57 protein-coding genes (2 of these 57 only partly in view) are annotated in these 57671 nt (G+C 40.3%); 18 read left to right on the top strand and 39 right to left on the bottom strand.

Annotated elements, in window-relative coordinates:
- The 5 genes from H1A14_RS10925 to H1A14_RS10905 form a co-directional block, all read right to left on the bottom strand.
- Nucleotides 1-187: the 5' portion of a DUF4256 domain-containing protein gene (locus tag H1A14_RS10925; protein ID WP_194776280.1), read on the bottom strand. The gene continues 365 nt to the left of window position 1, outside the view; only the first 187 of its 552 coding nucleotides appear in the window; its start codon is at nucleotides 185-187; its stop codon lies beyond the left edge, outside the window.
- Between the two features lie 151 nt (nucleotides 188-338).
- Complete coding sequence (locus tag H1A14_RS10920) at nucleotides 339-1313, bottom strand: hypothetical protein (protein ID WP_194776279.1); 975 nt, start codon at nucleotides 1311-1313, stop codon at nucleotides 339-341.
- A gap of 19 nt (nucleotides 1314-1332) precedes the next feature.
- Nucleotides 1333-2010 carry a hypothetical protein gene (locus H1A14_RS10915; protein ID WP_194776278.1) on the bottom strand — a complete coding sequence of 226 codons (678 nt, stop codon included), beginning with the start codon at nucleotides 2008-2010 and terminating at the stop codon, nucleotides 1333-1335.
- Nucleotides 1997-2317 (bottom strand): RNA polymerase sigma factor, encoded by a 321-nt coding sequence (locus H1A14_RS10910; protein ID WP_317174870.1) that lies wholly within the window; start codon nucleotides 2315-2317, stop codon nucleotides 1997-1999. Before H1A14_RS10910 ends, H1A14_RS10915 begins: the two co-directional genes overlap by 14 nt.
- A 15-nt stretch (nucleotides 2318-2332) precedes the next feature.
- Entirely contained in the window at nucleotides 2333-2542 is a 210-nt protein-coding gene (locus tag H1A14_RS10905; RefSeq protein ID WP_194776277.1) for an RNA polymerase sigma factor, read from the bottom strand.
- A 427-nt stretch (nucleotides 2543-2969) separates the two neighbouring features.
- On the opposite strand from H1A14_RS10905, the gene H1A14_RS10900 reads away from it, so the two are divergent.
- The 6 genes from H1A14_RS10900 (at nucleotide 2970) to H1A14_RS10875 (ending at nucleotide 8278) form a co-directional block, all read left to right on the top strand.
- Entirely contained in the window at nucleotides 2970-4367 is a 1398-nt protein-coding gene (locus H1A14_RS10900; RefSeq protein WP_194776276.1) for an APC family permease, read from the top strand.
- Nucleotides 4368-4445: 78 nt separating this feature from the next.
- The gene (locus H1A14_RS10895; RefSeq protein WP_194776275.1) at nucleotides 4446-4967 is read left to right on the top strand and encodes an SAM-dependent methyltransferase; all 522 of its coding nucleotides are present in this window, start codon (nucleotides 4446-4448) and stop codon (nucleotides 4965-4967) included.
- Nucleotides 4968-5157: 190 nt separating this feature from the next.
- A complete protein-coding gene (locus tag H1A14_RS10890; RefSeq protein ID WP_194776274.1) occupies nucleotides 5158-5796 on the top strand; it encodes an O-methyltransferase in 639 nt (212 codons plus the stop codon).
- Between the two features lie 87 nt (nucleotides 5797-5883).
- Nucleotides 5884-6096, top strand: a complete 213-nt coding sequence (locus H1A14_RS10885) for a hypervirulence associated TUDOR domain-containing protein (protein WP_194776273.1) — start codon at nucleotides 5884-5886, stop codon at nucleotides 6094-6096.
- A 294-nt stretch (nucleotides 6097-6390) separates the two neighbouring features.
- Entirely contained in the window at nucleotides 6391-7479 is a 1089-nt protein-coding gene (gene lepB, locus H1A14_RS10880; protein WP_194776272.1) for a signal peptidase I, read from the top strand.
- A gap of 217 nt (nucleotides 7480-7696) precedes the next feature.
- Nucleotides 7697-8278, top strand: a complete 582-nt coding sequence (locus tag H1A14_RS10875) for a hypothetical protein (protein WP_194776271.1) — start codon at nucleotides 7697-7699, stop codon at nucleotides 8276-8278.
- 333 nt (nucleotides 8279-8611) lie between these two features.
- On the opposite strand, the gene H1A14_RS10870 is transcribed toward H1A14_RS10875, so the two are convergent.
- The 4 genes from H1A14_RS10870 to H1A14_RS10855 form a co-directional block, all read right to left on the bottom strand.
- Complete coding sequence (locus H1A14_RS10870; RefSeq protein WP_194776270.1) at nucleotides 8612-10768, bottom strand: family 10 glycosylhydrolase; 2157 nt, start codon at nucleotides 10766-10768, stop codon at nucleotides 8612-8614.
- Between the two features lie 216 nt (nucleotides 10769-10984).
- Nucleotides 10985-12178 carry an esterase gene (locus tag H1A14_RS10865; protein ID WP_194776269.1) on the bottom strand — a complete coding sequence of 398 codons (1194 nt, stop codon included), beginning with the start codon at nucleotides 12176-12178 and terminating at the stop codon, nucleotides 10985-10987.
- A 74-nt stretch (nucleotides 12179-12252) separates the two neighbouring features.
- A complete protein-coding gene (locus H1A14_RS10860; protein WP_194776268.1) occupies nucleotides 12253-12825 on the bottom strand; it encodes a hypothetical protein in 573 nt (190 codons plus the stop codon).
- Nucleotides 12815-13321 (bottom strand): RNA polymerase sigma factor, encoded by a 507-nt coding sequence (locus tag H1A14_RS10855; protein ID WP_194776267.1) that lies wholly within the window; start codon nucleotides 13319-13321, stop codon nucleotides 12815-12817. Before H1A14_RS10855 ends, H1A14_RS10860 begins: the two co-directional genes overlap by 11 nt.
- Nucleotides 13322-13824: 503 nt before the next feature.
- Here H1A14_RS10855 and H1A14_RS10850 point away from each other — a divergent pair.
- Genes H1A14_RS10850 through H1A14_RS10830 form a run of 5 tightly spaced genes read left to right on the top strand, consistent with a single transcriptional unit; the run spans nucleotide 13825 to nucleotide 19975 of the window.
- Entirely contained in the window at nucleotides 13825-15054 is a 1230-nt protein-coding gene (locus H1A14_RS10850; protein ID WP_194776266.1) for a glycosyltransferase, read from the top strand.
- Nucleotides 14978-16102 carry a UDP-galactopyranose mutase gene (glf, locus tag H1A14_RS10845; protein ID WP_194776265.1) on the top strand — a complete coding sequence of 375 codons (1125 nt, stop codon included), beginning with the start codon at nucleotides 14978-14980 and terminating at the stop codon, nucleotides 16100-16102. Before H1A14_RS10850 ends, glf begins: the two co-directional genes overlap by 77 nt.
- Nucleotides 16103-16159: 57 nt before the next feature.
- Nucleotides 16160-16591 (top strand): hypothetical protein, encoded by a 432-nt coding sequence (locus tag H1A14_RS10840; RefSeq protein ID WP_194776264.1) that lies wholly within the window; start codon nucleotides 16160-16162, stop codon nucleotides 16589-16591.
- A gap of 22 nt (nucleotides 16592-16613) precedes the next feature.
- On the top strand, nucleotides 16614-18752 hold the full coding sequence (locus H1A14_RS10835) for a family 1 glycosylhydrolase (protein ID WP_194776263.1): 2139 nt from the start codon (nucleotides 16614-16616) through the stop codon (nucleotides 18750-18752).
- 14 nt (nucleotides 18753-18766) lie between these two features.
- The gene (locus tag H1A14_RS10830; protein ID WP_194776262.1) at nucleotides 18767-19975 is read left to right on the top strand and encodes a family 1 glycosylhydrolase; all 1209 of its coding nucleotides are present in this window, start codon (nucleotides 18767-18769) and stop codon (nucleotides 19973-19975) included.
- On the opposite strand, the gene H1A14_RS10825 is transcribed toward H1A14_RS10830, so the two are convergent.
- From H1A14_RS10825 to H1A14_RS10810, 4 genes are all read right to left on the bottom strand, one after another.
- On the bottom strand, nucleotides 19976-20185 hold the full coding sequence (locus H1A14_RS10825; RefSeq protein WP_194776261.1) for a hypothetical protein: 210 nt from the start codon (nucleotides 20183-20185) through the stop codon (nucleotides 19976-19978).
- A 261-nt stretch (nucleotides 20186-20446) separates the two neighbouring features.
- Nucleotides 20447-20803 carry a hypothetical protein gene (locus tag H1A14_RS10820; RefSeq protein WP_194776260.1) on the bottom strand — a complete coding sequence of 119 codons (357 nt, stop codon included), beginning with the start codon at nucleotides 20801-20803 and terminating at the stop codon, nucleotides 20447-20449.
- 57 nt (nucleotides 20804-20860) lie between these two features.
- A complete protein-coding gene (locus tag H1A14_RS10815) occupies nucleotides 20861-21763 on the bottom strand; it encodes an NAD-dependent epimerase/dehydratase family protein (protein WP_194776259.1) in 903 nt (300 codons plus the stop codon).
- A 519-nt stretch (nucleotides 21764-22282) separates the two neighbouring features.
- A complete protein-coding gene (locus tag H1A14_RS10810) occupies nucleotides 22283-24352 on the bottom strand; it encodes a helix-turn-helix domain-containing protein (protein WP_194776258.1) in 2070 nt (689 codons plus the stop codon).
- Nucleotides 24353-24585: 233 nt separating this feature from the next.
- On the opposite strand from H1A14_RS10810, the gene H1A14_RS10805 reads away from it, so the two are divergent.
- Both H1A14_RS10805 and H1A14_RS10800 read left to right on the top strand, forming a co-directional pair.
- Nucleotides 24586-25140: an ankyrin repeat domain-containing protein gene (locus tag H1A14_RS10805; RefSeq protein ID WP_228527729.1), complete on the top strand. Its 555-nt coding sequence runs from the start codon at nucleotides 24586-24588 to the stop codon at nucleotides 25138-25140.
- A gap of 103 nt (nucleotides 25141-25243) precedes the next feature.
- A complete protein-coding gene (locus H1A14_RS10800) occupies nucleotides 25244-26368 on the top strand; it encodes an acyltransferase family protein (RefSeq protein ID WP_194776257.1) in 1125 nt (374 codons plus the stop codon).
- A gap of 264 nt (nucleotides 26369-26632) precedes the next feature.
- On the opposite strand, the gene ligD is transcribed toward H1A14_RS10800, so the two are convergent.
- The 25 genes from ligD to H1A14_RS10675 all read right to left on the bottom strand — a co-directional run bounded on the left by ligD (nucleotide 26633) and on the right by H1A14_RS10675 (nucleotide 49865).
- On the bottom strand, nucleotides 26633-29224 hold the full coding sequence (ligD, locus tag H1A14_RS10795) for a DNA ligase D (protein ID WP_194776256.1): 2592 nt from the start codon (nucleotides 29222-29224) through the stop codon (nucleotides 26633-26635).
- 11 nt (nucleotides 29225-29235) lie between these two features.
- Nucleotides 29236-30012 (bottom strand): non-homologous end joining protein Ku, encoded by a 777-nt coding sequence (gene ku / locus H1A14_RS10790; protein ID WP_194776255.1) that lies wholly within the window; start codon nucleotides 30010-30012, stop codon nucleotides 29236-29238.
- 21 nt (nucleotides 30013-30033) lie between these two features.
- Complete coding sequence (locus tag H1A14_RS10785) at nucleotides 30034-30489, bottom strand: hypothetical protein (protein ID WP_194776254.1); 456 nt, start codon at nucleotides 30487-30489, stop codon at nucleotides 30034-30036.
- Nucleotides 30490-30606: 117 nt separating this feature from the next.
- A complete protein-coding gene (locus tag H1A14_RS10780) occupies nucleotides 30607-31044 on the bottom strand; it encodes a class I SAM-dependent methyltransferase (RefSeq protein ID WP_194776253.1) in 438 nt (145 codons plus the stop codon).
- Nucleotides 31045-31056: 12 nt separating this feature from the next.
- Nucleotides 31057-31518 carry an SRPBCC family protein gene (locus H1A14_RS10775; protein WP_194776252.1) on the bottom strand — a complete coding sequence of 154 codons (462 nt, stop codon included), beginning with the start codon at nucleotides 31516-31518 and terminating at the stop codon, nucleotides 31057-31059.
- 84 nt (nucleotides 31519-31602) lie between these two features.
- On the bottom strand, nucleotides 31603-32109 hold the full coding sequence (locus H1A14_RS10770) for a DinB family protein (protein WP_194776251.1): 507 nt from the start codon (nucleotides 32107-32109) through the stop codon (nucleotides 31603-31605).
- A gap of 16 nt (nucleotides 32110-32125) precedes the next feature.
- Nucleotides 32126-32680: a DUF1579 family protein gene (locus H1A14_RS10765; RefSeq protein WP_194776250.1), complete on the bottom strand. Its 555-nt coding sequence runs from the start codon at nucleotides 32678-32680 to the stop codon at nucleotides 32126-32128.
- Nucleotides 32681-32690: 10 nt separating this feature from the next.
- A complete protein-coding gene (locus tag H1A14_RS10760; protein WP_194776249.1) occupies nucleotides 32691-33185 on the bottom strand; it encodes an SRPBCC family protein in 495 nt (164 codons plus the stop codon).
- A gap of 561 nt (nucleotides 33186-33746) precedes the next feature.
- A complete protein-coding gene (locus H1A14_RS10755; RefSeq protein ID WP_194776248.1) occupies nucleotides 33747-34304 on the bottom strand; it encodes a TetR/AcrR family transcriptional regulator in 558 nt (185 codons plus the stop codon).
- 252 nt (nucleotides 34305-34556) lie between these two features.
- Complete coding sequence (locus H1A14_RS10750; protein ID WP_194776247.1) at nucleotides 34557-35747, bottom strand: hypothetical protein; 1191 nt, start codon at nucleotides 35745-35747, stop codon at nucleotides 34557-34559.
- Between the two features lie 10 nt (nucleotides 35748-35757).
- Entirely contained in the window at nucleotides 35758-36561 is an 804-nt protein-coding gene (locus tag H1A14_RS10745) for a carbonic anhydrase family protein (RefSeq protein ID WP_194776246.1), read from the bottom strand.
- A gap of 14 nt (nucleotides 36562-36575) precedes the next feature.
- The gene (locus H1A14_RS10740) at nucleotides 36576-37712 is read right to left on the bottom strand and encodes a DcaP family trimeric outer membrane transporter (RefSeq protein ID WP_194776245.1); all 1137 of its coding nucleotides are present in this window, start codon (nucleotides 37710-37712) and stop codon (nucleotides 36576-36578) included.
- Between the two features lie 219 nt (nucleotides 37713-37931).
- A complete protein-coding gene (locus H1A14_RS10735; protein WP_194776244.1) occupies nucleotides 37932-38429 on the bottom strand; it encodes a nuclear transport factor 2 family protein in 498 nt (165 codons plus the stop codon).
- A 9-nt stretch (nucleotides 38430-38438) separates the two neighbouring features.
- Nucleotides 38439-38993, bottom strand: coding sequence for a glycine zipper domain-containing protein (locus H1A14_RS10730; RefSeq protein WP_228527728.1), 555 nt, complete (start codon nucleotides 38991-38993; stop codon nucleotides 38439-38441).
- Between the two features lie 90 nt (nucleotides 38994-39083).
- Nucleotides 39084-41462, bottom strand: coding sequence for an arylsulfatase (locus H1A14_RS10725; RefSeq protein WP_194776243.1), 2379 nt, complete (start codon nucleotides 41460-41462; stop codon nucleotides 39084-39086).
- A 253-nt stretch (nucleotides 41463-41715) separates the two neighbouring features.
- Entirely contained in the window at nucleotides 41716-43002 is a 1287-nt protein-coding gene (locus H1A14_RS10720) for a BamA/TamA family outer membrane protein (protein WP_194776242.1), read from the bottom strand.
- Between the two features lie 118 nt (nucleotides 43003-43120).
- The gene (locus tag H1A14_RS10715) at nucleotides 43121-43603 is read right to left on the bottom strand and encodes a hypothetical protein (protein ID WP_194776241.1); all 483 of its coding nucleotides are present in this window, start codon (nucleotides 43601-43603) and stop codon (nucleotides 43121-43123) included.
- Nucleotides 43604-43653: 50 nt separating this feature from the next.
- Entirely contained in the window at nucleotides 43654-44367 is a 714-nt protein-coding gene (locus H1A14_RS10710) for an outer membrane beta-barrel protein (RefSeq protein ID WP_194776240.1), read from the bottom strand.
- A gap of 1 nt (nucleotide 44368) precedes the next feature.
- Entirely contained in the window at nucleotides 44369-44899 is a 531-nt protein-coding gene (locus tag H1A14_RS10705) for a hypothetical protein (protein ID WP_194776239.1), read from the bottom strand.
- Nucleotides 44900-45135: 236 nt separating this feature from the next.
- Entirely contained in the window at nucleotides 45136-46257 is a 1122-nt protein-coding gene (locus tag H1A14_RS10700) for a hypothetical protein (protein ID WP_194776238.1), read from the bottom strand.
- Between the two features lie 121 nt (nucleotides 46258-46378).
- Nucleotides 46379-46981, bottom strand: a complete 603-nt coding sequence (locus H1A14_RS10695) for a hypothetical protein (protein ID WP_194776237.1) — start codon at nucleotides 46979-46981, stop codon at nucleotides 46379-46381.
- 601 nt (nucleotides 46982-47582) lie between these two features.
- Nucleotides 47583-48179 (bottom strand): OmpW family protein, encoded by a 597-nt coding sequence (locus H1A14_RS10690; RefSeq protein ID WP_194776236.1) that lies wholly within the window; start codon nucleotides 48177-48179, stop codon nucleotides 47583-47585.
- Between the two features lie 8 nt (nucleotides 48180-48187).
- Nucleotides 48188-48808, bottom strand: a complete 621-nt coding sequence (locus H1A14_RS10685; RefSeq protein WP_194776235.1) for a DUF4136 domain-containing protein — start codon at nucleotides 48806-48808, stop codon at nucleotides 48188-48190.
- A gap of 239 nt (nucleotides 48809-49047) precedes the next feature.
- Entirely contained in the window at nucleotides 49048-49425 is a 378-nt protein-coding gene (locus H1A14_RS10680; RefSeq protein WP_194776234.1) for a DUF1801 domain-containing protein, read from the bottom strand.
- A 74-nt stretch (nucleotides 49426-49499) separates the two neighbouring features.
- Nucleotides 49500-49865, bottom strand: coding sequence for a DUF2200 domain-containing protein (locus H1A14_RS10675; RefSeq protein WP_194776233.1), 366 nt, complete (start codon nucleotides 49863-49865; stop codon nucleotides 49500-49502).
- Nucleotides 49866-50065: 200 nt separating this feature from the next.
- On the opposite strand from H1A14_RS10675, the gene H1A14_RS10670 reads away from it, so the two are divergent.
- The 4 genes from H1A14_RS10670 (at nucleotide 50066) to H1A14_RS10655 (ending at nucleotide 56347) form a co-directional block, all read left to right on the top strand.
- Nucleotides 50066-51919: a ChbG/HpnK family deacetylase gene (locus H1A14_RS10670; RefSeq protein WP_194776232.1), complete on the top strand. Its 1854-nt coding sequence runs from the start codon at nucleotides 50066-50068 to the stop codon at nucleotides 51917-51919.
- Nucleotides 51920-52006: 87 nt separating this feature from the next.
- The gene (locus H1A14_RS10665; protein WP_194776231.1) at nucleotides 52007-52690 is read left to right on the top strand and encodes a response regulator transcription factor; all 684 of its coding nucleotides are present in this window, start codon (nucleotides 52007-52009) and stop codon (nucleotides 52688-52690) included.
- Nucleotides 52687-53940 (top strand): sensor histidine kinase, encoded by a 1254-nt coding sequence (locus tag H1A14_RS10660; RefSeq protein WP_194776230.1) that lies wholly within the window; start codon nucleotides 52687-52689, stop codon nucleotides 53938-53940. Before H1A14_RS10665 ends, H1A14_RS10660 begins: the two co-directional genes overlap by 4 nt.
- 70 nt (nucleotides 53941-54010) lie before the next feature.
- The gene (locus H1A14_RS10655) at nucleotides 54011-56347 is read left to right on the top strand and encodes an outer membrane beta-barrel family protein (RefSeq protein WP_194776229.1); all 2337 of its coding nucleotides are present in this window, start codon (nucleotides 54011-54013) and stop codon (nucleotides 56345-56347) included.
- 11 nt (nucleotides 56348-56358) lie between these two features.
- Here H1A14_RS10655 and H1A14_RS10650 read toward each other — a convergent pair whose 3' ends face one another.
- Nucleotides 56359-56715 (bottom strand): bleomycin resistance protein, encoded by a 357-nt coding sequence (locus tag H1A14_RS10650; protein WP_194776228.1) that lies wholly within the window; start codon nucleotides 56713-56715, stop codon nucleotides 56359-56361.
- A gap of 233 nt (nucleotides 56716-56948) precedes the next feature.
- Between H1A14_RS10650 and H1A14_RS10645 the strand changes: the two genes are divergently transcribed.
- Nucleotides 56949-57671, top strand: the 5' portion of a protein-coding gene (locus tag H1A14_RS10645; RefSeq protein ID WP_194776227.1) for a helix-turn-helix domain-containing protein. 399 nt of this gene lie beyond the right edge of the window; the window shows 723 of its 1122 coding nt (coding positions 1-723); its start codon is at nucleotides 56949-56951; its stop codon lies beyond the right edge, outside the window.

Here is a 57671-nt window from a genome sequence, read left to right as displayed (position 1 = left end):
TGACTACTACATCAGGCTCCCCTTCTGTCATGTCCATTTCATTCAGTGACCAAAGTTTTTTGGGATTGGCCAACAGCTTCTTTTCTACTTGATCCCATTCAATCCCCTGATGCCGATGCATGTTTTTCTGAAATCGGGTTTTTAAGGTTTTAAACAGGGATTCCGTAAGTTCTTTGGTCAATTCCATATTTATGCTTTAGCTGAATTTGATATAGTACTTCAAATAGGTTATTCCAAATAGCTTTACAAAAAAGAAAATTAAGAAGAATCAATTGGACAAGCAAAGAGGGAAAGGCCTATTTTTTCATGTTAGACAGCAATGCTTATCTCATTCTTATTTACAACCCTATCCCGATTCTAAACCCTGGACTGACCTGCTGGAAAAATCCATTGAAGTAAAGTTGCGGAGACACCGTGATGTGTTTTCCAGCCTGCCAATTGACGCCCAATCTCATGGTATTTGGTCTAAAGATGTCGCCGCTTCTTTTGGTCACTGTACCGAATTCAACGCCCAGCCAATTGGGTTTGTCCCTTTCATTGGACAGGTTTCTTCTGTATCCTATACTGGTAAAATTGTTGATGATTGCGGCATTTTCAGCGTCAAAAGAAAACATCAGATTATTGGAAACATAAAACTGGTTTCTTAAAATTCCTTTATGGTTGAGATGCAGGCCGATCTCACCGGTGATATCGGTCAAAAACTTGTTTCTGTAAACATTAGCCCCTACTCCAGCCTGCAAACTCAACATATCCAGGTAACCTGAAGGCCTGTTTTCGGTCAATTTGGCTTTACCACTTTGGCTGTCGGGCTGATATTCCAGATACCTCAAGTACCTGTCTTTTTCCGGTAACTCACCTACAATTTGTGAAGCAATGCTTGAAAGGTCTGCTTCTAACAATTCATCCATTTCATCAAATCCGATGGTTACCTGTAATCCAATGATGGGGTCGGTGATTATGGCCTGGTTACGGAAATTTTCGGTCAAGCCGCCTTCTTCTGATAAATTGAAACTTTTGATATTGTTGCTTTCAAGTATATCAAGTTGCTTTTGATATCGATATTCTATGATATAAGCAATTTCAGGAACGTTAGCTTTGATTTCTCTTAATCTGGACTGGAAATCAATTAGAACAGTCTGAAGATGATTGTCCTTTGTCAAAAGGTGGTAATCTTTAGTTGTGATAAGCAAATTCAGCTTTTCGTTTCCCTTAAAGAATATGCTGTCATTGGTTACCCCATCTTTTTGGCCAAAGGCATTGTTGAATTGAAACAGGCACATCAAGCCAATCATAAGTTTTGAAATAGTTTTCATAAATAGTTGGTTTAGTTTTCTACAATTTGATATTCAAGGAAAGGTCATTTTGGTGGCCATTAGCCTGACTGCCGTTTCCTATTCTGAATTTTATTTTTCTCTCTGTTTTGGATTTTAGACTTGGTGTAACCTCTTCTTGCATTGCCTCTGAAAAAACCAATTCTGTTATCAGATCTGGACTTTGGAATTCGGGAATTTCCAATGCAGGTATTGCTTGCACCTCCAAATTTTCAGGGACTGAAAATGCATTAACTTCAGGTTTTTCGACTTCCTCTACTGCTACTACCTCCCATTTTGGTTTTGGATGAGTTGTTTTTAATTTCTCATTCCTTTGAAAAGGCTTGGTCGCTGAAGATGCTTCATGGTGAACCTTTTCCTTTGGGCTTTCGGATCCAAAGGTGGTTTGGTTATCGCTTTGGGATATCATGGCCGACAATTCCAAGTTGGCCTTTGCCTGCCATGCAACAAGCTCTTTCTCCTTGGTTTCCAATTTCAGAAACAGAAAAACAGAAACAAGGAAGAAACTGACCGCTGCGGCCATGGCTGAAAAAAACTTCCAGTCCACAGTACTTTTGCACTTGGGTAATTCAATCGCATCCCAAACCCTATCTTTTGCTTGATCGGCAAATTTTCCCTCGATTGTTTCAGCCTCTTTTGAGCCTTTTCTGAAGATTTCATCTAAATCAGGATAATGCATGGCTATTCTTTTTTTTTAATTTTTGGATCATGTAATTTCTAGCTTTGCTGAGCTGGGACTTTGAGGTGTTTTCATTGATTTGCAGCATTTCGGCTATTTCCCTGTGGGAATACCCTTCGATGGCAAAGAGATTAAAAACTGTTCTGTATCCTTTAGGCATTTGTTCCAGTACCTGATGAACTTCCTCCAAATCCAATAGGTCATGGCTATCCTCCCTTCGGAGATTTAAGCTCAGAATTTCTTCCTCTTCCTGAAAAAACAAGGTTTTTTTGCTTTTCAGAAAACGGATGGCTTCGTTGATAACAATGGTATTGATCCATTTTTATAAGCTACCCTCCCCCCTGTTATCAAACTGATGGATGTTTTTGAAAATTCTGGTAAAAGAAATGGAAAGCACATCCTCCGTGTCATGGTGGTTGGCGAGGTATCTCATGGCCACATGGTAGCTGGGCCTGTAATACCTGTCAAAGAGGTACCGCTGCGCAAAGGGGTTGTGCTTTCTGCAGCCTGCTATTATTTCCGGTTCTTCCAAAGGTTTATGTGGTTTTCAAAAATTGGAACCTGAAAATGTAGACAGTCGTTGCCTGAGGAAAAATTATCTTTTGTGAAAAGATGTTAAGGCGTTAAATATGAAAGTGGAATGCAAACCCTTTGGGTCTGATATGAATGATTATTTTAACCCTGGGTAGGATTAGATGCTGCATTTAATTTTGTGTAAAATCTTCTAAGTGGAAATTGGCTAATCGATATGCCCTATCCAACGGGAAATATATATCATTTCATTTCACTTCTACTGAAATTGAGGATACTCAGATGTTTTCAATTAAACCCTTGAATTCAGGAAGTTGATTTATCAAGGATGTTTAATCTGAATTTGATTAAGCTAGGATTGCAATTTGGAAGCTAAGCATGAATTGCTTTTGGTCACTGGGAAGTAAATCTTTAAATTTAATGGAGACATGTCTAGAGCAGAAGCGAACCAAGGACCAAAAGTCGGCAAAGGGGAAATCAAAACCTCCCAAATCCAACCTGCAAGGGTGTTGAGGACAATTGATGCTGTTGCCCTGATCGTGGGCATTGTCATCGGGGCAGGCATTTTCCGCACCCCTTCTTTAGTAGCAGCAAATGTGGATTCGGGTTGGATGCTGCTTTTGGTCTGGTTGGTGGGAGGGTTTGTCTCTCTGGCAGGTGCTTTATGCTATGCAGAACTGGCCACGGCATTTCCCAATACAGGCGGTGATTATCATTTCCTCATGAGGGCTTTTGGAAAAAGGGTCGCATTTTTATTTGCTTGGGCCAGGATGGCCGTCATACAAACGGGGTCAATTGCTTTATTGGCATTTATTTTTGGGGACTATGCAACTGAAATTTATCCATTAGGTCATTATTCACCTGTTATTTATGCAGCCGCAGCAGTAGTATTGCTCACCACCATCAATCTCAGTGGGGTCAAAATGGGAACAGTTACGCAAAAAATGCTGACCATGTTGGAGGTGGTTGGTTTGTTGATGATCATTTTTGTAGGATTTTTTATCTTGTCTCCTGCACCACAATCAGGTCTTATGCCCGGTTCAGAGTCAGGCAGCGGCAATGAATTTGGCTTAGCTATGGTATTTGTTCTGTTGACTTATGGAGGCTGGAATGAGGCTGCTTATATCTCTTCCGAAATGAAGGCAGGGCAAAAATGGGTCGCAAAGGCCTTGATTTTTGGGATTTTGCTCATTACCTCTATTTATTTCTTGGTCAACTTTGCTTTTCTTAGGGCAATGGGGCTTTCCGGTATGGCAGGTTCGAATGCCATTGCCAGTGACCTCATGGGCAATGCTTACGGGCAGACAGGTGTCGTGCTGATTTCCGTTTTGGTGGGAGTGGCTGCATTGACTTCTGCCAATGCCACTATTTTTACAGGAGCGAGGTCGAATTATGCCTTGGGGAGGGATTTCCCGGTATTTGCTTTTATGGGCAAATGGAAAAGCCAATCTGAGGGGCCGGTAAACGCATTTATCCTCCAAGGGGCCATTGCGATTATTTTGGTAAGTTTTGGCTTGTTTTCAAGAAGCGGTTTTGAAACCATGATCGATTATACAGCTCCGGTTTTCTGGTTTTTTCTTTTGCTGGTTGGGTTGGCTTTGTTTGTTTTGAGGAAAAAAGAACCTGAAAAAGAGAGACCTTTTAAGGTTCCATTTTATCCTGTCCTGCCTCTGTTGTTCTGTTTGTCCAGTACTTATTTATTATATTCCAGTTTAGCATATACCGGTTGGGGTGCCTTGGTGGGTATCATTGTATTGCTTATAGGCGCAATCTTGCTTCTTTTCAAACCCTCGATGATCAAATCAGGCGCGGATAATTCTTCTTAATGCAAGTTGCCTACATTGCCCTTAACCTATTGAAAGACCAGATCTTGAATTGACAGCTGATGATTAAATGACAAGAAAATGAAAAAATGCAAAATATTTACTTTGATGCTACTGATCGGTTTTTTTACTTCAGGTTGGGCTTTTTGTCAGGATGTGGTGTATGTTCCCACTCGGCCATTCGTGGTGGATGCCATGCTACAACTAGCCAATGTCCAAAAAACTGACATTGTGTATGACCTTGGATGTGGGGATGGAAGATTGGTGATTGCTGCGGCCAAGAATTATGGAACACGCGGAAAGGGGATTGATATCGATCCAGAAAGGATCGAAGAAGCCAATAAAAATGCCCAAGAGGCAGGGGTTACAGATAAGGTGGAATTTGTCCTGGGTAATCTGTTTGAAGCGGATGTCAGCGAGGCCACTGTGGTGACCTTATTCTTGCTGGAATCATTGAACCTGAAATTGAGACCGAAGTTACTGGAGCAGTTAAAACCCGGTTCCCGAGTGGTTTCCAATACCTTCAGTATGGGAGATTGGGTGCCTGATACGGTGTTGTCTGTGGATGGATATACCATATACCTTTGGACGATAAAGGAATAAGGGGAAATTGGAAGTGTTCACTGTGTTACCTGCCAGCAGAAATGCTTACCTTTATATAAGCAAATCAGACCTTTTGGATACCATTTAATATTATAAATTCATTGGTATTCATTGGTATGCCAGAATTAAACAGGAATTAAACCTTTATTGCCGGGATTGCGGAAATTCCAAAAAAATAAACCCAAAAGTCATGAAAAATCCAACAAACATAAAGCTATTGCTCATAGGGTTGATCGCTGTTTTGGTTTCTCCTTTCTGTTTTGGACAGGATTCAAGGGCGCTTGATCAAAGGGTGGAGAAATTTCTACAGGAAAATAGGCAGCAATGGAAAGACCTCAATGTCCCCTATGTGGATGGCAAGATGATCCATGACATCATTGTGGAAAATAATTACCAATCTGCGCTTGAAATTGGCACCTCTACCGGACATTCCACCATTTGGATCGCTTGGGCTTTGAGCAAAACAGGTGGCAAATTGATCACAGTCGAACTTGATCCAAGCAGACAAAAAATGGCTATTGAGAATCTGAAAGAGGTGGGTTTGTCTGATTACGTTGATTTCAGGTTGGGCAATGCCCATCAGATCGTGAAAGAGGTAGAGGGACCATTTGATTTTGTGTTTTCGGATGCAGACAAGGACTGGTACATTCAGTATTTCAAAGATGTTCATCCGAAGTTGAAACAAGGTGGACGGTTTACCGCCCACAATGTCCTGCAAAATATTAGCGGAATCAGGGAGTATATGGAGTTTGTAAACAATCACCCGGATTATGTCACCACAGTGGACAAAAGCAGCAGTTCGGGCATTGCGATCAGCTTGAAAAAATAGGATTCAAATGGCATCCCTTATACTTTAGATTGATCAAATTTTAAAAGTTTAAAAGGTCCAATACTTTAAGTTTAACCTGAAAATGTCATGGGATTCACAAAAGGAGATAAGGTCAAATGGAAATGGGGAAAGGGCTATGCAGAAGGTGAAGTAGAAAAAACATACACCACATCGACTACCCGTAAAATAAAAGGGTCTGAAGTCACACGGAACGGCTCAAAAGACGATAAAGCCCTCTATATCAAGCAGAAGGACGGGGATGCGGTGCTTAAATTGGAAAGTGAGGTTGAAAAGATTTGAGGACAAGCATATAAATTTATTCTTTAAGATTTTTTTTCCTTGGCTTTAAACCTGTTAGGAATTGTGCTTACTTGGCCAATAGTCAGAAATTTATAATCTACAGTTTGTTCGAGTAGGTTCAAAACCGTCCGAAAGATGGGTCTTGAAAATTATCTTTTTGGTATTTATACAGGGACAAATATCCAGTCAAAGAATTGTTAAATTCCCTTAAATCACTGAAAACGAATAGCTTTAATTGAAACTAACTCCTATTTTTAACTAGGTTAAAACTACTAAACTCCTTTTCCCTCTTCTATGAAAGCCAATCCAAAAAAATCCAGCCTGATCGAGTGGCGGAATGCCCTTGTATTTGCAGTGGTAGTGGCCACTTTTTTCCGTTGGTCATTGGCAGAAGCCTATGTCATTCCCACTGGATCAATGGAAAACTCGCTCTTGGTGGGAGATTATATCCTGGTCAGTAAAATCCATTATGGGTCCAGAACTCCCCAAACCCCTTTACAGGTCCCTCTTACCCATCAGAAAATATGGGGCACTGATATTCCCTCCTACCTTGATTGGGTGCAACTCCCCTCCTACCGACTTCCTGGCTTGAGAAATGTGGAGAGAGGTGAAACGGTGGTTTTCAATACGCCCAAAGACCTGCTCGACCCAACAGATCGCCCAGATGACTTGATGACCTTTCTGGTGAAGCGTTGCGTGGCGATTTCTGGTGATGTTTTGGAAATCAGGGACAGGCAAATTTATATCAATGATGAAGCTATGGTCAATCCTCCAAGAATGAAATTTCAATACCATGTCATCACCCAATACCCTCTTCAGCCCCATCACTTGGCCAATCTCGGTTTGGACGGTGATGACTTTTGGTTTTCAGGATTCAATGATAATAAAGCTATCTACAGCATGTTTTTAACGGAAGATCAATTGGAAAAAATTCAAAAAGCACCCTATTTGGTATCGGTAGAATCCGGTTCAGGATCCCCTGTTGGATTCCCTCTGTTTCCAGCCACAATGAATGACAAATGGGACCTGAACAACTACGGGCCATTGACTTTGCCTCAGAAAGGGTTGAATATAGATATTAACGAAAACACACTGGACTTTTATGGTGAATTGATTGAGAAATATGAAGGCAATAGAAATGTGAAAATCAGGGATGGGAAATTGGAAATCGATGGTAAGAAGGTTGATAATTACACCTTCAAGCAAGGTTACTATTTTATGATGGGCGATAGTAGGGACAATTCGATTGATTCCAGATACTGGGGATTTGTACCGGAGAGCCATATTGTAGGCAAACCGCTTTTGGTTTTATTCTCAAAAAATGAGCATGGTAAAGGATTGGACAAGGTGCGTTGGGAGCGGATATTTTCAAGGATTGAGTAGCTAAGCATCAGGTTACTCGGATGCTTACTTTCTTGATGCCGTTTCTTTTTGTAAAAAATTGAATATTAATTTGCCATTTTTGTGGGCAATATCTTCAGGACCACCCTGAAAGAAATCGACCCCTGAATTACAATTTCATAGGCTATTTCAGCTCTGAAAAAGTAAAATATCGTTATATTAGTTATCCCTGAATATAGGTGTAACTCATTAGGCTTTTATGTTCCAAAAAATTGCTCCCAGGCTACTACCTATTCTTCTTCTACTGTCATGTGTAGCTGAAGACAATATTCCCACCGGAAGTCAATTAATGTTGAATCCCAATCTATCATTGTATCCGGATTCGGTTTTCCCTTGGACAGCACATAGTACCGGAGAAATTGAAGCAGGGGTAAGCCATGAAATTTTCTTCACTGGAAATCGATCCTTGTTTATAGATAACCAGGATAGTTTAGCCTTCGGTTCCGGATCCTGGTCGCAAACCTACACCGGACCAATGCCGGTAACAGGGAGCAGTTTAGAACTCACTGCTTTCGTAAAAGGAGAAAATATCAGGTACTTAAGTACCGGCTATATTGGTATTAGCATTTCCCTTCAACCTTTTCAAGAACATAGTCCAGGTATTAGATCGGCCCATTCCGGAAAAATTGAATTTTTAGAAGGGGATTTTGATTGGACCCCCATCAGACTTACCTTAGAAAACTTTCCTGAAGAGGTTGATGGCATCAGCGTCAATTTGGGATTGGGATTTAGGACTGTGGGGAAAGTTTATTTTGATGAAATTACACTTGATGTAAAGTAGCATTACTGAACGCCTTAAACACTTTAATCCAGTCTTTGTCCGAGGAACTGCCTATGGTCTTGATTTTCTTGTATAAATCGAAACTCTTTTCGATGTCCTGTTCAGAAATTGTCCTTAAATGATTCTTTTTGGCCCTGACGAACATGGCTTTAGTTTACAAACTGAAAATGGGACACCCTAAATCCCAATATAAAATGCCTCCATTTGCAGGAAATGGGTATTTTTGAAAGAACCACCCAAAATTGATGAAGTTTGATCAGTAAGAATTTGGCATTTGCATTTTTTAAATTTAGATTATTAGAGTCGAAAATTGTTAAGCACTGATCTGTTGAATTATCTTTCCACCACTATCCCATCAAATTCATCCAATCTCTCCACATTGAAATTGGCTCTTCCATTCTGATATTTAAATGGAATGTCTTTCTCATTTACCATGCTCCAAATGCGTTTGGGTTTGAAATCAACTTTTACATCAAAGGTGGTTTCAAAAACAGGCAATGGATTAAAGTAGGTATTTCCACTGGAACCAGTAAGGTTGACCAAATGAAGAATCATTCCATCATTGATCTCCTTACCAAAATTTTCAGGAGAATTAAGGGCAAAATGCTGCAAAATCACTTCTACCCTGGGATGGGCATTCGTTTGGATAAGCTGATTCACTTCAGGAAAAACATAATCAACCAAGTCCAACAGGATATTTTTATGCTGTTCGTATCCATGCAGAAAATACAACTTCCCTAAATTGATGGGCATCAGAACTGCCTTACTTTTGTTATGGTTTTTAATCCCAACAGCATAATATCCAGTTGGCTCGTGACCTCCGATAATTTCAGGGGGACCTGGAACTCCGGGAGTAAATATAGGCAATTGGGATTCATCTGATCCCGAAAAATCATAAAGGCCAAGATTGAACTTCCAGAACAAAAGCTGTTGCTGCCTGAATCGGGTAAACAATTCCTTGTTTTCCGGTTGTAGGTAAAAACCTGCCCCATCATGATCCATGTTTTTGATTTTGGCACCGAACATTTCCCATATTGTTTCCGGATGATCTGTAAGGGACCTGTTTGTAGCAATAATGTTTGTGCCGTTTTTGCAAATCCTTTCCAATGCTTCCAATGAGCCACCGTCCAGATTGACAATCTCAGGTAAAATGATCAACCTGTATTTTTTCAAAGATTCCTCCAAATCACCGATCTGACTGTTTTCAATGATGTCATATTGGATATGTGCTTCTTTGAGCATCAATTGGATGCCCCTGTATTCCTGTGCTGCATCACCGGAAGGCCAAGAACCTGGAGCAATAACTGCTATTTGGGCAGTAGAGGTGTAATTGCCAAAATAAGGTTCATACTTCTTGTGATGCGCATAGATTCTCTGGAACACATCAAAATTCCTTTCATCTTCATAATCTCTGAAATCCCCCATCAAACTCAGGTCCAGTCCGGAACCATTGGCGATGTTTTCATAAAGCCGGATGACGACCTCGGCAGGTTCCACGGCATTGTACCTGGATTGAAACGAGATCTGCTGAATGCTGGCATTGCTGACAATATGGTCGGGATAGGAATGTTTGGTATTGCTGACATTGTCAGAAGCATTGTATGGCCAATAGGGCAAAGTATTGGTCTGTGACTCATGCCGGATAATGTCAACATGATCTTCGGAATAGGTACAGATGGCTATTTGTTCATTTTTGGATTTGACCAATTCATTCAACCTTCTGATAAGGTCATCTGCTGTGAACTTTTTGAACTCTTCATATTTCCTAAAAACCGGATCATTTCTATCTTCATCAAGTGGCAAGGACAAACCTCCGCTATATTCGGCAAATCGTTTTTTGTCGTATGGGTTTTGGTCTATACCATAATACTTTCCGATGTAGGGATTCCTCGTCTGATACCCTGGCATATTGATAAAAACCCCATCAATGGGATATAGGTCAATGACTTCCTCTACGATGTTAAAAAGCTGCTCCTGTTCATAAGGCGCATTGATGGAAATGGTATAAAGGTCCTCATTGGTAATATGCTCTCCTTGCGGAGAAATGTAAAACCAGTCGGGATGTTTTTCAAAAACACTCTTGTGCGCCCTACTGAAGTCAAACCTGACAATGACCCGGATTCCATTCTCATGACATTTTTCGATCACGTCACCCAACATATTTTCCTTCATATAAGGGTTGGTATAATGGTATTCCAATTTGGTCGGATAAAAAGCCATGATGCCGCCTGCATTGATAATAAGGGTATTGGCAGAAAAATGGATCAGATCCGCAAGCAATGAATCCGGATCAAGAGTAGCCGCTTCATAAGCAGGAAGGTTGGTTTGGATCACCCGGAGATTATTGGCTTTCCACCAAGGAATACTGTCTGGCCAATCCACCGACTGTGCTTTTACATGATTGGGAGACAAAAAAAACAACACCAATACAATGGTTAAGATAGGCAGGCTCTGTCTTTGAAAATGCGCATTGGTTTGAAATTGGACCATGGTATAAATTGGGTTATGATTTGAAGTGTATGGTTCCAACGGCTTTGGCGTAAACTTCTACAATTTGCTCTTTGAAATATTTTATGCAAAAAACAGGATTTGCAATCCTGATTAAAAACATTCTCTACCGCAATTATAATTTAGTTTCTTTTCTCGCGATTGGAAATTCAGAGAAGCGGTTTTATTCATACCAAGATATTCAATCATGGCATGAATTTAAAACAACATCGGCACAAACTGAGTCAGGTACACCCTCCAATTTCTCCAGATATGCCCCCCTTCCGATTCCACATATTCGTAAGGCATTTTCATGGAATCAAGCTTTGCCCTGTATTCCTTATTGGCTTCAAACAGAAAATCAGTCTTTCCAATGGCGATCCAATACAGTTTGTAGCCATTGTCCATTTGCGTTTTCAATGTACCGTCTATATCCGTGTAAACTTTATTTGTAGCATCTTCCCTGGGCATGATTGCGGCGGAAAACAATCCCATATAATCAAATGTATCGGGATAGTATCGGGAAATGTGCATGGTATGGAACCCACCCATCGATAGTCCTGCAATTGCCCTGTTTGACTTGTCAGCGTGTACCCTATAATTGCTTTCGACAAATTTGATGATATCCATAAAATTTGCTTCAGAGGTTCCGTCCATGGTTTTGGGAGCCATAAAGACAGGCTTGTAAAAGTTCAAACTTCCTTCTCCTGGGGCGGCATCCTGGATGACATTGCCGTTGGGCATGACCACAATCATGGGTTTGGCTTTGCCTTGGTGAATTAGGATATCCATAATCTGGGCCGTACGACCCAATGAAATCCAGGCTTCTTCATCCCCTCCTGCTCCGTGAAGCAGGTAGAGGACCGGATATTTTTTGGAAGAAGTTTCATAGCCTGGTGGGGTATAAATGGTGATTCTACGATCCATTTCCAGCCCCGGCGAATCGTACCATCGACGACTAACAGTACCATGGGGAATGTCCTTGGTCTTAAAATAATCAGCTTGGCCTCCTCCAATGATAAAGATATTGGTCACTGAAGCCACATCCCGGATCAGAAAGGGATTGCTGGGATCTGTGGTGCTAAACCCATCTATGATAAAGGAATAATTGTACAATTCAGGGCTAAGATTCTGACTTTTAAATTCCCATACCCCATTTTCCACCTTGGTTAGGTCCGCTTTTCCAGGTCCATCCACAGTCCCCATTTGCGTTTCCATTTTTACTGTGGGTAGAAAATCTCCGGTTATCTGCACCGCATTGGCATCCGGTGCAAAGAGCCGGAAAGTGACAGATTGATCTTCGTGTATTTCCGGGGATGTGATTTGTTGGGCTCGGAAGATGGCTTCCTGAGCGAAGGTTGGAAATTTAAATACGAGGAGAAAGGATAAGATAAGGAGAAAGCGCTTTTTCATGGGTCATTTTCTTTAGTCAGTTGCTGTAAAGTTAGGATAAAGTGTTTTGATTCCTACATGAAAAGCTTTAGGGATTATTTGGGCATCGCCAACTTAGCTTTCAAACTTTCCAATTCCTTTCTTCTTCCCTTATAGATGCGGTGTTCGAATCCTGAGGCGTAAATGGTCAGGATAAAAAACACAAGGACTCCTGCCAGCACCCAGATGGATTGGCTACTGTCCCAAAGTCCAAGCGCAACAAGTGTTCCTATAGGCACGATATTCCAACGGCCAAGGATTGAAAACCGCTCTTGATAAATGGCCACCGATATCGCATGTTCCAAGTCCCCAAGCATGGTACGGTCAAAATTTTTGCTGGCTCCAATCCTGCGGACCCTACTGGCCAACAAAAAGAAAGCGGTACCAAACATCCAAGCCGACATGAGGTACATAAAAACATTTTCACTCCCTTTAAATAAATTTATACCGAGAACAAAACTTCCGGCAATGATATTGACCACAATCCAGAGCAGTTCACTGGTATTGGTGATATGTTGTCCTACCTCCTTTTTAGCGTGGATCATGTTGTGCATGGCTTGTTCGTTGATGCCGAAAAGCATTTCGTTGTTTGTTGTATCCCAGATTGTTTTCATTTCTTCAAATTTCATGGTTATTGTATGTGTTAAGTTTTGAGATCAGTTGTTTTTTGATGCGGTTGATTTTGACTCCGACATAGGATTCTGATATCCCAAGGATATTAGACATTTCCTTATAACTGAAGTCATCCAATAGCAACAAGGCCAGAGAACGGTCAATTTCATCCAATTGGTGGATCTGTGCATACAGCCAATCCAGTCTTGGATCTATCGGAATCTGGCTTTCCTGCAATACATGCTCGACCTTTTCCAAAGGGTCATGTTGGTGCTTGGTTGATTTTCTGCTCCATTTGATCGCTGTATTCAAGGAAATCCTATAAATCCATGTTACTGGTGTAGATTCCCCTTTAAAGGAAGAAATGGAATGCCAAAGTTGGATGCTGATTTCCTGAAAAAGATCATCCTGGTCTTCTAGGGAATTGGCGTAAGCCTTTACAATTTTAAATACCAAGGCCCGGTATTGTATCAGCCATTTTTCAAAAATCTGTTTTTGTTCCTTTTCCTTCACTTTTGCTGCTTTATGCCATTAGTACCAATATGGTATAAGATTCTTACAAATGTTCTGGATATGGTGAAAATATACCTTTAAGAAGTGAGTTCAGTGTTTTACCCTTTTCTAATCATGGATAAATATTGAGCCATCCTCATTTACAATTTCAAAATCAAATTTACCCCCTTCTAAAGGAAAGCATGTTGTGATTTTGGTTGGTTATAAGGCTTTCAAATTAAGTTATCATCTGGAATAATTATTAATTTATATAGATTAAAATGATAATATATTTTTTCAATAATGGAATGATATAACTATTTATAAATTATATATAACACATATATTTTTCCATTTCATGAGATTTGTATTTCATCAAATTTACCAAAGCCAAATACACCAAGGTTTGGTATCCAAACACGAGAGCAACCAATTGATTGTGGGACAAGTACCCATGAAATGATGTAGCCTACATTCAATTTTTGTGCTTAAGTATTTAAAATATAATGACCAAAATGTAAACTATGATCATTGAAAAAAAAACACCCATGCAACTCGTTTGCTTCTCCCATTTGTCGTGGAAATTTGTTTATCAAAGACCCCAACATCTTTTGAGTCGCTTTACAAAAAAATATACTGTTTATTATGTAGAAGAATATGTATCAAACACTGAAGAAGATGGCTATTACATCAATGTTACGGATGAAAATGTTACTGTAATTGTCCCACATTTGAACAATAGGAAGCAAGGTGAAATCAATGAAGCTAAAAGGGTTGAAAATATACTTAAAAAGCTGTTCAAAGAACAAGCCATTCATTCCTATTTATTTTGGTATTATACCCCAATGGCACTGGCTTACTCGGATATTTTTCATCCAATAGCTATAGTTTATGACTGTATGGATGAGCTCAGTGCCTTTAAATTTGCTCCGCCTGAGTTAAAATCATTTGAACGGGAGCTTTTTAAAAAAGCAGACCTTGTTTTTACCGGAGGAAACAACCTATATGCGGCCAAAAAAGCTCAGCACCATAACATTTATGCTTCCCCCAGCAGCATTGATAAAGCACATTTTGCTGGCGCTAGAAATTACCAAAAGGATGCCTCAGACCAAGCAATCATTCCACATCCCCGTTTAGGTTTCTATGGGGTCATAGATGAACGTTTTGACATCGAGTTGATCAAGCAGGCTGCAGAAGCAAAACCTGACTGGCAATTCGTCTTGATAGGTCCTGTCATAAAAATTGATGCAGCGACTTTGCCCCAAAACAAAAACATACATTATCTGGGAGCCAAATCTTACGAGGAACTACCACAATACCTCAATGGCTGGGATATCGCATTGATTCCATTTGCCATCAATGAATCTACCCGGTATATCAGTCCCACCAAAACACCGGAATATCTAGCCGGTGGGAAGCCCGTAATTTCTACAGCAATTACAGATGTAATCAATCCCTATCATGAATTGGGGTTGGTGCATATCATCCACAATGCAGATGAACTGGTACAAGTTGCCACCATAGAATTAGGTATGATAGATAAGTGTGCGTGGTTAAACAAAGTGGATGAATTCCTCAGTGACATATCCTGGGATGCCACTTGGGGAAGGATGGATGAATTGATGCAGATGGAAATAGACAAAAATCAAAAATTAATTAACGGAAAAGTCAATAAATATGTACGATTATTTGATAGTGGGAGCAGGACTGGCAGGATCTGTTCTGGCAGAGCGACTGGCCTCAAAAGCCAATAAAAAAATCTTATTGTTAGATAAGAGAAATCACATCGGTGGAAACACTTTTGATTATTATAACAGTGATGGGATATTAGTTCATAAGTATGGCCCTCATATATTTCATACCAACAGCAAAGAAGTTTTCGATTACCTAGGCAATTTTACCGAATGGAGACCTTATGAACACCGTGTCTTGGCTAGTGTGGATGGACAATTGGTGCCGATACCCATCAATCAAAATACCATCAATGATTTGTATGGATTAAATCTTTCTCAACAGCAGGTACAGGAATTCTTTGATGCAAAAGCAGAAAAAAAAGATCAGATCCTTAGCTCAGAAGATGTGGTAGTGAATGTGGTAGGAAGAGAATTGTATGAGAAGTTTTTTAAACAATATACTTTCAAGCAATGGGCTTTGGATCCCTCTGAACTGGATGCTTCCGTCACCGCTAGGGTGCCAACCCGAACCAACAAAGACAACAGATATTTTACGGATAAATATCAGGCAATGCCCCTTCATGGTTATACAAAGATGTTCTATAACCTATTGGATCATCCCAATATCCATATCATGCTCAACACAGATTACAAAGATGTGGTGGATGAAATCAATTATAGGACTTTGATCTATTCTGGGCCCATTGATGCCTATTTTGATTATTGTTTCGGAAAACTGCCTTATCGCTCCATCAATTTCAAAAGCCAAACCATCGACAGTGAGAATTATCAGCCCACCGGTACAGTAAATTATCCAATGAGTCAGGCTTATACCCGTATCACTGAATTTAAGCACTTAACCGGGCAAAAGCATGGGAAAACTTCCATTGTTTTTGAATACCCTACAGCAGAAGGTGATCCTTATTACCCGATTCCTCGAAAAGAAAACACGGAGATATATAACCAATACAAAACATTGGCTGAATCAGAACCCAATACGTTTTTCACAGGGCGTTTGGGCACCTACAAGTATTACAACATGGATCAGGTGGTAGCGCAATCGCTAACCTTGTTTAAAAAAATAACCCTGAAAAAGGTGGCACAAGTAAATGGCAAAGATTTATTCTAAGCCATAGATAATGGATAAAGCAAAGAGAATTTCTAACGAATTTTAAACACCAAGAAAATGCCAAATGATAAATCCCCAGTTGCTTCTGACTTTTACAAAGTTATAAGAGGCCAAATTGAATACATTAATAACGGTATCAATGCAAGAGTTATTTGGTTAATCATTGCGATGTCATTTTTCTTCAGTGGTTATGCTATATTGATTACCGGCAACCCGGAATCTGAATTCATGCAAAGACAGCAAGAAATATTATTCTCAATATTTCCATATGCTTCATTGTTAACGGTCGTTATATCCACCATTGATATTATCGGAAGCATTATGTACTTAAAATCTCTTAGACTTAATTACGAAAAAGAGAAAGAAGATGGAGAAGAGTTACTGCCTCCGATCGCAGCTTGGCAAAAGTATTTTATATTGGAGCATGCCTCAGCGATTTTGTTGCCAATAGCATTCACTTTAATATGGATCTACATTATAGTAGCATGACAACAACCGAAAAAAGTTTTTGATGGAACACCAATACCCTTTTCAAAAACCTGAAATTTGGGGTGGTATCGAGTGTACGATTAATCGTATTCAAAACAACTACCTTGACCAATTGGCGCTAGCGGGTCATTATGATAGGGCCGATGATGTTAAATCTATTGCCCAATTAGGCATTAAGGCACTTCGATATCCGATTTTATGGGAACATCATCAACCCAGCAAAGAACAAGATATCAATTGGGACTGGATAGAAAATCAATTAAATGAAATTAAAGAACTCAACATAGTTCCAATCGCAGGTTTGGTGCATCACGGTAGCGGACCTGCATTTACCGATCTCCAAGACGAAAAGTTCCCGTATTATCTTGCAGACTATGCCAGTAAAGTAGCTACAAAATTTCCTGCCCTGGAATATTATACACCCATCAATGAACCACTGACCACTGCTAGATTTAGCGGACTATATGGTTTTTGGTATCCTCATGCTGCCGATGATTTAAGTTTTGCAACCATGCTTATCAACCAGATAAAGGGCGTTGTGCTTGCTATGAAAGCAATCAGAAAAATAAATCCATCTGCAAAACTCATTCAAACTGAAGATTTAGCCAAAACCCATAGCACGCCGTTGCTGAAATACCAGGCGGATTTTGAAAACAACAGGCGTTGGCTTACCTATGACTTACTATGCGGAAAAGTAGATCAAGAACATCCACTTTGGCAGTATTTTTTGTACGTGGGTATTCAGGAAAAAGAGCTGGTTTTTTTACAGGAAAACACCTGTGTTCCTGACATCATTGGACTAAACTATTATGTCACTTCTGAGAGATACCTTGATGAAAATCTTGAAAAATATCCAGCTTACACACACGGTGACAATGGACAACATTGCTACGCGGATACGGAGATGGTGAGGATGGCTGAGCTGAAAGTGGAAGGATTCAGAGCATTGGTAAATGAAACCTGGGAGCGATTCAAGTTACCGATAGCCATTACAGAAGTACACCTTTGTTGCACCCGTGAAGAACAAATGAGGTGGTTTAAGGAAATTTGGGGTGAAGCCAATCAATTGTCCCAACAGGGAGTCAATTTAAAAGCCGTTACTGCATGGTCGCTTTTGGGAGCTTATGATTGGAATTCTTTACTCACAAAAAGCAATCATCATTATGAAACTGGCGTATTTGATATTCAGAATAATAAATTACGCCCAACCGCTGTAGTAAAATTAATCAAATCATTAACTGAAAACAATGAATATCACCATCCGCTCTTGAACCAAAAAGGGTGGTGGCACAATGATGGGCGGCTTGAAGAGACACCTAATCAATCTCCTATTTTAATCATTGGAAAAGCTGGAACTTTAGGCTCTGCTTTTATCAATATCTGCAATTTTAGAAAAATTCCCTTTGTAGCATTTTCAAAAAGTGAACTGAATATTTTTGATTTGGAAAGTATACAAAACGCTTTTGAAAAATATAAGCCATGGGCGGTGATCAATGCCACAGGATATGTAAATGTAGATGATGCTGAATCTGATGCCCAGAAATGTTTTGCCGTCAATGCCACAGCTCCCGGGTTGCTTTCGCAGGCTTGCAAAATATTTGGAATCCAGTTTATGACCTTTTCTTCGGACCTTGTTTTCAATGGTTCCAAAAAAAATCCATACGCCGAAACAGACAGCGTAAATCCTTTAAATGTTTTTGGGCAAAGCAAAGTTTCTGGAGAGAAATTAGTATTGACTAACCATCCAGAAGCCTTAATCATCAGAACTAGTGCTTTTTTTGGACCTTGGGACAAGCGTAATTTTGCTCATTCCATTTTACAGGCTCAGGATCTACTCAACCCCTTCTGTGTTTTGAGTGATGTGGTTGTTTCCCCAACTTATGTTCCCGACTTGGTCAATACAGCGCTTAATTTACTGATTGATGAAGAAAGGGGTATTTGGCATTTGAGTAACCAAGGTAGTCTGACTTGGGCAGATTTTGCTTGTGAAATTGCTCTCCGGGGAGGAATGGAGGAGAAAAGCTTTCAGACAAAAAAACTATTACAAATGAAATGGAAAGCAAAACGGCCACGCTACAGTGTATTACATAGTGAAAAGGGTGTTCAACTTCCCGTATTAGAAAATGCATTGAATCGATTTTTTGAAGAAAAAATTTACTGATAATCCAGAAAACCATGCTCGGAAATAAATTCATGTTCGCCACCGGAATTGAGAATAGTTATCCGAACATTTTGTTGCCGGATGGTACCACCAAGCGGGTGGACGAAATGGAAAAGACGGGTCACTATGACCTTTGGGAAAAAGATTTTGAGCTGGTGAAAGAAATGGGGATAGAATTTTTACGCTATGGACCTCCCTATTATAAAACACATCTGGCACCTGGTAAATTTGACTGGTCGTTTACAGATTTGACTTTTAACCGCCTAAAAGAACTTGATATCACACCCTTGGTTGATCTTTGTCATTTCGGTGTACCGGATTGGTTAGGAAATTTTCAAAACCCAGATTTTCCTCATCATTTTGCTGAATATGCCACAGCCTTTGCCAGTAGATTTCCCTACCTGCAGTTTTATACCCCGATCAATGAAATATTTATCACAGCCATGTTTTCTGCCCAGTATGGCTGGTGGAATGAGCGGCTGAGTTCTGACAAAGCTTTTGTAAACGCATTAAAAAACCTGGCCAAAGCAAATGTCATGGCCATGCATGCCATTTTGAAAATCCAGCCTGAAGCCACCTTTATCCAAAGTGAATCCACAGAATATTTTCATGCAGTCGAACCAAAAGCATTGCCCCTTGCCCGTTTTCTCAATCAAAAAAGGTTTCTGTCACTTGACCTTACCTATGGCTTTCCGATCAATGTGACCATGTATGAATACCTGCTGCAAAATGGCATGACCAAAAGCGAGTACAATTGGTTTGCACAAAACCAGGTCAATGCAAGATGTGTCATGGGCAATGATTATTATGTGACCAACGAACACCTGGTCCATCCGGATGGATCCACACAAGCTTCCGGGGAAATATTTGGTTACTATGTTTTGACCAGTCAATACTACAAAAGGTACAAATTACCCATCATGCATACCGAAACAAATATCAAAATGCCGGCGAGCAAAGAGTGGCTTTTGAAACAGTGGGCGAATCTGCACATGCTCAAGCAAGATGGAGTACCCATCATAGGTTTTACCTGGTATAGTTTATTGCATCAGGTGGATTGGGATTCTGCTTTAAGGAATGATGCGGGAATCGTCAATGAACTAGGCTTATATGACCTTGACCGAAAAATAATGCCGGTCGGAGTAGCCTATAAAAAATTGATTGAGGAATGGAAAGATATTTTGTTGGAAGAAAGCTATGGGCTTCTCTTTCTTCACCAATGATTAACGGGTAAAAATAACATCCTTCCTGATGATGTCAGCTGTATAACTTGAAAACAGATCATAAGGATTCATGCGAGCAACACTTTCCTGACCGGTATCCTCTATACACGGCCTCTCTCTGAAAGGCCTAATAAACGTATTTTCTGTCTCTGAAATTTTTACGTTTCTTCTAAATGCTTTTCTTTTTAACCTTATCTTCAAATTATTCATTTTTGCATAGTTTGATTGTGAAACAGCACAAAACGTGTTGAAAGTAATTCTTCATTTACACAAAATTGATAAATTGACTGTGAAATTTGTTATACAAATTCTGCATATTCTTATAAGATAAAGGGGTCTTTCCTAAGAGACCAAACCCTTTTAGTGCGTGAATTTTTATTGACCAGAGCTGATGGAGTTGCTAATGATTAAAGAAGGGAAGCACGATTCAATGAAAAAATCTTAATGGTAATGGATGAAATGATCCTGGGTTCAACTATTTCGCTGATTAACAAACAAAATCGTCTCAAGAATGACTTTTTTCTTTTTAAGTTCAGAGCCTCGGTAGAGGGAATAATAACCTAAAAAAATGTAAACAAAACCCAATATTACTTTAAAAATTTCGAGTAATCCCACGGTGTCTACCGCTAAAGGAATGAGGCTTAAAATCAGCCACACCGTTCCAAGTATTGCCCAAACAATACTCATGAGATCCATATTAGAAATATTTTTGTCGACCAGATTCAATTGCTTTTGAATGGTTGTATGGTCGATGTCAGTAAGTGGTTGTCCACCGTCAATCCTTTTACCATATTTCAGGACTAAGAATTCAATTAGGTCTTCGTTCATGGGACGAAATAATTTCTTTAAAAATAAAAATTTAACTGGGTTTGGCAATCCGGTCAATCATCCTTCATCTACATATTTCCTCCAATTGTGTTGCTCTTTAAATCCCAGTACATCACGGATTTTACGGTTTGAAAACAAAGCCTCATGTTCCCCCAGTTCACGGGTGATGGGCACGCCGGGAAAAAATCTTTCTGCCAATTCCTTGCTGGGGATAATGGCCCCGTTGTGATCGTTTCCGGCATTGAAAATCTGAAAGCCAAGGCCGTCTTTTTGCAGACACAGATCCACGATTTGACCCAAATCACGGGCATCAATATAACAGAAGGCGTTTCTGCGACGCACTTCGGGGTTTCTGAAATAGTGGGGAAACAGTTCCGCATATTCGTTCGGCTCGATCACGTTTCCAATACGCAGGGCGTAGATATCAAATCCTGACCTTTTTTGAAAAGCACGGGCAGTTTTTTCATTGACCACCTTAGACAATCCATAACTATCCATGGGGTCCACATCATAGTCCTCCTCCAAAGGCAGGGATTTGGGATCGGTTGGGCCATCCGAAAAGCAGATCCCATACGTAGTCTCCGAGGAAGCAATGATGATCTTCCTGATGCCAAGTTTGACCGCCGCTTCAATCACATTGTAAGTGCCGATGGCATTGACCCGAAAAGTTTCCTGGTCAGGTTTGATCAGAATTCGGGGGACGGCAGCAAAATGCACCACTGCATCAAATTTTGGCACCCCATTCCCACTTTCCAACTCATCCAATCCGGCATAGGAACTCATGGCATTGAACACCTGACCGGAATCCGTGATGTCCGCCGTCAGGTTATCCACACCGGGGTAATTCAAAGGAGTCAGGTCCACATTCATCACCCGGTGACCTTGGGCTAGCAAATAGGGTATCACATGCTTTCCTGCTTTTCCCGATCCTCCGGTGAAGAATATTCGTTTTTTGGTCATGGGGGGTTTATTTATTATGAATTTATGGTCATAAAGGTAGAAATATTAGATCACTATGTTTAATGACCGATGAAGGGTTTATGTTATAAATTGAAGTAAAATGATCAAGATTTATCAGGTAACTTATAATGCGATGGAAATGCGTCTCTTCTAATTTTTCATTCCAATTCAATAGAATTTATCGTCATCCCATTTTGCGGGATTGTTTTTAATATAATTCGAAATGCGGTGATTTGATTGTTCATTGCGGATGATGATTTTATAATAATTGCGTTGCCATAAAACAGGCCCTGTCCTGACAACATATTGTTACAAAATACAAACCTGCCTGCGAATAATCGTAACCTTTTAATCGGATAGACCTACGATGGTGGATTATTGGGTTGTATTTATTGTTCATCTAAAATTGAATGGATACCAGCATTGAAGGACAAAATTCTTAAAATAAATATAAGGAATCGGAATTAACCTTTTACTAATCCTTTCTTATATTATTATGTTCTGAGGTGTTGACCTATATCACCAAATCCCCTCCTCTTCCAGCTTTTCCCTGATTTTTTGGTTGTTGCGCCAAAATCTGGATTCTATTTCGTCCATGATTTCTTTGAACTCGGGATTACCTTTGATGTTGTCCAGGATTGGATCCATTGGCAGGAAAAGAATAACCCAAAATTGGATGTTGTCTTCCTTCGAAAACTGCCTGAGGTAATCCATCCCTTTGGCTTCCTCCCCTTTGTAAAAATGATACATGCCAAGGGCAAGATCCCGGTAAACGGTTTGGTTGTCTTTAAAGAATTCCCTGTAACTTTCGATAAATTCTTTTCCTTTTTGTTCCTGCCCCACTTTATCATAAACGATCCCTATGATCATGTGCTCATGGGTGTAGACATCCAACCCCAGCCTCTCCCTAAGCCGGATGAATCTTTCGTAATATTGGTATGCATCCTCATATTCTCTTAGGTAATAGCTGACTTTACCCAGATCCTGCAAAATGTCAAACCTGTTGGTGTCCTTTTCAAATTCCACTTTTAAAAGTTCCCGTGTCTTGCGCAGGTCCTTGTCATGGGCATGAAGGACAAAGGCACGTACATAATGGGAGAACAGGTTGGCAGGATTGACCTCCAGGGATTTGTCGAGATACTCCAGAGATTTGTCAACAAACCCCGCCTGAACCAAAGCATTGCCGAGCCTGAGGTAAAAATAGCTTGCCGATACCGAATCTTCAGATCCCGCATCCAGACGCAGCCCTTTTAAGGCATACTCTAGGTATTTACCTGTATTGGGCATGTAGTTATTGTAATAGTCTGCCAACAAACCCAGGATCTGAGTGGAGTTTGGATTGTACTCCAATCCTTTTTCCAAATAAGGCAATGCTTCCGTATATTCCTTTTTGTGCATGTAATACATGGCCTTGGCCGTGAGACTTTCTCCTAGTTTCGGATCATACAAAATGGCTTTGTCCGAACTGCTTCCGAGCTCATCCAGGTACTGCTTGTCTGTTCTGAAATAATCCAAGAAGTAATAAGCCATTGCGCTGCAGGCATAGGCATGTGCAAAGGTGGGATCCAAATCAATGGCTTGCTGGAAATACTCCAATGACTTTTCAAGATTGGTGTCATTTCCGGAAATCAAGAGACCAACTCCCTGTAGGAATAAATCGTAAGCTTCAGGATTATTTGTGGGGATTTTTTCTATCCGTTGCTTTTCTTCTGGGGAAATAAAAACCTGGATCTCTGCCACGATGTCCTTGGAAATTTCCTGTTGCAAAGTAAAAATATCCCCCGCCTCCCTTCGGTACTGCTTGCTCCAAAGGTGTCTATCCGTAGAACCATCTACCAGTTGGATGTTGAGGACGATCTTGTCACCCATTTTCTGCCCACTGCCCTCTACCAGGTAATTGACATTGAGCTCTTCTGCAATTTCAGGGATGGACTTGCTGCTGTTTCTGTACTTTTCGGCCGAAGTCCGGCTGAGTACTCTTAGGTTTTTTATTTTCTGAAGATTGTTGAGAGTGGCTTCCATCAGGCCATTGATCAGATAGACATTGCTGGAATCGGAACTGTCATTTTTGAAAGGCAAGACCAAAATTGATTTTTCGGATTCTATAGGTTTTTCACCGGCAGCGGGCCAAAGCCAGGTGGCCAATCCCGCCAATGCCAATAGAAGCACAGCCAGGGAAATCAGCAGCGCAGGGCTTCGTTTTTCAGTTTCTTTATCAGGCTCAGGTATTGGAGTAAATGCCTCTTCCAAGGGTCTTTTCCCTACCTCCCCGGGAGGGTACCCGAAATGCTCCCTGAAGCATTTGATAAAATAAGAAGTGCTGTTGAATCCTACCTGATGGGATACTTCTGATACGTTCAGGGAAGTAGTCCTCAACAATTCCATCCCGCGTTGCAATCGGGTCTGATTGATCAGCTGACTGACGGAAAGGTTGGTAGCCTTTTTGACTTTTCTTAGCAGATTGGATCTGCTCATGTTCATGGCCTCTGCTAGCTCAGACACCCCAAACTCTTCCCTTGCAAAATTCTCTTCAATCTTGCGGTTCAATTGATCCAAAAAACCATTGTCCAGGTTCAAAAAATCGCCCATTTGATTGTGTGCTGATTGAGGTTATGGATAAACGCAATTACCATTTTTTGTGGTTTTTTAGCAGCATAATTTACGGTGAAGTTAGACTTTCCGAAGGTATTTTCAGCAAAATTTATATCGATGCATCAAAATTTATATGTGTTTAGCCAAATTTGATGGTTTTGTCCGCAGGATTGTTTAGCCTGCCTTTCATGGTTGGCCTTACTTTGTGCTTCATACAAACCATAAGAAAAATGAAAACACAAAATCTGTTTATCCCAATTTTAATGGCTGCCATGTTGGTCTTTTCTTCTTGCAGCAGCCAATCCTCCGCGGAAAGCGCCAACACCACTGCGGATGGCGATATCCATGGGGCGATCATTTCCGATAACATGGATGCGGTAAAAAAATACATCAGTAATGGCGGAGACCTAAATGCCAAGGATCCCTTTGGAGGCTCTAGCCCTTTGATCACAGCTACCGTGTTTGGCAAACCGGAAATGGCAAAAGTGCTGATCGATGCAGGAGCGGATATCAACTTCCAAAACAATGAAGGCAGTACAGCCCTCATTACCGCTGCATTTTTCTGTAGACCAGAGATCGTAAAGATGCTGCTAGACAAAAATGCGGACAAAACCGTGGTCAATAAATACGGCACCACAGCCTATGATAACGTGGCAGGTCCTTTTGACCAAATGAAAGATGCTTATGACATGATGGTAGCTATGCTGGGTCCAATGGGTCTCAAACTTGACTATGATTACCTCAAAAAAACCAGGCCAGAAATTGCAGCAATGCTGAAACCTTAAAGCTTCAAAACTGCCAGGTGGATGGTTTGAACTCCCACAGTCCTGTTCCTTTCTCAAAACCTGGCAGGTTTTCATCCCTTCCTTACTACCAAACTCCTAACCCATGCCTGCTCCTGAAAGAAGATATGACATTGATTGGCTCCGCGTGATTGCCATCGGTTTGTTGCTGATTTACCACATTGCCATAGGTTTCCAACCCTGGGGCGTCATGATCGCTTTTATTACAAATTCCGAATCCTGGCAAGCGCTTTTGATTCCCATGTCTATGCTCAATATCTGGAGGATTCCCTTGTTGTTTTTTGTTTCCGGAATGGGCCTGTACTTTGCGATGGGAAAAAGAAATTTTACCCAGCTGATCATGGAACGCAGCAGGCGCATCTTGCTGCCCTATGTATTTGGGATGTTTGCGATTGTACCGATTCACCTGCTGATCTGGCGCTACCATTACAACATGGACATGACCTACACCTGGGATGCAGGACACCTGTGGTTTCTGGCCAATATCTTTGCCTATGTCCTGGCTCTGGCTCCTGTTTTTTACCTGCTAAGATCGCAGAAATCATCCCGAATAAGGAATTTGATCATTAAGGTACTGAGCCATCCAATGGGTCTGTTGGTGGTGGCTGCCGCCATGGTGGCTGAGTCAGTGCTGCTAAATCCCATTCCCTATGAATTGTATGCGAAGACTTGGCATGGCTTTTCACTGGGTTTATTGGCTTTCTTTTTTGGGTATTGCTTTGTGTTGGCTGGACCAGGGTTTTGGAAAATGATCCAGAAATACCGATTGGTTTTTGTCCTTATGGCTACCGCTTTATTTGCAATTAGGACCTTTTATTTTGGCATCGGTGTACCATTGTACCTGATTCCAATTGAGTCATTGGCTTGGATTCTTTCCTTGTTGGCTTTCGGAAGCAAATACCTGAACAGACCCAGCAAAGCTCTGGCTTACCTTAGTGAGGCGGCCTATCCGGTGTATATCCTCCACATGATTTTTCTTTATTTGGGGTCCCTATTGATTTTCCCAATGGATATCGCTGTGCAGTTAAAATTTGTTTTGGTTTTGCTTTTCACTTCCATCGGCTGTTTTGCGGCTTTTGAGGGAATCCGGAGAGTGAAGTTGCTACGGCTGTTGTTTGGGTTAAGGGTTCAAAAATCTGAAAAACATTTTGGTCAAATATCCCCATCGGAAGATCAAAGTTCTCTGGACCGGGTCGTGTTAAGAAGATAGGGTTTTTTCAATCGGAAAATATCTATAGGTCCTATCTAACAATATTGATGAAAAAGTAAGTAAGGTTATTGTCATAGGGTTTCGTTTAAATAATAGGCTAAAAAAATTTAGTAACCACTTTAGTTCAGTGGTATTTAAACATATCCCTTTTGGGAGTATCGGGGGTAGTTCAATCAAAAAGGCTTTGTGAACTATACTCCTATGTGGTTAAAGAAATATCAAAGCCCCTAAACTAAATTTGGTTTCAATACCAGCAACCACCACCTATGGCTTATTCTCCATCGATTCAATTACTGTCAACATATCGATCCCTTTACCCAAAACAGGCTTCCACAAATCCCCCTTTTTTTCAATACGTTGCAGCATGTTGTGGATGGTAAACCGGGATGGGGACAATGTATGGTTCACTTCGTCCCATTCAAGGGGCGTACTGACGGTTGCGCCGGGTTTGGGTCTTGCGGAATAGGGTGCTGCAAGTGTTTGTCCTTGCCGGTTTTGTAAATAATCTACGTAAATCCTGTTTTTCCGCTGGTTCAATGGCCTATTGAGGGTGGTGGTTTTAGGCAGTTTGTCATTGACCTTTTGGGCAATAAGCTGTGCAAAAATTCTTACCGTATCATATTCATATTTTGCCCCCAGAGGAATGTAGACATGTAATCCGGTGGCACCTGAGGTTTTGCAAAAGCAGTCTACCTCCAATCCATCCATAATCTCCTTCACCACCAGGGCAGCATCTATGACCTGTTTGAATTCAGGCTTCTTTTTAGGTGGGTCCAAATCAATCACTACCCAATCGGGTTTTTCAGGATTTTTGGTGGTGGAATTCCAGGGATTAAATTCGATACAACCCAGGTTGGCCATGTAGATCAACGTGGCTGTGTCATTGCAGATCAGATAATCAATGTCTTTTTCTGTGGATTCGGAAAATACCTTAAAGGTCTTTAGCCATGAAGGTATTTTGTCGGTATCCATGTTTTTTTGATAGAAACTCTGCCCGGTTATGCCATTGGGAAACCGGTTCATGGATTGCGGCCTGTCTTTTAAATAAGGCAAAATCACTTCCGCAACCTCCAGGTAATAATTGACCAGATCACCTTTGGTAATCCCTTCTCCGGGAAAATACACTTTTTGCTGATTGGTAAGTTGCACGGTTGTTTTGCCAATCTTTATACTCCGGTCACTGTCTTTTTTTGATTGGACTTCCTTTTTGGCATCGGCGGCAACTTTTTTTGCTTGGCTTTCGATTTTGGGAGGAACCTTTTCAAGCTTTTCCGATGATTCTTTTCCGGTTGTCGCTTGATTGCTGTTGGCTTGTATTTCTGCAGGTTCCTTATCCGTTCTCAACCCCAAAAACACAGGGTGCCTTAAATTACCCTCCTGCGTAAACTCCGTGAATTTAACCTGGGCGATGTATTTGGGTTCCATCCACTGGATTTTGCGGATGATGGAAACCTTTTCCTTTAGGGCTGAAGTATCTGTAAAGTGAGGTTCAAATTGACTGTACAATTCCTTTAGGTCTGAATCACTGAATCCCGTTCCGCAGTTTCCGATGTACTTCAATGCTTTGCCATGGTATTGGGCCAGTAGGAGCGATCCAAAGTACTTCCGTGAACCCTTTGTTTCTGTGATCCCTACGATGATGGCTTCTTCCTGATTGATCAGTTTTATTTTCAGCCACTCCTTACTTCTTCGGCCAGCCCGGTACTCACTGTTCCCATCTTTGGCCATGATGCCTTCCAGGTTCTTTTGAAGTGCTGCTTTCAAAAAATCAATGCCTTTTTCTTCAATGTGATCGGAGTAAAAAATGTTTTTGAGTTCATAATTTGACAGGAGCATTTTCAAAAGCTCCTTTCTTTGAATCAAAGGAAGTCCCTGCGTATTGTTTCCGTCCAGTTCCAGGATATCAAACAGAAAATACTTCAAGGTCCCCTTGCCGCTTTTTCGAAAGTTTTGCAGCAATTGAAAATCAGCCCGGCCCTTGCTGTCTTCTATGACTATTTCCCCATCCAGCACCACCCCATGATCGATGACTTTTAATTCATCAGCCATGGTTTTGAACAAGGCAGTAAAGGAGTTCTCATTGCGACTAAAGAGGTCCACATTGCCATCGTTCAAGACAGCAATGGTCCTGTACCCATCATATTTGATTTCGTAGATCCAATCTTTTCTGTCAAATGCTTCTTTTACGGTTTCAGCCAGCATGGGCTTGATAAAGGCTGCTGCTGAACCTTTTTTGGAGGAGGACTTCGAAGATGTTTTTTGAGGCTTTTTGCTTTTGGCGGATGATTTTTTCAACTCCTCCAGCGTTTGATCGGATAGTACAGATTTATCCTTTTTCAACACATCTGTTTTTACAGCGAAGTCATCCGCTTTCTTGATCAGCAACCAGGCATTGTCTTCATTAGCCTTCAATTTCACCAAATCAAAGCCTCCCTTCAATTTTTCTCCGTTAAGCTGAAGGGCCAAATGCCCTTTAGAAAATCCGGCTTTTAAATTTTTGTACGTTTCAGCAGCATTTTCTGAGTCGGGGGATGTAAAGGTTCCGGCATCCCACACGATGACATGGCCAGCGCCATAATTTCCTTTAGGAATTTCTCCCTCAAAATCTTTGTAGCTGTAGGGATGATCTTCCACCATAATGGCAAGGCGCTTGTCATCTGGGTTTAAAGAAGGCCCTTTGGGTACGGCCCAGCTTTTGAGTACCCCATCAAATTCCAATCGGAAATCATAATGCAGGTTTCTGGCGGCATGTTTTTGAACGACGAACAGGAGTTCCTCGCCCGATTTTTTTGTCTTGGCATCAGGTTCCTTTGTCGATTTGAAATTTCTCTTTTTCTTGTATTCCGACAAACTCATCTGAGGAATGTTTAAGCAGTTTTTGATTTTTTATCGGACAGGCTGGCCTTGAGCATTTCCATCAAATCATCGCTTTGCCTGTGGACCACCTTCATTTTAGTTTTTGCAGGTTTTTTGCCTTTGGCTTTCGCTTTGATGATTTTTAAAAGTTTTGCGCTGTAAGTGTCTTTGTATTGTTCTATATCAAACTTCTCCGTAAGCTGTTCAATCAGCTTATCTGCCATCTCCATTTCCTTGGTTTTCTTTTTGGAAACTGCCGGTAATTTTAATTCGGTGGTATCCCTGATCTCTTGTACAAATCTGATCCGATTCAGTACAATTACATTTCCATAAGGTTTTAATATGGCCAGTCCTTCTTTGTTACGCATGACAAAGGAAGTAACCCCCACTTTACCCGAGGCTTTTAAAGAATCGCGAAGCAAGGCATAGGCTTTATTTCCGGATTTATCCGGTTCCAGATAATAGGGCTTTTCATAATACAGGCTGTCGATTTCCTGGCCATCCGCAAAACTGAGGATATCGATGGTTTTTGTTTTTTCGGCATCCGCTGCCTCAAAATCCTCATCCTCCAACACCACATATTCATCATCTACTTTGTATCCTTTTACTATATCCGCGTATTCGACCTCTTCCCCTGTCTTTTCATTTACCCTTTTGTACTTGATATTGGAGTGGTCGGCACTATCCAGCATATCCAAGTCCAGCTGACTGGCTTCGGTAGCTGAATAAATTTTTATCGGGATGTTGATCAACCCGAAACTGATAGAACCTGTCCAAATGGCACGCATAAAACTATATTTTATTTGACACTAAATTAGGCTTTTTTCTGTCACTTTTGACTTATATCCCATACCCGCAAATGCACCAAAAACCACATGGGCAAGCAATAAGTGGCCAAAGTATTTTTTTAAATTTTTCGCAGGTGGATTGGGGTGCAATTTAAAAACAGTCTTCCAGACCAAAATACCAGCTACCCCACTTGCTGCACCCAATAGACTTCCGGATAATATGCCAGGCTTTACTTTACCGGTTTGCCATAATTTATGATAGCCAAAAGCGAACATAAGGCCTACGAGATAATGTAACCCCCAACCCTCAATAATGGCATCTGATTTTCTCAATGAAGGACTAAGCCTCGATAACAAGTCAGCCAAAATGACTGGCTCTCTGAAATTTTCTTCCTTCTTTTCAGATACCAGATAACTGAAAAGTGTCATGGCTGAAGTTCCTGAAATCGCTGACTTTACAAGAGGTTGTACCTTCATACTTACAAAGGACATCTATTTTCACTGAAAAAGCTTTACACAACCTAACCATTGTTTTGCAAAATTCATAGATAGAATGACATCGAAATCACTTTGGATCCTGCTTGATTTTTATCCCTATCGATATCCATCAAGTGGGATCTCCTTCAAGGGGTTTCCACCATCTATAAACAGTTTGCCGTTTTTGGTCAAGGCCTTTGCTATTTTGGTCAAAGCCTGATTTTCTATTTCGGGATGTCTCCCATCCAAGGCGCCCACCCTTACAGCAAATGCCAGGTCAAAAAGATCTTCCTCTACACGAAGATCAAATGCTTCAACCGATGCTTTTCGAAAAGTTAGTAAACCCGAATTGATTTCATTTTGAGACTTTGAAATGGCCATCAGAATGGCTTTTTCGGACCGGTCAATGCCCAAAACATGTCCATCACTGATTCTATTTAGAATTGCTCTTGCCGCAGCTCCAGAACCACATCCAATTTCCAACACCCTTATCCCGTCATAGAGGGGCAAAGCGTTTACAAAGGCTGAAAGGCGCACGGAAAGGTTTTTGTTCATTTTGGAATGGTTTTATGCAGCCTCCACGATCTCTTTCAGCTTTTCTAAAGCCTTGGGATAGGTGGTTTCAAAATAATCCGAAAATTCATCAATGACATCGACCTCTACAGTTACAATGGTTCGATTTCCTTTTACTTCAAAAGTATAATCCTCCGTTCCTCCTGCCCATTGAGCAACCTTAGGACCTTCCAGAATTTCATTATCCCCTTCCAATAACCCATAGTGATGAATTGAAACAAATTGATTGGGAATATGGGATGCGATATTTGCAATCATTCCACCACGATTGCCCTCATCGTCTGTTCCGATAAACAAAATTTTGGACCCCTTTTCCCAGCTTCCTTCATAGGTTGAGGTAGGATTGAATTCGGCTGTCCATTGTTCGTAGGTCTTTTTATCGCTAAGTCCCAGCATGCAATCAAATGTTTTTTCCACAGGGGCATTGATTCCGATTTTGAATTGTTTTCGTTGCATTTTTTTGTCTTTTGAGTTGTTTACTAATGTTAGATAGGGAAACAAAACACCATTTGGAATGGTATTGAAGGCTTCACCCTGATTTCAATTTGATTTTAAAACTTCGTAAATTCTCCCCAATTGATGCAAGTGGCGCTTGGAATGAAAGACAATAAAATTCGCCAATTCCCATTTGGTAATCAACCCAAACGGCATTTTCAACATCGGTGTCAAATCACTTTTGGGAAGATTTTCAGCGAGCGCATGGAAAGCATGCTGGATCAATGCAAGGGTTTCCTGTTTCGAGAACAATCTGTTCTCCGGAACAAGAAAATCCGGTGAAGTCATTTTGATTTCAAAATTTAAAAATTGTCTTTCAAGGTTTGGGATCTGCTCACCAATATCACGGTCAGCTTGTTTGCCAGTGGCAAAAAGAAATCTACAATCATTGGCCTTTCCGATATGTTGAATAACCTGTGCCGCTGTCCAACTCCCTTCAAAAGGAATAGTATTGAGCTTTCTTTCATCCAAATCCACAAGTATTTTTGTGTATTGCTCTGAAAGGTTCCGATAAGTGGATGCAATCAATTGAATTGCCAGTGGATCGGGCATGGGTCTATAAGATATTTTATTTTCTCATCAGTCTATATTCAACTGTTTTCTTTTCTTTACTATTCCCTTCCTGGTCAAAACTCTCAATCAGGATGGTATCCGCATCGACAAATGAAATGGTTTGGCGAACATTTATCCGCCCCTTGGTCATCGGATTTGTCAATTGTCCGCTTACGTTGGCCGAGTTGGTTTCTTCATCCCAATCTCCAAAGAGACTTAAAGTTCCAGTTCCCATGTTGGTGATTGTCGTCAAGGCAAATGATTTGTCTGAGTTGTTAAAGCCCATTATCGTGATGGATTCATATTCCATACCCATCATGTTTCCGGTTTGTTTCAATTCCAAATACCTTCCTCCAAGCAACATCAAATGATGGGAATCCACCGGTATTTTGCTTTGATCAAATCCTTCGCCCATATCCATGCTGATTTCCATCTGGAATTCCCCTACATATTTTTTAAGCATATCATGCATGCCTGAGGGGGTCATGTATTCGGTCCAGGGATCCTGATTTTGGGCCTCAATGGGATTTACACTAAAAATTACTAGTATTAGAAGAAGTACATTTTTCATAGATTCAACCTTAAACTGCCAGATTCCATTTTTTAACAATATCGGCATTAAATCCATCTTTTTCTTTTCGATTGGGACTGCCATTTCCATTTTCTATCAAGTTGAAAAGGCTGTTGGAAAAATAGTTTTCCCAAGATTCACAGCATATATCATAGCATTCAAATTCCGGAGTCAGGCCTTGATGGGTAATGGTCACTTTGGTTTTTCCGTCTTCGATTGAAATTTCAAACACCAATTCTGTGCCCACCCATTCGGTAGAGTCTGAAGTAAAGCTGAAATGATTGTCCAATACTTCATAAATCAAGGTCTCTCCGGGTATAGAAGTTATCAATTTTAGTTTACACAGATGAACATCTTCGTAATGGTAGAAGAACGTTTCGTTGAGTTGGTCGGTGTTTCCGTCGATTTCCTCTGACCACCAAGCACGGAAATTTGAAATGGCATCAAATACATACTCAGGACTTTTTTCCATCAGAAAGGAATTGGTATAACTGTTACGGTTCATTTAGTTTTTCCGGTTTGCATCTTTTCAAATTTACTGTTTTATAATCATCTTAAAGTGGTGTGAAAACGACATTGTAAGGGGTTGATTAAGACACTGCTTTTGGGAAATTTGGTAAAAAAGTTGAAGCACCTTACCATTATTGTACCTGATGGACAAAGAAATAACCTCAGGTGCATTGTAAACGCTAACATGATTTCTTCCAGAGCCAATGAAATTTGGAAACCAAGGAGGGAAAAAGGTTTTCAATATAGTTCTGGCAGGAGTTGCTGAGTGGCAGACTTACTATGGCCGGTTGTTTTGGATGAATCCCCATACCACCCTATTCAAAATTGAAAGAACCGATCAACTAAATGAATTCTGGAATACAACCGGAAAACCATCGGCGAAATCATGAATAATAAGGGCTATTTTGAATTCAAAGTGTATGAAAAAAAATCACCCTACCGATTAAATGATTTGACCACCAATTCTCTTAAAGTCTCCGAAGCACCAGAATTCGTTTTTCTGAAACAATCGGGTAGAACCCGATTGTTTCACCCATAAAAAGAATATTAAAATACTTTATTTAGGTATTACATTATCCTTTTTCATTTGTTCAATGAAAAACTTGGCCTCATTGATCACAGACCTAATTGTATCCGGCACTTTATTCTTCGGGTTCAATCTACTGTAAAAAGTATCTCTTAACATATCAAACAGAATAAATGCCGATTCTTTAGAAAGGTTGACCTCACGCTTCCAAAGCGGCAAAATTGCCAGATCAATTTTTTGGTTGATTTCATCGAACGTTTTTTTGTAGCATAGGTAATGACCGTTGCGGATCAGTTGTCTGTGGAACAAAACTGAATCTTTATATTCTATCAATAATTCAACATATCCAGGATCAAACGACTCCAAGTTCATTATTTTACCGACCATTTCATCCCCGATTTTTCTGTGTATTTGAATCAATTCATCAATAAACATTTCCTTATTGACAAAAAAATGATAAAAGCTTGATTTATTATGTTGTAATATCCGGGCTAGGCGCTCTATTTGGATACCTTCTGGACCATCTTCACCAAAAAGCTGATATCCTACCGTAAGCCAACTACTTCGAGGATTTTTAGATTGAAACATACAGCGATAGTTGTAATGATTGAATAAAAATTCCGTAATCGAAAAAGAACTTATGCTCGGGAAGTTACATAATATATTTCTAAATCTCCTCAAAAAAATCAAACTAAAATTATACACTTAAATCCAGAGGAAGTTTTTAGAATGCGAAAAACCGGACAATGGGGGGTAAAATATGGATTTATCCTCAAGAATTGGTACCTGAAAATTTTTTTTTGACAATTGTCTTTCTCTTAAATCGATGAAAAAATGGCTTCAAAACATTGTGGAAATCAGTCTAGAAATTATTTCTGCCAAGGGGATTTCGATGAGGATCACAAATAAAAATGGAAATAAAGTCAAAAACATCAGAGGAAGCAGATCTCTTATCTGAAAGAGAATTAATCTCATGTTTAGTACATTCTCTAAAACCGCATTAAAATCTGAAAAGGAAGAGATGTAAGGAACATCTTCGGAATTTGTAGCATGGTCCGTTCCGGCATTAAAGGATTTTAAATTTGCCTTATTGTACACTTGCTGGATTCCATCGTAAAGTTCGAATATACTTTTTTCTTTAAAATCGAGAAGCTTTTTTGAAAAAACAAACAATGGATAAGTAAAAAACCCCGCAACAAATAATATATAGCAAAACAAAGTCAGTCGAAAATCAACCAGCATCATCCCATCTACTATCATTAAATCGGCCATATTCCCTGCTAAAATAACCGAAATTGCTAGACAGACAGGCGCAAAGTAGGAAATACTAAACGCCAGAAATCCGAGACCTCCGACTTTATCTGCATGGAAGGGGGAAAGGCATAGATTCAACTGGGCTACCTTAGCCAAAATTCTTCCCCAAACCAATACCCTTAAAATCCACCTATAAATAAAAAACAAGGTAAAAGGTCTACTAACAATCACTGCCCATTTTCCCACCATGTTCAGAAATGGCTCTCCATTGTTTCTTTCAAACTGCCAAGCAGCAACTGAGGTGTACTGTGCTTCAAAAAAAAGTATAGATACTACCTGGATGTAGCAAATGACCAACAAGAAGAAGTCAGTCCAAGGACTTTGAAGGAAGTTGATTTTGCTTTTGATTATGGATTCAAACTCAGCCACTTGGTCCTTGGGAATCATTCCGGCGTCAATAAATTGAACGAGGGTTTTTACCAGCTTGCCACTAACCAAAGGCTCCGCCAAGATAAGAATGGGCAAAGAAATCAAAAATCTGGTTTGCGCTTCGACAGAAGTGATAAATGAACCCTCGATACTACCAGTCCAAAAATTACCATGAATGAGGGAAAGGACAACCAATGGAAGCCAGCATACGCCAATTGCAACAAGAACTTTGACTTTTAATTCTTTTTTTTCGGAAAAGTGCCACCCAAGCTTTTTAAAGATCCTATCAAGATTTTTGTCTCCGAATGAAAATTCAGCCAAATTTACTTTTTTGGTGTCGAATACCATCTGAAGTAATTTAATTTGTTAAAACAGGTCTGCCAAATAATCCTTGTACATGCCTGGCATTGTTGCCCTCAATCTCGTTAATTGTTGTAATTTGCTCTTCAGAGGCCTCATACACGTGCTTGGAAATATACCATCGAACAGATTCCGTATAGGGTGGTGTAGTAAGCGATCCTTTGTAATGGTAATAATTGTCGATTACATGAGAAGGAATGGTCCCAATTAAGTCAGAGATTCTGACAGTCCCTATCTTTAATTCAGCAGTTTCACTTTCTTGCTTTGGGATAGCATCCAAAAAATCAGTTACGAATTTGTTGGTTGATCCTTCCTTGAATAAAATTCCAATTACCAGATATTGAGGGGTTTCATTTTTGGCATCGTTTGGCATGATGTTCACAATGTGCATTTCCATGGGGTAGGTGATCCCGTCGATTTCGTGTTCGGAGGGCGTGTGAAAATGGAACTGTTTGAACTGAAAAGTAGTATCATCAACTGTAATACTACTGCCTTCTGCAAAGTCCAATTGTACCGTATGCCCAAGATTTTCAATTTTATTGATTTCATCTTTGTAATTGATAGAAATAAGATGCCTTCCTTCTTGTCCGGTTTGTGAAGATTGGATATTGATGGGAGATTGGCAAAGCCCATGATCAAGTCCCGGCAAGGCAGAACCGAGGTTTCTCATTTCAGAAACATCAGGTGTAGAGTCCTTTCCTTCAGTTTTGTATTCTATTTTGGTTTCCGAGGCGGGTTTGGAACATGCAAAACAACCCAAAACCAACACCAACAACAATGCATTATTTAAGGTCTCTTTCATATGAGCGGTTTTAATTACTGATTTGAATAGTTAAATTTATAGGTAGCATTCATCTGGGTTCTCAATGCAGAACCTTTCTGGCGGTCTATATTTACCCTTTCTCCAGCCAAAGCCTCCAACCCAAAAGTGAGATTTGGCACAGGATCCCAAAAAAGATTAACAGAGCCATAATAACCTTTCTTATAGTCTGTTGATTGCAGGTTTGGATTACCAACTACGTCTAACCAACCACCTGTAATTGAGGAATGAATGTGACTTTTCCAAAAATGTTGAAAAGAAATGTTACTGCCCCGAATAAACAGCGATTCCATTTCAGGAGATCCATTATAGATGGCATCATAGTTTAAATTGATTATACCTTGGATATATCTGGCTATCCCAGTTCCAATGACAGTCTGGAATTTTAACTTATCCACATTCCCGATCTTTACAGAACCCAATACAGTACCGCCATATCCATATAAACTTCTGGACTCGTCGCTTTGGTATCTTACCTCTCTAAACAATCCCGCCGCCTTGATAAAACCAAACTGCCCATTGACACGATATGAAGCTATTACATCAGGAAATCTCTCAGGCAATGCAGTTACATTTCCTCCCAAAGTGATTTTTTCTATTGGGTTTTCGAAGGAAATTGATAGTATGTTCTTGGATTTGTAGGTAGCAAACACAATCTGAGGAGTCCTGGACAAAGTAGAGCTGTTGGGTCCTTCAAAATCCACGGTGGTAGGATTGGCCTCAATATCAAAAAAATTGCTCCATTCCATTCCGATGAGTACAAACTTATATTTGACAAGGGCATGCCGCATCCGGAATATTCCTGTGGCGTCTGTGGCGTCGTTATGAAAATCACCCTCTAATTTTATGAACAACTCTTCGTCTCCCACAGGCTGATGAAAATCAAATCCAATTCTTGTTTGTTTTGCTCCAATAAAAAAGTTGGGATTTCGAGGTTGGCCCACTTTAATATTCGCTGGTACAAATAGATCGCTCCTGCCCATATCCTGATTGTCCCACACAAAATTGGTCCTTCCAAAACCGTAGATATTAAACCAGCTTTTTTTTTCGAAGTTTTGTTGAGCAAAACCTAGAACCGATAGAGATAACATAACAAAGAATAAAGTGCAAAACCTCAAATATTCTTTCATCATATCCTAAATGGTTGAAACTCGAATTTTGGTGAATTGTAATGAAACGCAATCACTGGGATCTAGAATTAACTCCAAAAGGCACAAACCTGTGGAGTTAATTAGTCTCATGTAATGCTATAGTAACAACTTAAGATTCCTAACTTTTTATTGGTCAAGAAGTATCTCTTAAAATACAGTACGTTCCGTAAAACTTTTTCAATTACAAAGTGGTACCCTTGATTATTCCAACCATTCGGCGGGAACCATTTGATAACCCAATTGTCTCAATACATCTGCTTCATTATAGAAAGTCAGGCTTTTTTTTATTTTGCCATTTTCAACCAGGTAGTTGGAATTCGCCCAAATGATCACCGAATCCCCATCTTGGAATACGATACTTAATTCAGCCCAATTGGCAACCCAATCTCCTTTGCTCTCACCATCAGGGATAGTTACCCCTGCAAAACGGGATCTGTTATATTGGATTTTTTCGTACAGGTTTTCGACATTGTATTTCCAATTGGCTACTGCGTCACTTTTTCCAATTGAATCACCATAAGAGGGGCCAACACCAATGTAATCATCATCCAGCATATTTTCCATACCCTCAAAATCAAGGTTTTCAACAGCATGGACATATTTTTTGACCAATTCAATATTTTCTTTTTGATTGCTTTCGGTTGATGTACAGGCTAGTGATGCAAAAGCAATAGCGACTATGATAATAAGATTTTTCATGTTTCGAAATTATTTAATAGTATACCCTTTGCCTTCCATACATGCAGAAAAAGCTTTTTTGAATTTGTCAAGCATGGCTGATTCCTGTGCAGCGGCTTCGGAATGGGCCTTTTGATTGTATTGAGCCTGTGCTTGTTGGCCGGCCCTGCGCCCTCTTAGTGCCCCAAGTGTTGCACCTATTGCTGCGCCTTTTCCAGTATCCCCAGCGATTGCACCTATGGCCGCACCCGCAGCGGCCCCTCCCGCTGCTCCAACAACAGCTCCTCCTGTCGGGCCTGTGGATTCCTCAACTTCTATTTTGGGGATGTTTTGAGGATCAATGCCGGATTGGTCCATCGCCCATTTGTAGCATTCAAATTCGTCCTGCTTTTGTTTGCCTTGACTTTGGTTTTTTGAAGGGAAAACAAACAGTCCAAGTGATTGAGAAATCTGGTTATAAGTGATTTTGCTGGTATCCGGAAGGGCCTGCATAGTTGGCACTTGGGCAAACCCTGGATTCAAACACATGACAAAACCTAACAAGAGCACAAGAGCTACATAATTGGCCAATTTTTTTTCTTTCATAGTAGAAAAATTTTTGTGGAGTCTACATTAAATTTTCAGTTAAATGGAATAGTTCTTAGAAACACTGTAGGCCGTTAAAAACTACCCCTTTTATTTCTTGGTGTACCAAATTTTTGTGGTGCCTATAGTGCCGTTGAAGCGAAAGGGTGCATCATCATAATAATCAAAAGATACAGGCGAACCCAAGTCGCTACCAAAGTCAAGACAGTCGTTGGCGGTAAATGCAAATGCTGCTGTTACTGGCACTTGACCTTCTGCTACCACTTTTCCGTTTACTTTCAGTGTGACATCAAGTGCAGATCCGCGATGGGGTGATGTTAATCTGGACACCACATCAATTTTAACATTCCCTGTTGGTATTTTTGTTTTTGACTTGATTCTTGTTCTATTGATTAAAAATAGATTATACTCATAGTGTAAATATCCATCCTTTACAAAGCAGGTGAGTCCGCCAGAAAAACCTCCAAGTGCATAAAGTACACCATTGGCATTTTCAGGAATTGTAACTTCCATACTGACGTCGTTGTCGAATTTCCCTAGTTTTGGTGCTGCAAATTCAGGCATTCTCTCAATCCGCCCGGTAAAAGTCCATTCTGTATAGGGTGTTGCTGGAGCGTGTTCTGGATGATATACCACAGACCACAAGCCTCCTCCAATAGGAAGATTTTTGTTTTTGGCAGATTCCACCAGAAACATATTCTTCATTTCTGCCAGCTTCTCAGGCATTTCTTTCGCCAAATCATTTGCTTGACTCCAATCTTTGTCAATATTATAGAGTTCCCAAGTGTCCTCCTCAGGATTCCAGGTAGCCGCGCCTTCCGGAAGTCCGGGAACCCAAGGATTGCGAAGTCCGAAGGCAGAAGCAAACCAACCATCGTAATAGAGACCACGGCTTCCCATGATATCAAAAAACTGAAGTTTTCTGGTTCCTTCTGCTGTAGCATCTGTAAAAGTATAATCCATACTCACTCCATTGATCGGATCTTGTGTAAAGCCATTAACCTCAAGAGGAGCTGGGATATCTAAAACTTCATAAATTGTAGGTACGATATCTATCACATGGTGGAACTGGGGTCTTGGTGTTTTGTCGCTTTTGATTTTTTTCGGCCATGATATAGCCATTGGTTGACGGGTGCCTCCAAAATGTGCTGCGACGAGTTTTGTTGACCTATACGGCGTAGAACCAGCCCATGCCCAACCGGCATTGTACATATTATCTGTTTTAGCGGATCCCAATACATCAAGGCCACCAAGCTCTTCAAGGGCGTCAATATGTTGTTGGATGGTAGTCGGAATACTGTTTTGTGCAAGCAATTCACTGATGGTTCCATTTTGTCCCTCGGCAGAAGAGCCATTGTCACCCCAGATATAAAAAATGAGGGTATTATCCAGTTTGCCTTGCCTTTCTATTTCATCAATAAGTAATCCCGCATTGTAATCTGTGTGTTCAGTAAATCCGGCATACACTTCCATTAACCTGCTTTGGAAGGCTCTTTCAGATTCAGGGATATCATCCCAACCATTCATGGTTTCGTCGCGTGCTGTCAACTGTGCATCTTGAGGTATCCAACCCATTTCCTTTTGTCTTTTAAATGCTCTCTCACGGTAGGCATCCCAACCATCATCAAATTTACCTTTGTATTTATCGGCCCACTCTTTGGCTACGTGGTGTGGCCCATGCACAGCTCCCGGAGCCCAATACATAAAGAATGGTTTATCTGGTGCAAAAGCTTGTTGTTCTCTTAACCATTTAATGGCATCTTCGGTGATATCTTCAGTGAGGTGATAATGGTCATGGCCCTGCGTAGTTTCGGGATGATCTACTACGGTTGTGTTTCTCACCATGTGGGGTTCGTATTGTGATGCTTCACCAGCCAGAAAACCATAAAAATATTCAAACCCATAACCGGTAGGCCAGTAGTCAAAAGGACCTTTGGATGTTGTTTGCTCAGCAGGCGTATTGTGCCATTTTCCAAATGCACTTGTGTTGTACCCGTATGCCTTCAGGACTTCGGCCACGGTTGCCGAAGTTTTGGGTATTGTTCCGCTAAATCCATCCCAATCATTTGCGATTTCGGCTATTTGTCCATTGCCAACTACAGTATGATTTCTTCCGGTGAGTATAGAAGCCCGCGTTGGAGAACACATGGCCGTTGAGTGAAATCGGTTGTATGAAATCCCCATATCAGCAATACGGCTCAGGTTTGGTGTATTAATTTCACCACCATAGGTCGTAGGTGTAGCAGGCCCACAATCATCAATAAGAATAATAAGAATATTAGGTGCATCCTCAGGAAGCCTTTGCGGTTCAATTCGCTTTTTATAAGTTGAAGTTTTCATGGTAAGCCCTGCTTCACTAGCTGAAGGGGCTTTCGGAAAAGGCAAAACACTTTGTGCCTGAATATAACCTGTGAAAACGAAAAGATTAATACAGATTAAGATTGCCAATGAGTTGATGTTAAATCCCATAATTAGTAGCGTTTTTATTTAATTTGTTAAATACATTTTTCAAAGCCATCATCCAGGCACTGTTAAATCCACCTAATAATCCTGGAGGAGCTTCAAACCATTGGTACATTCTCTTTTAAATTTTAACACAGTAATAATGTATAATGAAGAATTAGGTTGTGGATTTATAAAAATCTTCAGCATAGATTGTTCTCAAGTTATAAATCTTATCAAATAGGGTTTAGACGTTGCCGTACAGGGGAATTTTTGAAATTTAGAAAGTCTCAGAAATAGCAAGATAAAATCCACTTGACTGCTCTCCACGGCCGTAGTCAAGAACAAGGTTAGTTCTCGAATTTTTATCAATTTTCACCCGTAGCCCTATGCCATAACCCACTTTGACTGATTCGAACATTTTCAGTTGTTGGACCGCGTTGGTAGCTGTAGTTCCGTTCACAAATAAAACCCCTCCCAAAATGCCACCGCATTTTGAAATAGGAAATCTATATTCTGTTTCTCCATACAGGTAATTGTTGCCCCGAAATCTCCCCTGTGTATATCCTCTACCACTTCTACCTCTTTGGTCAAAAGCAGTTGCAGGTAAAATCATGTAAGGAAAATCCCCCTCTGGCGTCAAATCTCCCAATAACCAAAAACCAATCAAGTGGGCAGGGTTTTTTTTGGATAAGTTATGGAAACTTCTCCACTCACCTGAGAACATTTCGGCGTTGCTCTTGTTCCCAAAAACCCGATAGGCTCCTCTAAAACCAAGGGAAAGAAAATACCCTTTGTATGGTTGGATCATATTGTCCCGCTTGTCAATGATGAAATTTCCAAACATGGCAGAGGAGTAATATTTTTCTGCATTGAAGGAATATAACATACTATAGACATAATGAGAGGTCAATAATTGGTTTTCGGGGTCGAGATTGAGTTTTTGATCCACAATTTTAAAATAGGAATCAAAGTGGTATCCCAAACCTAAATATATCCCTTGTCTCAGCTTGAATCCCACAGATTGATGAAACCGGGCAAAATTGAATGTCATAGGCTGGGCCAAAGAATCTATATCAGTTTCGGAACCTCCCAGGCTAAATTGATAATCCAAAATCCCACCTTTCGGAGCATTCGTTCCTAAGCCATAAGTGGATTGGGAAAAAATCATATAACGCCAGTCTCCTGTAAAGAACAACTTTTCCCGTTTTGTGTAAATACTGTTTTTGGCCGTAAATATGTACTGGTCTTTGGTAGTAGCCTGCAAACTCCCGCTAATCAGGGAATAAAGATTGGTTTCAGACATTTTAAAGGCAAACTGTCCCCCCAAACCAACCATAAAACCAGTAGCAGGATTGGATCCGATGATCGGAACAACCAACAAAGAATTCGCACCTATCTCTTTGGGTTTGGGATCCTTACCCAAAGCTTCTCTGATCAATTCCGGCAAATCTTTATCTATACATGTGGTGTCAGGAGCTAATGCCTGCCCCTTTACTTCTGAATGGAAGTATAGAAAAATCCAGAAAACGAAAAAAGAACGGTTAAGAATTCGAATCCATAACATAATACTTATCTTAATTCTTATTGATCTATATAGACAGCAGATATTTTAAAGGAAATGGAAATTAAACCCTAATGCCTATTAGAATATCAAAGAAAAGGAATGATTAGTTTTCTTAATCTCACTGCTTCTCAAACTCACCGATAAAGGGAATTGCTTCCATTAGGGAAGCCCTGATTTCGCTGAGGATATACTCCTCTATTTGAAAGAATTGGGTTGCCACTTTTGAGCCTGAGGCTTTCTTCACCTTCTTATAGTATCCTTCAATCAATTTATCGTTTCGTTTTTTTAAGGAAATCATAGTACTGACCACCTGATCATAATCAGCATCCTGCATAGTGGTATATTTCTCGGCATATTGATTTATGGCCTCTATCCTCTCCTTACCCAATGCTTTTCTTTCAGTTTCATACTGGTCATAGATTTCCCAAAATGGATCACCCGGACTTATGTTCAAAAATTCAGCTACAGCTTGCTTTTTTTCCATTCCGAAGATGGATTGGATAAAATCTAATTCTTCCTTATTGGTTTGCGCTTGGACATTTTGAAAGAATAAAGGCGTCATCATCAAGATGAAAAGGAGAAGAGTAGTTTGCTTTTTCATGGTTTATTTTTTGAGATTTGGTTATAAGTTTCAATTTTGATTTTAAGATTTTATCCCTTTGATTTTTTTTCACCCGCACCGATTGGAATTCTGAGGTAAATGTTCAAAGATGAATTTCTGGTTTTATGCGAGGTAGCGGCATTGACATCCACCAGACCATGGTAATATAAAAAGCCCAGGCTCGTACTTTTAAGGTCTTTTTTCAATTTATATCCCACGCCTCCAACCACTCCAGCATCAAGTCGATGATAGTTGTCACCCAATTCTTTCTCAAACTCAAGCTCCCCTCCATTGGAATCCACAAAAAATAAATCGAAGGCCTTTGTCCTAAGTCCGGCCTGTAACCCACCTTCAAGCAATATCCGGGTACGGATTCTTTGTTGCCACATAATCGGAATGTAAAAATAGTTGATTTTGGTAGTCAACATCCCATCTTCAAAAATTCCGTCAAAGTCCTCATCGCCCAAGGGATAGGTAGCCATTCCTGTGGCCCCGACATTTGATTTGACCAACACTCCTGTACTCAAATAAGCGTTCTCCAAAAGCAGGATATTGAAATAGAAACCGAGATTGAAGTTGTTGAGTCCTTCGGAATCTGGGATATCCCTCAAATAAGATCGATTCATGCCACCTGTCAATCCAAATTCTATCTTGTCAGTGTTTAAGGCATCCCCAAAAAGCAAAGAAATCAGTACTTGGGCGTTTGAGCTTGCTGAGATAAGAAAAAAAAAGAACGGGAGGCCAATTCTAAAATTATTTACCATATCAGTTAGATAAAGGATTTTCGGATTTTTTTAAAAATAAATTTCGCATCGAGTCAACTCCATAGTGTCTTGATAATTCCTTAAATGCAAAAAAAGGCAAAAAGGTAAATGCCACAATCAGTACACCTCCAAACCAAACCATATTAAAATGGTGGGTAAAGGAATCTGTAATTCCTGTCCAGGATTCTGTTTTCCACAAGGTTTTGACCGTGACTTCCAAAAGTTCAAAAACCACAACCAATAAAGTAAAGAACAAGGTTTTGTAAAGTGTAGGAACAATGAGAGGTTGATTTTCAAATCTTTTACTGATTTTCAAAAAAGTCCCGATCATAATCACTTTTCCAAAAATCAAAGCTTTGACCAGTCCAATAAAATAATCATTCAAATAAATCCCATATTCAGCCAGCAAAAGTCTCCTGTATAAAATAAATACACTAAAAAAAAGACCGAGGTATAGTACATTAAAACCATATTCAGCTAATTCGTGAAGTAATTTATCTTTCAGTGGCTTTTCAATAGTCTTATTCTCCATTGTATCATTATTGAATAGGTTTTTCAATTCATATTTAAGGTATATGGATCAAACCTTCTGAATATTTTTGGAGGTTTAAACAGCATCCATAACTTGACTCTTTGAAAGTAGATCCTTGGAAAACTATAATGAATTTGAAATCAAGTTCACCAAGGAGAATTTAATTTTTTTGTTTGAATACTTTCAATCAACATCCCAACCGAAACAAATTGGACTGCTTAATTCCCAATATTTAATTACAATCCAAATCTGTATTGAAGTCCTGTTATAAGTTGTTCTCTGGAACTCAAAAACCCATATTCGAGACGAAGCATTAGGTGTTTATTAAATTGGTATTGGGTACCCACAATAAAATTCCACATGTCTTTTGGGCGTTTATCCATCGTGTACTGAACCGTAGAAGTCTCGATTGTACTTACTGCACCATCAGCTGCTACCAAAAATTGACTTGCCCGATCCAAAATTGAATTGGCCTTTTCATATTTAGACCTATTTATCGGGTTGTTTTGTTCGAGTTGGCTAAGCCCATTCCACCAGTTTTCTACTTGATTAAAAGCATTTTCTACTTTCTCCTTTCCCTCATCTATTCTTCCCCCCAATGTTCCTGGTGGAAATACCTCGCTGAGTAGAATTGAACCATTGGTCTCTGAATTCAACTGGACCCTGAACCCTCCGACCCAAACTGCAATGGAGCTTTCAGGCTTTTTCATTCTAAAGTTTTTGCCAAACCGGGGGCCAAATACGAAGGTCCGTGCAGGAGTGGCCAATTGGGGAACATCGGTCCAAGCCACATTCATATCCAATGCCAAAAACCCTCCGCCCACACCAATTGTTGGTGTCATGCCAATACCAAATGTGGTGGCATTAAAATCCACCTTGGTACCTGCAGAAAACACCTCATTATAATTGTTTGAACCATCTGGCAGCCACAGTCCGAATCCGATATCTGTCGAAGCAGAAGTTTTTCCCAAAACGGAATAAATATTCAAAAATGGAAACAGCCAAATATCCGGTCTTACGGAGACAGCGCTTGCTGTTGCAACAGCTTTGTTGAAGCGGACAAATTCATCAAGTTCATGCAGTTGACCGTTGTTGAAACCGACCATCAGGTTTTCAATGATGATATCCGATTCCTGCCAAAAATACTGGACACTTAAGCCTGCAGAGTATGGAAGAGAATATCCTGCATTAGTGGCTTTGGCCCCCCAGATCGGCAATGAATAAGGGTATTCCACATTCTTGAGACTATCTTTTCTAGATAGATTTCTTTGTCCCACTTCTTTATTTGTAAAGACCTGTGAATAGACGGTATTTACACAAAAAAACAGGATGATTTTGAAAAAAAGTATTCGTTTCATTCTTTAGATGATAATTCTCAAATTAAAAATAAAGAATGTTGTTAGTTAATTATGGACGCCTCCGTCTAGAATTAAAAAAATAAACTTTCTCATCCACGGCAGTAGACTAAAAAATGCTTTATTATTGGCAAGAGGTAGATTCACTGGCATAAAATCTTTCACCATCCGCATATAGCTGCTCATCTTGGAAACTTAATTTTACACTTAAAGAGGTTAGATTTTTTCTTGAAAAATTCAAAGACAATAAAGCCTGAGGTCCTATTCCTTCCGCAGTCCATGTCCCTGACATATTCCCCTTGTACTGGGGATTTGTTTGTTTTAAAATCCCCTGTTTCCTTACGTTGGCTTTGAATGTACCGTCTTCGCATAAATTGATTTGAGTTCTTTTGGCACCTCCACGGATTTCATCATAAGTGATCAATAGCTTGTTGGAAAGAAATTTTTTCCAATTGAAGTTGTCATATGGTGAAGCGTTAGAAGGCTCCTCAAAAATTCCTTTTTTCAACAATTCAATCGATGTTTTAGTGACAAAATCTAAATGACCTTCATCGGCAATTGCCAAAACAGTAATACATTTTCCTTTATCGCCACATCTTGTAGCAGCAAATGCTTTGTATTCTTTATGAATGTAATTACCCTCTGCAATTACTTCGTTGGAAATCAATAAATCACCTTCAATTATTGGATTGGTTGCTGTCAGCCTAACATTATCGGTGATATCCACTCCTGAAATCCATGTTTTGGACAGAGATTCAAGATTGATAGACTCCCTTCCAAAAACAAAAATTTCTCCAGAGGTGTTGGAAGTATTCATCAACAAAAAAACTTCACTTTCCCTTGGAAGGTTTCCTATCCATCCCTCTGGGACCAATGTAGTAAATCCAAAAACAGGGCTATAAAGCGTATCACCCTGATGATACATTTTCCCTGGCTGTAACCTGGATTTTTGAGATTGAGCAAGGGTGAATGAGAAATTTATACCCATAAGCATTGTGAAGAATAGGAATGCAGATGTTTTCATGTTTGAAGAAATTTATATGTTCAAATTACACAACATTTTGAAGATTTAATCAAAATTTTAATCCAAACAAAGATCGATGTAAATATTTAATATGGTTATCCGCTTCTTTGCCAGTAACCCGATATTCTCCTTCAAATGGGTCGGAAGTCGGCAGGCAGGGATTTACCGGACAATTCAGTTTCCCGGCGAGTATTATATGGAATTACCATTTTACTGGCATCATTGCATACATACGTTGTATTTAGAAAAACAGAGGATGGCAAAATTCACCATCCTCAAAAATTTTCTCATAATGAATTCCTAATTAATTACCCATGAACACGTAGCCAATGTTTAAGGATAAAAAAGACTGGGCACCACTCAAGTCCCCTGCTGCCAATCCATAGGAATATTTTGCTGACAAAGAAATCCCTGCATAATTGTTCAACATATGAATCAATCCTACCTGTGGTTGAAATGCAAAGCTCCAAGCTTTCTGATCTAATCTATAAATTCCCATATCCGTGGTTCTCAAAGTGTAAATGGTTCCCACTCCCAAGCCAATAAAAGGGTTTAGGGGTTCACCAGGTTTGAAGAAATAATCTCCTGAAACCATAATGGGTACGTTGTTGCTGTACCTCCATTGCTTCCCACTTAATGATCTATTGTCAATCGTATATACCCCAAATGGTCTTTCCTCATAGAAGGTATTCAAACCTGAACTGATACCGATGCCAATATTTGATTGAACCAGTTTTCTATAATCAACAGAAAAGCCTCTCCAGCTTACATTCGAAACAAAATCACCCATATCACCTGTAGGAATACCAATGGAATAGGAGGTCGTTGTCAAGCTTTGAGCATTTACATTGGCAACATTCAAGAATGTAAAAAAAACGATAAATATTAATGCCTTTTTCATAATTGATATCAGTTATTAAGTTTCAGATAGGGCGATTGCTCAAAGGCCTGATCAATGGCACTTGTAACACGACTTATATTTCCAGATCCTGAAAGAAGACCGTTACCCAGCATGATCCATGATGCCCGGGATTGATTGATGGGATTATTTACATTTGGATCGGCCATTGCAATGATCATGGTGCCTGTAGTATAGCTTGTAACCGTCCAATAAGGTGGATAATACCATCCCCACCCAGGATAATAACCTCCCCACCACCACGAATACCAATAGCTATAAAAATAACTTGTATCGGTAATTGCGGCAGGCGTCAAAACAACATCTGGTCTTTGGGCAATACTGACTTTTGACCAGCCATTTTGCTGCATGTTTGCATCAATTGCTACCAGTATGGGTAGAGCAAAAGCATCCTTCATATAAACAAGGGTAGTATCACCTCTGTCAATATCAATGTCCACCACAATTTTGTCGGGAAGGGCATAGGTGTTTTTGGTTTGGAAATCGAATTCGGGTTCAAAAGAGGTATAAACCACATCTGTATCCTCATAAAATTCCGGACCTCCAGGATAACAGGCAGCAAGTATTACCCCGGTAACCAATGGTAACCATCGGGAAAATTTCTTCTTCATCTTAAATTGAAATAATTTGTTTGTGGAATATTTTAGCGAGGAAAATTTTGGAATATCCTTTTTAAATTTTGTTTCCCTGTCACTAAAAGTAAAATTATGGGTGATTTAGAAAAAAACTTAAACGATATCGTCTATAAATCAATCACTTGTTGGGTTAAAACACCAAATATTTCATGTACTTAAGTCATTTTTTATTTCTCTGAAAAAAATAGTTATCCGGATAAATTTCCTAGTCAATTTCAACTCCCCTTAGTCTTGATCATCCCAGAGCGGTAAAGATCCAAGGCGCTTTGTAAGACCATCTCAATGGTCTTGATGGGCAAATCAGTATAGGGATCCACGCTCAATATTTTCATCCTTGAGCGGTCACCCTGTTCCAGTTCGGGATGGTTTAAGTGTTTTGCCTCAACCATCAAGAGATAGGGTTCCCCTGTTTGCTTATCCGTCCAGAGGTAACAAAACATCTTTTTCCTAAAGCAAAAGCAAGGCATACCGTATTTCCGGGTCTCTGTAACCTGATTGTCCTGAGCAAGGATGATGTTCCTCAAAGCCAGCAGACAGCTTTTATTTGGCTCGGCTTGGTTTAGGTAAAAAAAATCGTGTTCAGGATTGGACATTTACATTTGGATTTGGGTTAGGAGATTTGTTGTATGGACATGTCGGAACCGGGTCGAAGCCCAATTATAATCCCCTACCCTTTCCTCAAAATCTTCTCCATTTTCCTTCCTTTGGCCAATTCATCCACCAATTTATCAAGGTAACGGACTTTCTGTGTCAATGGATTCTCGATGTCTTCAATGCGGTAACCACAGATCACTCCGGTGATCAGGTGAGCATGTGGGTTTAAATCTGCCTCATCGAAGAAGGTTTCAAAAGTTGCTTTTCTTTCGATCAACTCATGTACTTTCGCCTGATCAAAGCCGGTAAGCCACTCAATGACCTGGTGCAATTCCTCTTTGCTTCGGCCTTTGTTCTCCACTTTGGTGATGTAGTGGGGATAGACAGAGGAGAAAGTCATTTTTGCCATGCGTTCGTTGTGGGTGTCCGTGGTGTTCATGGTTAGGGTTTTTTTGTTATCGGATCAATACATGTTGCTACTACCAATGCTATCAAAAATTTAGCATTTAGGGAGCATATACAAAGATAAAAATTATTGACTTCAAGATGTAAAGCGAGCAACAATCAAACTAATCTAGAAATCCAACGCAAAATATCCCTGGAAATTCGTTATTTTTCATTCTCCCAAACCACCTGGCCATGCGCAGTTTCACCAAAACCATCTCTATTCTTTTTTTCACTTTCATTTACTTATGTTCCCATGCTCAGGATCTCCCGGGACCTAGGTTGATCGTGAGGGGAGATGACATGGGCTCCTCACGCTCCTCAAACCTCGCCAGTATAGAAACCTTTGTTAACGGAATAGAATCTTCCATCGAATTGATCGCAGTGGGCCCTTGGTTTCCCGAGGCGGCTCTTTTGTTAAAGGAAATTACCGGAATCGATGTAGGATTGCATCTCGCCATCACCAGTGAATGGGATGGCATCAAATGGAGGCCTCTGACCCATTGCCCCAGTCTTATGGATACAGATGGGTATTTTTTACCCATGATCTGGATGAATAAAAATTACCCCGGTCTCGCCATCACTGACAATCCATGGAAACTGGAGGAGGTGGAACGTGAATTTCGGGCACAGATTGAATTGGCCCTGAAACATGTGCCCCAAATCAGCCACCTTTCCGGTCATATGGGATCTACCGGTTTCCATCCCGATGTGGCAAAAATGGTGGCCATGCTGGCTGAGGAATATGACCTGCCGGTAATGAGTCGGGATGTGATGCAGAGAATAGGTGTAGCCGGCACCACCTACGATGGACCAAAGGAAACTTCAGCAGAAAAAGAGGCTTCGTTTATCCGGATGTTGGAAAAACTAGAGGCTGGCAAAGCCTACCAATTTGTGGATCATCCTGCCTACCACAACATAGAAATGCAGGGAGTAGGCCATATCGGTTATGAAAATGTGGCAGTGGATAGACAGGGGGTTACTGATGCCTGGACCAGTGAAAAAGTAAAGGAAGCTGTAACCAAAAACAGGATTGAACTGGTCAATTTTATCACTTTGATCAAGGCCTTGCCACGGAGTGATCCAGAGAAAGAGCGGATAAATCCCCAAGCCATTTCTGCATACCTTCAAGCCGTCCAAAGCAATGAACAAGACCTCCACAGCCTGATGATCTTAAGAAACGGTAAAGTGGTTTTTGAAGAATGGTTTGGAGATCATGCCGCAAATAAGACCCATGTGATGTATTCTGTCAGCAAAACATTCACTTCAACGGCTATTGGCTTTGCCATTCAGGAGGGAATTTTGAATGTGTCTGATAAAGTCATTTCATTTTTCCCTGACAAGCTTCCGGACGAAATCAGTCCCAATCTTCAGGCACTGGAAGTCAGGCATTTGCTGACCATGACGGTAGGTCATGACGTAGATCCGACAAGTGTGCTAAGAGAAAGTGATGATTTGAATTGGGTGGAAGCATTTTTGGCATTTCCGGTAGAGCATGAGCCGGGAACCACTTTTATGTACAACAGCCTGGCTACCTATTTGCTTTCGGCGATTCTCACAAAAGTATCAGGTGAGCCGCTTTTGGACTACCTGCAGCCCAGGCTCTTCAGACCCTTGGGAATCGTGGGAGCAACTTGGGACAAAAGCCCTCAGGGAATCCATATAGGTGGTTGGGGATTAAAAGTGAAAACTGAGGACATGGCTAAACTAGGGCTGTTTTATCTCCAAAAAGGACAATGGAACGGCAAACAGCTACTTTCTGAATCTTGGTTTGATGAGGCCACCGCTGCGCAGGTTTCTTCCCTGCCGGCAGGGGTAAAGGAGGAAAATCTAAAAGTTGATGCCAAGAATTCCGATTGGATGCAGGGATATGGGTATCAGCTATGGCAAAGTAGGCACAACTCCTACCGTGCAGATGGCCTCAATGGGCAGTTTATTCTGATCCTTCCCGAGAAAAATGCGGTAATCGTTACCACCGCCAACATTTCAGACATGCAGGCCGAACTCAACCTGATCTGGGAACATTTGTTGCCGGGTCTTGAAAATTAGGGTTTTGAGGCGTCAGTTTTTAACTTCAAATTTCCTTCAGAATTTTGGGCGTATATGCTATCAATCACCGCTACTCCGATGGTATAAATGAAAGTATTATTGATCGAAGACAACAGGGAATTGACCCAAAACATCATTCAATACCTTTCTCATGAAGGAATAATCTGTGAGGTAGCCGGTAATCTTTTTGATGCACAGGATAAGATCCTATCATATGAATATGATTGCGTTTTGCTGGACCTGATGTTGCCCGATGGAAATGGGTTGAGTATGCTGGAGATCATCAAAAAGCGGGAAGTCAGACCCAATGTATTGATCATTTCTGCCAAGGACGCTTTGGATGACAAAATCAGAGGACTGGATCTGGGTGCCGATGATTATCTGCCCAAACCATTTCATTTGTCTGAGCTTTTGGCCCGGTTAAAGGCAATATATCGTAGGTCTAAATTAGGCGGCTCGGATGAACTGCGGTTCAATGAAATAATAGTACAACTTCAGAATCTCCAGGTCCATGTTCATGGAAAATCCTTGGACCTGACCAAAAAAGAGTTTGACTTATTGGTTTTTTTGATCATCAATAAGAACAGGGTTTTGGGTAAAAACGCCATTGCGCAACACCTGTGGGGAGATTATACGGACAACCTTTCCAGTTTTGATTTTATCTATCAGCACATCAAAAACCTCCGTAAAAAGATTTCTGAGGCTGGAGGCAAGGATTATTTGACGACTGTATATGGGATTGGATATAAATTTGGAGACCACCAATCATGAAACTTCTCAACTTACTTACGTCAGTTTATTTGATCATCATCATGGTGGCCCTGCTTATCGGGGGATTTTTTATTTTCAAAAAGCTCGGAGAGGAAATTGATTTTGAACTGGGCTTGGAGTTGGACAGGCAAATCGAAGCCTATGCAGAAAGAATCAGACAGGGAGTTTCACCCGAGGCCTTGGTCAATGAAAGGCTGGAGATCATTGAATTGCCAATCCAACTGGAGGAAGAGCAACTGAATCTCAGGGATACCATTGCCTACCACGACCCTTTGAACAGGGAAGAGAAGCAATTGAAAGCCAGCAAATCCTTCAGAATAGCGGACAAGCATTACAGGATTTCTTATTACAACCTGGTAATCGAAGCAGAGGATATCACAGAAACCGTGGTTTATACCATGTTGGTGGTCTTCTTTATCCAATTGGTTTTTTTGGGGTTGTTTTTCCGTGGCATTTCCAATCGGATCCTAAAGCCCTTTCAACATACCTTACAAAAAATCCAGCAATTTAATTTTCAGGCCAACAAACCCTTGCATTTTCAAAAAAGCTCCATTTCAGAGTTTAACCAACTCAATGAATTTCTGGAAAAGATGACCCAAAAACTGCTCAAAGATTACAGGCAAATCAAGGAATTTTCAGAAAACATTTCCCATGAGATACAAACTCCAACTGCTGTGGTCAGCGGAAAATTGGAAAACCTGATGAACCTTGACATGACTGAGGAGCAGGCACTTTTGATCTATTCCGCCTATCAAAACAATGAACGCATCCATCGAATAGTAAGGTCCCTGGGCTTACTTGCCAAACTGGAAAATGAAGAGTTTGAGTCACCCTCACAGATTGACCTATCTGATATTCTCATCAAAAACATTGAACTTCTTTCTGAGCTGGTCATCTTGAGTGAATTGAAGCTGGAAACTGACATCAAACCAGAAGTCATGGTGAAAATGCATCCGTTTATAGCTGAAATCATGGTCCATAATTTATTGGGAAATGCCATCAAACACAACTTAAATGGGGGCTGGATCAAGGTTCACCTGGATAGGCATCTGATTAAAATCGAAAACTCAGGAGCTTCCATCCAACATGATCCCGATGAACTTTTACAAAGATTTAAAAAAGAAAGTAGCAATCCTGAGTCCATAGGACTAGGTCTTGCGATTGTAAATCAAATATGCAAAACATATGGGTTCAGATTGAGTTATGCTCCCGTGGGAAATATCCATCTCACTACAATTGAGTTCAAGTAAACAACTTCAAAATTGAATCAGATTGTAAAGGTATTTTTGTATTGAAAACAATCCAACCAAGTCTACTTCAATGAGAAGCGTACCATATTTCCTTGTAATTATTATTTTGATTTTTATTGGAGCACCCGATGCTTTTGGTCAATCTTTTTCGGTAAAAGGTACCTTGGTAGATGCTGATTCGAAAGAACCTCTGAGTTTTGTCCAAGTGGCTTTGTACACTAGACAAGACCAAACACGACCCGTCACGTTTTCAGATTCTGATGAGAACGGACGCTTTTCTTTGCAGGCTCCCAAAGGAAAGTATTCCTTCAAAGCATTTTTTATTGGATACAAAGATTTTCTGGTAAATGAAATTGAAATCAACGGGCCCATCGATCTGGGTGAAATAAGCCTGGAAGACGAAAGTCAAAACCTGCAGGAAGTGATTGTAGAAACTTCCAAAATGCCTATCCGAACCAGCATGGAGGGAATCATTATTTCCCCTGAAAATAATTTGGCAAATGTCGGAGGAACCCTGCTCGATATTTTGAGAAACACCCCTTCCATCACCGTATCTGAAGACGGTACCATTTCACTACGCGGAAGTACGGGTACCAATATTTTGATCAATGGCCGGAATTCCTCTCTTACCCAAAACCTTGACAATTTGCCTGCAAGTGCTGTGGAGGAAATAAGGATAATCAACAACCCCAATGCCAGGTATGATGCCGAAGCAGAGGGTGGTGTAATCGATATCATCCTCAAAAAAGGACAAGACCTGGGTACAAATGGCGGCTTGGAAGCTACTTATGGCACCAGAAACCGGACAAATCTAGGCGGGAGGATGAACCATAGAAATGCCAGGTTCAACTCTTTTGTGGGTTACAATTATAGAGACTGGAAGAGCATTGGGAATCGGGAGACGACCCGGATTTTATTTGAAGACCAAGAAACTTTAAGACAAAGCACTGAGAATACCAATAGAAATGTTGGCCACAATTTGAACTATGGCGCGGATTATTATTTTGGCAACAATGTATTGAGCTATGAGGGGGTGTTTCAGTCCAGTTTGGACAGGCAAGTCAATACCCTTTTTGCAGAACTGGAAAGGCCGCAAGGAGAAATTGATGCGTTTGATTATGTCCGTAGAAATCAAGAAAGTGAAACAGATGTGGGACTGGACAATGCTTTGATATTTGAACATTCTTTCGAGGATAAAGGTCACCTTTTGAGAGCCACGGCAAGCCATTCCTTCAGAAACCAATTCAAAACTCAAGAGATTGACATTTTCAACAATACCTTGGAACCCCTCCCTGAAAACCGAACAGGGCAGGAACTTGCTTATATAGATGAAATCAGAAACATCTCCATCATGCAAGTTGATTATATCAAACCATATGAATCGGCCAAGTTTGAGACAGGATTGAAATCAATCATCAGGAAATTCGACAATGATTATCAGTATTTCAGGTTTGATGAAACAGAAGGTGGCTTTTTGGAAGACGAGCGTGTCAGCAACAGATTTATCTATCAGGATCAAATTCACGCGGGTTACGCTTTGATTTCGGTCTCAAAACCCAAATTTGAATACGGCATTGGTCTTAGAGGGGAATACACCATAGTGGATACTGATCTTCAAAATACGGGAGAACAGAATAGGCAAAACTACTTTAACTTATTCCCCAGTGCCCAAGGGATGTATAACATCAATGAGGTGCATGCCATAAAAGCCACTTACAGCAGAAGGATTGACAGACCTACTGCTTGGAGATTAAATCCATTTCCAGACATTACGGATAGCCTGAATGTCAGAAGGGGAAATCCTAACCTTCAGCCCGAATTGATCAATTCATTTGAGTTGGGTCATATGATTAACCTTAAAAAAGCCAATTTTATCACCAACCTATTTTACAGGAAAGTCAATGGGCAACTTGATTTCATCACCATAGTGGAAGATGGAATCTCCTATTCCCAGCCCGAGAACTTGCTATCGGCCGAATCCTATGGCGTGGAATTGATCGGAACCGGTGAGGTAAATGACTGGTATTCGGTCAATGGCGGATTGACATTGTTTAGTATATCAGTAGATGGTTCCAACATCAGTGAGGAATTTACCAATTCCGGATTTGCCTGGAACGTCAAGTTAACACAGGACTTTAAACTGCCCTATGGCATTAATTTCCAAGTGGCTGGAAATTATGAATCCCCCGAAATAGAAGCACAAGGCCGGGATTTGGCGCAATATTTTGTGGATGCCACCATCCAAAGAAACTTCTTCAATAAAAAAGGTAGCCTTGCGCTGAGCGTTAGAGACATCTTTGACACCAGAAGATTTGCAGGCTTTGCTCGTACCAATTCATTTTCGCAGGATTTCTATTCGAAACAGGAAACGAGAATAGTCCTTTTGTCAGCGAGGTATAATTTTTAATTGAAAAGAAATCATTCTACTGCTTGCCCGAAAGTCAATAAATTATTGTCCGGATCAAGCAAGGAAAATTCCATTTGTCCCCAAGGTTTAGTGGCCAAATGCCCGTTTGGGTGAATGGATATTTTTTTTTGCAGTAAAGATTGGTAGAATTCCTCAATGCTGTCCGTTCGGATGTATACCTGACCATAGTTTTCTTTGGGATCCAATTCCTTGAATTCAAAAAAATGGATTTGAATCTGATCTTTCTGAACCATCAAATAACCTTCATAATCCTGGTTTCCTACTTCCCCAAATCCCAATTGGTTGTAATAGTCACGTGTCTTGGCTTTGTCACGCATGGGCAACTTAGGGTGGATGGCTGTAAGCATTTTGACTGGATTTTTAAACGGATAAATATTCAACTAAATCTCTTAAATTTAATACGCAATGCCAAGCAATTTGTGGAAGTGGTAGGTTTGGATAATTTTGAAACCCAAAGCAGGCATCGGTGAACAGGTTCGGATTTATCTTTCGAAGACGCTTATCACTCTGTTCAGATTGTTTTGAACCGAGAATTCCAAAGGGTTTGGTACTTTGATTATGATATACTAGTTTTCCATTTATGCAGCTGGATTTACATTGGGTCAATATTCTGATACTTTTTGGTGCGATCCAAGGATTGGTCTTTATAGGTATACTCCTTCTTCACAAGAAGCATCCCGGACGTATTTTTCTTGCTTTGGTCATGACTGCCTTGGTTTACAATGCCCTTGAGACTTTCAATTGGAGTACTGGTTTGAACAAGTATGCCATGTTTTTTGACTTTTTTCCTTTTGTGACAATCTTCCTGATCGGACCTGGATTCTACTTTTATTTTAAGTCGTTGTTGGTCCACAGATATGTACCTAGTCGAAAAGAGATATTCCTATTTTTTTCACCCTTCCTATTTCAATTGACCTATGCCGGCATCAATGTATTAGGATATTTCGCTTATTTCAAATGGGAATGGAAAGAAATCGAAATTCCCTTAACCTGGATGTTTCGGATTTATGATTTCTACAGTGAAATCTGGAGCTTGTTGGTGTTTTTGTTCTTCACCGTTATTACGGTGGTTATGGTGAGGAAAAATATCAATAATTTAAAATCCGGTCCAGCTCAAAAAGAGATTTTTATTTGGGTAAAAAGTATGCTCGTAATCCAGGTGTTTTTTGCAATTGGATGGGCTTTAACTCTACTTGTGCCAATCTGGTACACAGGAATATATGGCTCGCATTATTATCCCATCGAACTTTTTTTGGTGTTGTTTTTATATTGGTCTGCCATGGCAGGATATTGGAAGGTCAAA

This window comes from Pararhodonellum marinum, from assembly GCF_015354735.1.
Lineage (GTDB): Bacteria > Bacteroidota > Bacteroidia > Cytophagales > Cyclobacteriaceae > Pararhodonellum > Pararhodonellum marinum.
This window is presented reverse-complemented; position numbering and strand designations above follow the sequence as displayed.

Bases quoted from the DNA above. Each gene is read 5' to 3' on its own strand.
- H1A14_RS10780 (WP_194776253.1), bottom strand. From the start codon at position 31,044: ATGAACAAAAACCTTTCCGTGCGCCTTTCAGCCTTTGTAAACGCTTTG.
- H1A14_RS10820 (WP_194776260.1), bottom strand. From the start codon at position 20,803: ATGAACGAAGACCTAATTGAATTCTTAGTCCTGAAATATGGTAAAAGG.
- H1A14_RS10720 (WP_194776242.1), bottom strand. From the start codon at position 43,002: ATGTTATGGATTCGAATTCTTAACCGTTCTTTTTTCGTTTTCTGGATT.
- H1A14_RS10735 (WP_194776244.1), bottom strand. From the start codon at position 38,429: ATGAAAAATCTTATTATCATAGTCGCTATTGCTTTTGCATCACTAGCC.
- H1A14_RS10700 (WP_194776238.1), bottom strand. From the start codon at position 46,257: ATGAAACGAATACTTTTTTTCAAAATCATCCTGTTTTTTTGTGTAAAT.
- H1A14_RS10705 (WP_194776239.1), bottom strand. From the start codon at position 44,899: ATGGAGAATAAGACTATTGAAAAGCCACTGAAAGATAAATTACTTCAC.
- H1A14_RS10760 (WP_194776249.1), bottom strand. From the start codon at position 33,185: ATGAACCGTAACAGTTATACCAATTCCTTTCTGATGGAAAAAAGTCCT.
- H1A14_RS10750 (WP_194776247.1), bottom strand. From the start codon at position 35,747: ATGGTATTCGACACCAAAAAAGTAAATTTGGCTGAATTTTCATTCGGA.
- H1A14_RS10785 (WP_194776254.1), bottom strand. From the start codon at position 30,489: ATGAAGGTACAACCTCTTGTAAAGTCAGCGATTTCAGGAACTTCAGCC.
- H1A14_RS10715 (WP_194776241.1), bottom strand. From the start codon at position 43,603: ATGAAAAAGCAAACTACTCTTCTCCTTTTCATCTTGATGATGACGCCT.
- H1A14_RS10775 (WP_194776252.1), bottom strand. From the start codon at position 31,518: ATGCAACGAAAACAATTCAAAATCGGAATCAATGCCCCTGTGGAAAAA.
- ku (WP_194776255.1), bottom strand. From the start codon at position 30,012: ATGCGTGCCATTTGGACAGGTTCTATCAGTTTCGGGTTGATCAACATC.
- H1A14_RS10895 (WP_194776275.1), top strand. From the start codon at position 4,446: ATGAAAAAATGCAAAATATTTACTTTGATGCTACTGATCGGTTTTTTT.
- H1A14_RS10865 (WP_194776269.1), bottom strand. From the start codon at position 12,178: ATGAAAAAGCGCTTTCTCCTTATCTTATCCTTTCTCCTCGTATTTAAA.
- H1A14_RS10650 (WP_194776228.1), bottom strand. From the start codon at position 56,715: ATGCTTACAGCCATCCACCCTAAGTTGCCCATGCGTGACAAAGCCAAG.
- H1A14_RS10725 (WP_194776243.1), bottom strand. From the start codon at position 41,462: ATGGGATTTAACATCAACTCATTGGCAATCTTAATCTGTATTAATCTT.
- glf (WP_194776265.1), top strand. From the start codon at position 14,978: ATGTACGATTATTTGATAGTGGGAGCAGGACTGGCAGGATCTGTTCTG.
- H1A14_RS10675 (WP_194776233.1), bottom strand. From the start codon at position 49,865: ATGAACACCACGGACACCCACAACGAACGCATGGCAAAAATGACTTTC.
- H1A14_RS10740 (WP_194776245.1), bottom strand. From the start codon at position 37,712: ATGATGAAAGAATATTTGAGGTTTTGCACTTTATTCTTTGTTATGTTA.
- H1A14_RS10765 (WP_194776250.1), bottom strand. From the start codon at position 32,680: ATGAAAAATGTACTTCTTCTAATACTAGTAATTTTTAGTGTAAATCCC.
- H1A14_RS10875 (WP_194776271.1), top strand. From the start codon at position 7,697: ATGTTCCAAAAAATTGCTCCCAGGCTACTACCTATTCTTCTTCTACTG.
- H1A14_RS10830 (WP_194776262.1), top strand. From the start codon at position 18,767: ATGCTCGGAAATAAATTCATGTTCGCCACCGGAATTGAGAATAGTTAT.
- H1A14_RS10655 (WP_194776229.1), top strand. From the start codon at position 54,011: ATGAGAAGCGTACCATATTTCCTTGTAATTATTATTTTGATTTTTATT.
- H1A14_RS10670 (WP_194776232.1), top strand. From the start codon at position 50,066: ATGCGCAGTTTCACCAAAACCATCTCTATTCTTTTTTTCACTTTCATT.
- H1A14_RS10660 (WP_194776230.1), top strand. From the start codon at position 52,687: ATGAAACTTCTCAACTTACTTACGTCAGTTTATTTGATCATCATCATG.
- H1A14_RS10890 (WP_194776274.1), top strand. From the start codon at position 5,158: ATGAAAAATCCAACAAACATAAAGCTATTGCTCATAGGGTTGATCGCT.
- H1A14_RS10810 (WP_194776258.1), bottom strand. From the start codon at position 24,352: ATGGGCGATTTTTTGAACCTGGACAATGGTTTTTTGGATCAATTGAAC.
- H1A14_RS10825 (WP_194776261.1), bottom strand. From the start codon at position 20,185: ATGAATAATTTGAAGATAAGGTTAAAAAGAAAAGCATTTAGAAGAAAC.
- lepB (WP_194776272.1), top strand. From the start codon at position 6,391: ATGAAAGCCAATCCAAAAAAATCCAGCCTGATCGAGTGGCGGAATGCC.
- H1A14_RS10915 (WP_194776278.1), bottom strand. From the start codon at position 2,010: ATGCATTATCCTGATTTAGATGAAATCTTCAGAAAAGGCTCAAAAGAG.
- H1A14_RS10835 (WP_194776263.1), top strand. From the start codon at position 16,614: ATGGAACACCAATACCCTTTTCAAAAACCTGAAATTTGGGGTGGTATC.
- H1A14_RS10805 (WP_228527729.1), top strand. From the start codon at position 24,586: ATGAAAACACAAAATCTGTTTATCCCAATTTTAATGGCTGCCATGTTG.
- H1A14_RS10745 (WP_194776246.1), bottom strand. From the start codon at position 36,561: ATGAAAGAGACCTTAAATAATGCATTGTTGTTGGTGTTGGTTTTGGGT.
- H1A14_RS10860 (WP_194776268.1), bottom strand. From the start codon at position 12,825: ATGAAATTTGAAGAAATGAAAACAATCTGGGATACAACAAACAACGAA.
- H1A14_RS10680 (WP_194776234.1), bottom strand. From the start codon at position 49,425: ATGTCCAATCCTGAACACGATTTTTTTTACCTAAACCAAGCCGAGCCA.
- H1A14_RS10840 (WP_194776264.1), top strand. From the start codon at position 16,160: ATGCCAAATGATAAATCCCCAGTTGCTTCTGACTTTTACAAAGTTATA.
- H1A14_RS10850 (WP_194776266.1), top strand. From the start codon at position 13,825: ATGATCATTGAAAAAAAAACACCCATGCAACTCGTTTGCTTCTCCCAT.
- H1A14_RS10870 (WP_194776270.1), bottom strand. From the start codon at position 10,768: ATGGTCCAATTTCAAACCAATGCGCATTTTCAAAGACAGAGCCTGCCT.
- H1A14_RS10800 (WP_194776257.1), top strand. From the start codon at position 25,244: ATGCCTGCTCCTGAAAGAAGATATGACATTGATTGGCTCCGCGTGATT.
- H1A14_RS10755 (WP_194776248.1), bottom strand. From the start codon at position 34,304: ATGTTTCAATCTAAAAATCCTCGAAGTAGTTGGCTTACGGTAGGATAT.
- H1A14_RS10920 (WP_194776279.1), bottom strand. From the start codon at position 1,313: ATGAAAACTATTTCAAAACTTATGATTGGCTTGATGTGCCTGTTTCAA.
- H1A14_RS10690 (WP_194776236.1), bottom strand. From the start codon at position 48,179: ATGAAAAAGGCATTAATATTTATCGTTTTTTTTACATTCTTGAATGTT.
- H1A14_RS10770 (WP_194776251.1), bottom strand. From the start codon at position 32,109: ATGCCCGATCCACTGGCAATTCAATTGATTGCATCCACTTATCGGAAC.
- H1A14_RS10815 (WP_194776259.1), bottom strand. From the start codon at position 21,763: ATGACCAAAAAACGAATATTCTTCACCGGAGGATCGGGAAAAGCAGGA.
- H1A14_RS10900 (WP_194776276.1), top strand. From the start codon at position 2,970: ATGTCTAGAGCAGAAGCGAACCAAGGACCAAAAGTCGGCAAAGGGGAA.
- H1A14_RS10885 (WP_194776273.1), top strand. From the start codon at position 5,884: ATGGGATTCACAAAAGGAGATAAGGTCAAATGGAAATGGGGAAAGGGC.
- ligD (WP_194776256.1), bottom strand. From the start codon at position 29,224: ATGAGTTTGTCGGAATACAAGAAAAAGAGAAATTTCAAATCGACAAAG.
- H1A14_RS10685 (WP_194776235.1), bottom strand. From the start codon at position 48,808: ATGAAGAAGAAATTTTCCCGATGGTTACCATTGGTTACCGGGGTAATA.
- H1A14_RS10730 (WP_228527728.1), bottom strand. From the start codon at position 38,993: ATGAAAGAAAAAAAATTGGCCAATTATGTAGCTCTTGTGCTCTTGTTA.
- H1A14_RS10665 (WP_194776231.1), top strand. From the start codon at position 52,007: ATGAAAGTATTATTGATCGAAGACAACAGGGAATTGACCCAAAACATC.
- H1A14_RS10710 (WP_194776240.1), bottom strand. From the start codon at position 44,367: ATGGTAAATAATTTTAGAATTGGCCTCCCGTTCTTTTTTTTTCTTATC.